Source organism: Geobacter metallireducens GS-15 (assembly GCF_000012925.1).
Lineage (GTDB): Bacteria > Desulfobacterota > Desulfuromonadia > Geobacterales > Geobacteraceae > Geobacter > Geobacter metallireducens.
The window spans coordinates 1,828,832-1,886,502 of record NC_007517.1 but is presented as its reverse complement, the minus strand read 5'-3'; the positions used below and the strand labels follow the sequence as shown (position 1 = coordinate 1,886,502).

The window sequence follows — 57,671 nt, the reverse complement described above, 5'->3', positions numbered from 1 at the left end:
GACCGGGTACACTCCTGGCCCTGCGGGTGACCGCAGTGGACCCGTCCGTCGCGAATGTCCCGGAAACGGCGGTCAATTGGGAGGAGAAGGATCGGATCTCCACCGCCCGCCCCCTTCCCGACGGGCGCAGCATCGTCATCGTGCGCTCCTTTGCTCCAGCAGCCGATGGTCCCCTCGAAGGAAGGCGGGAGAGCGTGATGCTGGCGGAACCGTCCGGCAAACGACTGGTACTGGAAGAAAACTGCCCCAGTCCCGGCCCCATGGCCACGCAACAGGGGCGTATCGCATTTCACTGCGCACGGCAGGAGGCGGGCAATCACCTCCTCCATGATGTGGTCGTGTTCGGCAGATCAGGGGAAAAGCTCGCGGAAATCCGGCGCTGCCGCGACCCCAAATGGGCCGGCTCCCAAGCCATCGAATGCAGGGAAGAATCCGTGGACGCCGAAGGGGCGTTGAAGCTTCGGACTAAACGTATCGCCCTCCCTCCAACCAACTCCCCTTGACTGAACAGAATACGACTTTCATGAAGCAACCATGAACTAAGGCAGATACCCCTCAGCCAGGGCGCGAAAAGCCGCAACCTCTGCCGCCTGCCAGGCCTCATCGCGCCCCAGTTCCGTCGCCATCAGGGCGGCAACCTCCGGGGCCGCCTCCATGGCGGCACGGGCATCGAGAATGAGTGCCCGGGTACGGCGGCTCAACACATCCTCAACACTCCGCGCCCATTCGTACCGCACCCCCCAGACCACCTCGGCCAGCCGGTACGGGAGCCGGGGATGGAGTTGCCGGCGCAGGGCCGGTTGCACGGCGCACAGCTCTTCCAGGGCAGCGGCTTCGGCGCCATACATCGCCCACTCCCCGTCAACACCCCCCTTGGCCAGCCACCCGTGGATGGGGAGGTCGGCCGTGCGCGACGGTCTCTCTGCCAGCCCCGCCATCCTGACAGCGCTGTTTACCGTATCCTCGGCCATCCTGCGGTAGGTGGTCCACTTGCCGCCGGTGATGGTGACCAGACCGGCGGTCGAAACCATAATGGTGTGATCACGGGAAAGGGCCGCTGTATTGACTGCTTCACCCCGCACCAGGGGGCGGAGCCCGGCGAAGACACTGAGGATGTCGGACGTGGCGGGATCCCGGGAGAGATACCGGGCCGCATGTTCCAGGAGGAACCCCACTTCAGCCGCCAGGGGACGGGGTTCGGCCGTGACCCGCTCCACCGGCGTGTCGGTGGTGCCGACGATCACCCGTTCGTGCCAGGGGACGGCGAAGAGCACCCTCCCGTCGTCGGTGTGGGGGACCATGATGGCGCTGTCGCCGGGGAGGAATTCCCGGGGCAGGACCAGATGCACCCCCTGGCTCGGAGCAATGACCGGCTGCGCGCCGGGGTCGTCCAGCTGGCGGATGGCGTCGCAGGAGGGCCCGGTGGCATTCACCACCACCCGCGCCTCGATCTCGTATTCGCGGCCGCTCTCCCGGTCCCGGGCCGCTACGCCGCGGACCAGGCCATCCCCCTTGAGGAGGCCTGCCACCTCCATGCGGTTCAGGGGAACTCCCCCCAGGTCCGCGCAGGTGCGGGCCAGGGCCACGGCAAGCCGGGCATCGTCGAACTGGCCGTCGTGGTAGATCACCCCGCCCCGCAACCCTGCCGGCTCCACGGTGGGGATGCGGCGCAGGGTCTCCTCCCGGGAGAGTATCTGCGACGGGCCGAGTCCCAGCTTTCCCGCCAACATGTCGTAGAGCTTCAGTCCGATGCCGTAGAAGGGACCTTCCCACCAGTCATAGAGCGGGACCACGAAGGAGAGGTTATGCACCAGGTGCGGGGCGTTGCGGATCAGGATTCCCCGCTCGTGGAGGGCCTCCAGTACCAGGGAGAGATTCCCCTGCTGCAGGTACCGGACCCCGCCGTGGATGAGCTTGGTGCTCCGGCTGGAGGTGCCGCTGCCGAAGTCGTCACGCTCCAGGAGGAGCGTCCGGTAGCCCCGGCTCGCCCCCTCAACGGCCACGCCGAGCCCGGTGGCGCCCCCGCCGATAACGAGGAGATCCCAGCACTTCTCCTCTTCAAGCTGTTGCAAGAGCCTCGTACGGGTCATGGCGCCGCCCACCCCCGGGCCCGCTCCACGGCCCGCCCCCACCTTCCCCGTAGCTCTGCCGCCTGCTCGCGGCCCATGGCCGGCTCGAAGATCCGGTCCACCTGCCAGTGGCCGGCAATCTCCTGACGGTCACGCCAGAGCCCCACCGCCAGTCCCGCCAGGTAGGCAGCCCCCAGGGCCGTGGTCTCGCTGATCCGGGGCCGCACCACCGGCACCCCGAGGAGGTCGGCCTGGAACTGCATCAGGAGCCCGTTGGCCGTTGCGCCTCCGTCGACCCGCAATTCGGCCAGGCTGATGCCGGCGTCGGCCTCCATGGCGGTGAGGAGGTCGGCGCTCTGGAAGGCGATGCTCTCCAGGGTGGCCCGGGCGATGTGTGCCGCGGTGGTGCCGCGGGTTATGCCGACGATGGTGCCCCGGGCGTAGGGATCCCAGTGGGGGGCGCCGAGTCCGGTGAAGGCGGGAACCAGGCAGACACCGCCGCTGTCCGGAACGCTGGCCGCAAGGGCCTCCACCTCGCCGGAGGAGCGGATGATGCCCAGGCCGTCCCGGAGCCACTGCACCGCAGCGCCGGCCACAAACACGCTCCCCTCAAGGGCGTATTCAGCCCGTCCGCCCAGTTGCCAGGCAACGGTGGTGAGCAGGTTGTGCCGGGACTCTATCGGCCGTGTTCCACAGTGCATCAGCAGGAAGCAGCCGGTGCCGTAGGTGTTCTTGGCCATCCCTGCCGTGCCGCAGGCCTGCCCGAAGAGGGCCGCCTGCTGGTCCCCGGCCATGCCGGCAAGGGGAATCGCCGCAGCAAAAATATCCCCGGCGGTCTCGCCGTAAACGGCGCCGGAATCCACCACCCGCGGCAGCACTGCCCGGGGTATCCCGAGGATCGCCAACAGCTCGTCGTCCCAATCCAGGGTAGTGATGTTGAAGAGGAGCGTCCGGGAGGCGTTGCTGGCGTCGGTGACATGGAGCTTTCCTCCCGACAGGTTCCAGGCCAGCCAGGAATCCACCGTGCCGAAGGCCAGCTCCCCCGCTTCGGCGCGGCTGCGGGCGCCAGGTATGGCCTCCAGCAGCCAGGCCAGCTTGGTGCCGGAAAAGTAGGCATCCAGTACCAGGCCGGTCTTCTGCCGGAACAGGGGTTCCAGGCCGTCGGCCTTGAGCCGGTCGCAGAGTTCCGCGGTGCGGCGGTCCTGCCAGACGATGGCGTTGTGGAGCGGCTCGCCGCTTCGTCGGTCCCAGAGGAGCGTTGTCTCGCGCTGGTTGGTGATGCCGATGGCCCGTACCTCCCGGGGAGAGATGCCGGCCCGGGTCAGGGCTTCGGCCGCCACGCCCACCTGGGTGGCCCAGATCTCCCGGCCGTCGTGTTCCACCCAGCCGGGCCGGGGAAATATCTGGCGGAACTCCCGCTGGGCAATGGCGCGGATCGTTGCGGTGGTGTCGAAGACAATGGCGCGGGAACTGGTAGTGCCCTGATCCAGGGCAAGGATATAACTCATGGCCACCTCGCGGAATAGTTGGCTGCTGTATCGCAATTGTCCCGTGAAGAGACGGGTTGCGCAAGAGGGACTCCGATTTTTACACCCTTTCTTTTCCACGCCTCCACCGGAGCGGTGCCGGAATTGCCAGGATTTACTGGACACCCTTCGGCTAGAGTGGGAAAATATCTGCCGCAATTTCAACACCTGAAAGGAGCGGTACCGATATGAGGAGAATATTCGTCGCCATGAGCCTTGTTACCGGACTTCTGACAACACCCTTCATGCCTGCCCGGCAGTCGGAAGCAGCCCTTGGTGAACCTGCGGCATCGGTGGCCGTTGACCGCAAGGCACTTTCCGCTACCCAGCGCGCCGCCACGACCCGCAAGGGTTATACGGTTCAGGAACTCGTAACCGGAGGTAACACCGTCCGTGAGTACATCGCGCCGTCGGGCATCGTGTTTGCTGTGGCCTGGAACGGGGTTTCCCACCCCGATCTCACGCTGCTGCTGGGGTCGTACCTCACCGAGTACAAGCAGGCTTTACGGCAGGCACCCCGACAGCGGGGGCAGCGGCGTTCTCAGGTAAAGGCCAACCAGGTCGTGGTCGAAAAGTGGGGACATATGCGCAACCTGCAGGGGCGAGCTTACGTGCCTGGCTTGGTCCCTGACGGAGTGACAATAAATGAAATCAAATAAAGCTGTTTCTTTAATCCTTCTCGTTGGACTTGTTGCCGGCTGTGGTGGTGGCGGCGGAGGAGGAGGGGGAGGCGGAGGAGGAGGAGGCGGAGATGGTGGTGGCAGTGGCGGTGGAACCAACACGGCGGCCAATGTGCTGGACATCACCGTCAATGACCCCTCATATCCCAACAAACCGACCGTCACCGTCACGATCTGTGAACCCGACACGGGAAAATGCCAGACCGTCGACAACGTGCTCCTGGACACCGGCAGTTATGGCCTGCGGATTTTCAAGCAGGCCGCACCCAATATTTCATTGCCACAGGTACTGGTCGGTTCCGCTCCCATCGCCGAGTGCATTCAATATCTGGATAACACCGGGACTTGGGGACCAGTAAGGATTGCCGATGTGAAGCTCGGCGGAGAAACCGCCGCCAATATCCCGATACAGATTATCGATGCCACATATTTCCAAGGCAACATCCCTAGCCAATGTCAATCACCGCAAGTAAAAGGATTAGATACAAACCCCGATGATGCCGGTTATAACGGGATTCTCGGCGTTGGTCTGTTTGTCGAGGATTGTGGAGACAGATGTGCCAGGAGCGACACTAACGACGTGTATTTCACCTGTAGCGGATCAAACTGCTCCTCGACCCCCGTTCCACTTGCCAGCCAAGTACAGAATCCAGTGGCCCATCTGGACCAAGACAACAACGGCGTTATCGTGCAAATGACGAGCATCCCCGCGGGAGGGTCCAGAACAGCCGGCGGGAAGCTCATCCTCGGAATTGACACCCAGACGAACAACGCCTCCTCCGGTACGACCCCATACTTCATCGATAATTCTGGCTATTATGCTGGATATTTCACAACTAAATTCAATGGTACGACCTTCGATACAAGTTTCATCGACAGCGGCTCGAATGGACTTTTTTTCAATGTTCCCACAAGTCTCTTGCCTGTCTGCTCGTCTCCCCACCAGGACTGGTACTGCCCACCAGTCTCCCTGTCGTCCCCATTGCAACTGGAGGCCATAAACTACGGCAACAACGCAACAGGGGGTCGTGTAACATTCTACATAGGCAATGCGACCAGTCTGTTCAGCACGTCAAATAGTGCCTTCGCTGAACTTGGCGGGCCGGGCTTTGGAAGCAGTTTCGACTGGGGCCTCCCCTTCTTCTATGGCCGTTCCGTCTTCGTGGGAATTGATAGAAGGAATTCCAGCCTGGGCACCGGTCCCTACTGGGCTTACTGAGTGAACCGGAACGAAACCGCCTTTGAACTCTGGCGCCAGGACGACAACGGCAACCGGTTTCTGGTCGGCACCTTCCCCAACCGCGCCGCCGCCGAGCGACAACTGACTGCCCTGACCCGCGTCCAGCACAAACAGATCTACTGGATTGCCGAGTGTCAAATCATGAAACCACAGGAGGCCCCATGCAGGTAATCGACGACAACCACTGCTTCATCTGCGGCAGCAATAACCCCATCGGACTTCACGCCGTTTTCACAACCGATCCGGAAAAGGGCCGGGCTGAAACCCGGGTCAGTATTCCGGAGCATTTCCAGGGGTGGCAGGGGATAGTCCACGGCGGCATCCTCTCGGCCCTTATGGACGAAATATGCGTCCAGGCCTGCATGGCCCGAGGACTCCAGGTGGTGACCAGTGAAATGCGCCTGCGCTATCGGAAACCGGTGCCCACCGGCAGCGAGGTAACCGTTATCGGCGAGATCGTTGGCGACCGGCGCCGGCTCATCGATGTGCGCGGGGTCATCGAACTGGACGGTCAGACCATGGCCGAGGCCGAGGTCATCATGTTCAAAACGGCAGGATGACTGGCAGTGCGAGCAATAGTGCCAACAGGTGTGATGAAGGGAAAGGAGGAGAGAGAATTCACTCGGATTGCGGAGCCTCCTCCTTGGGCAGGGACAGGACGGGCGGTACCTGATTAAGGCGATCTCCGCCATGTTTGGGACAGTATTCGGTGGGTTGGGTCCCCTCGACATAGAATTCGTCGCGCTTTTCCGGGCAGTCCGGCGTTGCCAGGTAACCGGTCGCCGGGTCGATGGAAACGGAGACAACCGTATCGGGTTTCGGAAAATCCGCAACCGGCTTTGATGCCAGAGCCGGCCCCATGAACCGTTGCCAGATTGGCGCCGCCACTGCCCCGCCGGTAAACCCTCTCCCCCCCGGCCGCGGCTTGTCGTATCCCACCCAGATGCCGGTCAGCACCTGGGGAGTGTAGCCGATGAACCAGGCATCGCGGTAATCGTCGGTGGTACCGGTCTTCCCGGCGGACGGTCGCTTCTGGCTGAAGGATTTGAGGGATTTTGCGGTGCCGTACACCATGACGTCCCTGAGCATCCGGGTGGTGACAAAGGCGGCCGCCGGCGAGAGGGCCGGCGCAACTGACGGAGCGTTTTCCGTCCAGGCGCGGCGATTCCTGTCATAGATACGCACGATTGTTCTCGGTTCGGACCTGAGCCCTCCGTTGGCCAAGGGGGTGTATGCTCTTACCAGGTCGCGCAAGGTAACGTCTTCCGTTCCGAGGGCCAGGGAAAGATCGTTGTTGGGACGCAGGGGAAGCCCTGCCTTGTGGGCAAAATCGACAAAGTACGGGACTCCGATCGTGTCCAGCAACTTGACCGCTATGATGTTGTTCGAGTACGCCAGGGCTCGCCGGAGCGACAGTTGGCCATACCGCTCCTTCCCGTAGTTCAGGGGCTTCCAGGTCTGATTGTATCCGCGATCGTAGGCAACCGGCGTATCATCCCAGACGCTGCCGGCGGTAATCCCCATTTCCAAGGCTGCGGCATAGATCAGCGGCTTGATGGCTGAGCCGGGTTGACGCCTGGCAAGGAAGGCGCGATCATAGGGGCTCTTCGTGAAGTCTACCCCACCGACGGCTGCCAGCACATCACCCGTTGCAGGATCCAGAGAAACCAATGCCCCCTGAAGCTCGGGGGAAATCCTTTTCACCCCTTCCTTCAAGGTCTTTTCGGCCAGTTTCTGCAGGTTCAAGTCCATGGCGGCAGTAACTTCCAGTCCCCCCCGTTCGATGATCTGAGGGCCGAAGCGCTCCACAAGCTCGTTCCGGATATGGGCCAGATAGTAGGGCGCCTGACTGCGCTGCACCGTTGTAATGGGGCGGGTTCTCAACTTCTGCTTCTGCCGCGCCGAAATCATCTTGAGGTCCAGCATGCGAGCAAGAACCACGTCCCTTCGTCTGCTGACATCGACCGCTTTCCCGAGGGGGTTGTACCGGCCCGGGTTCTTGGGCACTCCAGCCAGCAGGGCGCATTCGGCATCGGTCAACTGATCGGGGGTCTTGTCAAAATAGACCCGGGCCGCCTGGGCAATGCCCCACGCCCCATTGCCGTAGTAAATCTCGTTGAAATACATCTCAAGAATCTGCTTCTTGGTATAGATCTTCTCATACTCCATGGCCATCCGGGCTTCCTCAAGCTTCCGCTCGATGGTTTTCTCCCCGGAGAGATATCGGTTCTTGATCAGTTGCTGGGTTATGGTTGATCCCCCTTCCACCAGCTTGCCCTTGACCACATCCTTCACGAGCGCCCGGGCGATCCCGCGAATATCAATGCCTCCATGCTCAAAAAACCGTGCATCTTCCACAGCCACCACCGCCTTTTGCAGGAAAGCGGGGATGTGATCTATGGAGACCCAGTAGCGTTTCTCGGGGAGGATACGGCCCACAAACCGTCCGCTGCGGTCAAAAACCTTGACCGACGAATAGCCTGACGGCAGATAGGGATACTTGGCGATATTCCCCTGGGCTAGAGCCGATGAGACCAGAAGGAGAGCCGTGAACAGGCCGAATGAAGTCAAAAGAACCGTACGCTTGAAGGTAACGATCAAACAGGAAACCACGATGACAGTTCGCTCCGTAAAGAGACTGGGCGTTGCCGTAGTTCTGTCTATTAACGGGAGATTCGTCGATGGCGACAGAAGAGGCAACGATGGAAACTCCGTACGACGCTACATTCTTCCAGAAGATGTGTCAAGGGTGGCGGAGACAGGCTCACTGGTTTGTCGCAACGGGAACTTGTCGGACCATTCCGGCCCAACAGCTGCTGAACCGCTTGTTTTATATGGGAAAGACAACCAGTTTAAGCGTTGCTCAACAATGCTCGGATATGATAAGTAAGCATTGCTGAGCGGCCAGGGGAATAGACCTGGCGGCTTTACTTCACAAGCTGTGTGGAACCATGCGATGGAATTAATCAGGAGGATTTGTGGTCGAGAATAAGTCCGTTCGCATTTTGTATATGGAAGATGACGCTGGTTTAGCCAGGCTGTTGCAGAGAAAATTGCAGCGACAGTCCTTCTCGGTTGAAATCGCCAGAAACGGTGACGACGGCTTGGCTACGCTCGGGAAAGCACCCTTCGATGTCGTGCTGCTCGATTACAGCATGCCCTCATGCGATGGCATCGACGTCTTGCGGATCATGGCGGAGTGCAAAACCTCTCCTCCGGTGATCATGCTAACCGGCAGAGGGAATGAAAAAATCGCGGTTGAAGCATTGCAACTGGGGGCCAGCGACTACATCGTGAAAGATGTGGATATGGGTTATCTGGAACTTCTTCCCGTCGTCATCGATCAGGTTTTGCAGAAACAGCAGTTGATCCGGGAACGCGAGCAGATGCTCAAGGCCCTTCAGGAGAGCGAGGATCGATACAGAAGGCTCAGTGCCCAGCTTGAACGGATGGTTCTGGAACGCACCGAGGATCTGCAGACTTCCAACAGGGAACTGGAAGTTTTTTGTTATTCCGTGTCACATGATCTCTCGGCCCCACTCCGTACGATCAATGGCTTCAGCGAGGTTCTGCTCGAAGAGTATGGTGATCGACTGGATAATGCCGGCAGACGGTGTCTCTCGAAAATAGGCGCGGCCGCCACTCGAATGGTGCAGCTGATTGACGCGCTGCTCGACCTTTCAACAATGGCGACCGACGAACCACGCCTCGAACCCGTGAACTTGAGCGACCTCGCAGGGGAAATCGCACAGGAGCTGCACGACCTCGAGCAACAACACAAGGTTGACGTCAGGATAACCGGCGGCATGGAAGTGGAAGGTGATCCTGCCCTGCTTAGAGTTATGATGGAGAACCTGCTGGGGAATGCATGGAAGTTCAGTAGAACTCTGCCTGACGCCTGTATCGAGTTCGGAAAATCGTTTCAAAACGGGGAGATGGCATATTACGTGCGCGACAACGGAATCGGTTTTGACCTGGGTAATTCCGGCAAACTGATCGAGCTTTTCCAGAGGCTGCACCTCGGGGATGAATTCAAAGGCATCGGAATCGGGCTCGCAACAGTCCAACGCATTGTCGAACGCCACAATGGAAGAATTTGGGCTGAAAGTGAAGTCGGTAAAGGTGCGACGTTCTATTTCACCCTTTCACCCATAGCCAATTAAACAACTGATACGCTACAGCTCCACGCGCCTGGTCCTGCCTCAAATACCTCAAGCCTGTCATTGAGACTTTCCAAAACATTGGTTAGATAGGTTCGCTCCGTCAACGTTATCGTAATGCCGGTCCTGATTATCGTTTGCGGCAATGGCGCATCCAAGGGCGCAAAAGAGAATTCCCGCGAGGTACTATATGCTCCTGCTTTCCAAGTTGGCACCTGCCCTGATGATTTGCACGATCCCCTTCATAGGCTTGATCGACCCGTCGTGGGGATCGGAACACGAAGACCTGAACCTCAGTGAACTCGGTCTCGAAGACTTGATGAATATTCAGGTGACATCGGTATCGAAAAAGCAGCAGAAGCTATCCGATGCCGGTGCGGCTGTCTTCGTCGTCACCAGGGAAGATATCCGACGCTCCGGGGCTACCAGCATACCCGAAGTGCTCCGCATGGTGCCGGGCATTCAGGTGGCGCGTCTCGATGCGAACAAGTGGGCTGTCTCTGCACGGGGTTTCAATGATCGCTTCGCGGACAAGCTGCTGGTCCTGATGGATGGCCGGACCGTCTTTACCCCCCTCTTTTCCGGTGTGTACTGGGATGTCCAGGACACGATGCTCGAAGACATAGACCGCATCGAGGTGATTCGGGGGCCGGGAGCTGCCCTCTGGGGAGCCAATGCCTTCAATGGCGTCATCAACATCATTACCAAGCACGCCCAGGAAACCCAGGGAGGGCTTCTGAGCGCCGGTGCTGGAACGGAAGAAAGAGGGTTCGGCGGGGTGCGCTATGGCGGCCGTGTTGGTGACGATACCTATTACCGGTTGTACACGAAATATTTCAACAGGGATGGTGGCGTCGATGTCGCCGGCAACGAGGGGAATGACGACTGGAGTGTCCTGCGGGGAGGATTCCGTGTGGATTCGGACCTGACTGCACACGATTCGTTGACCGTCCAAGGTGACATGTACCATGGGAAAGAAGAAGAAACGTTCTCCGTACCTCTCGTGGTACCGCCCTATTCCCGAACCTTCAACTCGGATACCGATATCGCCGGGGGGAATGTCCTGTCCCGCTGGACGCGCAAGTTTTCCGATACTGCCGACATGGCGCTGCAGCTTTACTATGACCGGACTGAACGTGACATGGCAATCCTTGGTGAAACCCGGGACACCATTGATGTCGACTTCCAGAACCGGTTCAGGTGGGGCTCCCGGCAAGAAATCATGTGGGGATTAGGCTACCGTTTCAGCCATGAAAGCATCACCAACCGAATCCCGATCTCCTTTGTCCCCGACAAGCGTAGTGACAATCTTTACAGCCTTTTCGTACAGGACGACATAGCGCTCATTGAAGAGAAACTCCGGCTGGTTCTGGGATCACGGTTTGAGCATAACGACTTTACCGGTCTTGAGATCCAGCCCAATGCCCGTCTTATCTGGACGCCTGACTATCGCCAGACTGTCTGGGCTGCTGTTTCACGCGCCGTGAGGACACCTTCCAGCGCCGAGGAACATTTTCGAAATGATATTTCCGTTTATCCTCCTGGAACTGTCAACCAGACACTCCCCGTACTCTTTTCCGGCTTCGGTTCCAGGGACTTCAAGAGTGAAGACGTGATTGCCTACGAGCTCGGTTATCGCGTTGCCCCAGCTGAACACTTTTCAGTTGATATCGCTACATTTTACGACAATTTCTCGCGTCTTCGCACGCTTGAGTTCGGTACACCCTATCTTGAAGTCTCCCCGTCACCACATCTCGTTCTGCCTGGGATAACCGCAAATAAGATGCATGGTGAATCCTATGGAATTGAAGTGGCCGCAGACTGGTTGGCGCTTGAATGGTGGCGTTTGCAAGCCGCATACAGTTTCCTGGAGATGCAGATGCGCCTTGATCCTGACAGCAACTCACTGTTTTATCTTGGTTTTACCCAAGGGACGAGCCCGCGGCATCAGGGTTCACTTCGCTCTTCCATGGAGTTAGGCAGAAGCGTCGAACTGGATGTCTGGGTACGGTATGTGGATAAACTGCCAGAATTCGATATTAACCGCTATGTAACGCTTGATGCCCGTCTGGCATGGAAACCAACGAGAAACCTGGAGTTTTCACTCGTTGGCAGGAACCTTGCCGACAGTCACCATCCCGAATTCAATTCGGCGATCATTGCCACCGCCCCCACCGAGGTGGAGCGCAGCTATTACGGGAAAATCACCTGGCGCTATTAGTCGGCAGCAACGCTGCCACATCGAAGTCAACCAAGACAACGGATATCTAGAAAAGACCCTGTGATCAAGAGAGCTGTCACAATACTCATCATACTGGCGTGGTGCATACTGAGTCTGCCCACCGTTCAGGCAGAGGAGCGCCTTCCCAGCGAGTACCAGGTCAAGCTGGCGTTTCTCCTCAATTTCGCCCGGTTCGTCGAGTGGCCCAAGGACGCGTTTGCCGATGCCACTTCACCGATCGTCCTGGGGATTCTCGGCGACGATCCTTTTGGCACCTCCCTCGCTTCGATCAGGGGCAAGACCATTCATGGAAGGAAGGTCCTCATCAACAAATTCAAGGATGTCGACGACATACGAGACTGTCATATCCTCTTCGTCAGCAGTTCGGAAAAAAACCATCTGTCGCGTATCATCCCCTTCCTCAGGCAAGCGAAGATCCTTTCGGTCGGCGACATGAGGAAGTTTGCCCAGAAAGGCGGGGTGATAAATTTCGTCGTTGAAAACGATAAAGTCGGCTTTGAAATCAATGTGGATGCCGGGAAACGCGCAGGCCTGCAGATAAGCTCCAAACTCCTGAGCCTGGCGCGAATCGTTCGCGATTCGCAATAGAGTGTCGGTATGCGGATATTTCGACAAGCGACGATAAAGCGGAAAATGATGCTGATCAGCATGGCGACGACCGGCGTAGCACTGCTCATATCCGGGGTTGTCCTGATATTCAATGAGATGGTTTCATACCGCCGCTCCCTGGTGAACAGCTTGACGGTTCAGGCACGGATCACCGGCAGCAACAGTACGGCGGCACTGAGCTTTAACAATCCGAGGGTGGCACATGAAATGTTGGGGGCTCTGAGCGCTGCGCCCAATATCGTCCAAGCGACAATTCATACCCGCGAGGGTGAGGTATTTGCCCGTTACCTGCGAACCGGGGAGAGAGTCAAACCGATCTCCCCTCCCCCGAAGAACGGCTACTCTATTGCTGCCAACAGCATTGTTGTGGTCGAGCCCATCATCCTCGACCAGGAGCCGATCGGCACCATACTGATCGAATCGGATCTCAGAGAACTGCATGGACGCTTGGGGTGGTATACAGCGATCATGGTCATCGTCTTCTCGGGATCGCTCTGGGTTGCCTTCCTCCTGTTGTCAAGGATGCAACGGGCTGTCACCAGCCCCATCCTTGATCTGGTACAGGTTATGGGTACCGTTTCCCGCGAGGGTGACTATTCCGTGCGGGCCTCGGCATGGAATGATGACGAACTCGGCTCCCTGGCGCAAGGGTTCAACGAGATGCTGGTCCAGATTCAGAGCAGGGATAACGAGTTGGAGTTGCATCGCAGACATCTTGAGCAAACAGTGGCAAGCCGTACGGCGGAACTCGCGGACGCCAACGAACAGCTGCAGCGTGAGCTTGTGGAGCGCCAGCGCGCTGAAGAGCAGCTGCAACGTTATTCCGGGGAACTGCGGGACATCAACGATGAGCTTAAAAGCTTTGCCTATATGGTCTCGCACGATCTTCGGGCACCGCTCATCAACATTAAAGGGTTTGCTTCCGAGCTCGATCTGGCGCTGAAGGACGCGTTCCCCCTTCTTGAGCAATCTCTTACCACGCTGAGCGGAAAAGAACGTGAGCAGGTCAGGTTCGCCTTGCAGCAGGATGCACCAGAGGCGCTCGGATTCATCAGCTCTTCGGTCAACCGGATGGATGCGCTCATCAACGCGGTGTTGCAACTCTCCTATATAGGGCGGCGAGAAATCAGGCTCGAAACAGTCTGCGTCACGACGATCGTCAATTCAATCCTGCAATCGTTGCGACACCAGCTTGAGCAGCGCAGCGTCACGGTCACGGTCGGCGAGCTTCCGGAAATCATCATAGACAAGATGGCGCTTGAGCAGATCATTGGCAACCTGCTGGACAATGCGGTCAAGTACCTGGCACCGGAACGCCCCGGACGCATCGAAGTCAACGCCTACGAAGAAGCGGATGGAACGACTCTCCGCATCAGCGACAACGGACGCGGAATAGCACCGGGGGATATGGGAAAAGTGTTTGAGCTGTTCCGTCGGGGAAACTGCCCGGATACCGTGGGCGAAGGGATGGGCCTCGCCTACGTGAAGACCCTTGTGCGTCGCTTCGGGGGACGGATCGAGTGCGAATCAATACCGGGAGTGGGGACAACCTTTAGTGTCTTTATCCCAATACAATCATATTCAGGGAAGGAGTATCAGTAAGCTCTCCGGCGCGCCTCCTTTCTTGACATAAGGGGTATTGTTGCTAGGGTTTATTATCGTCATTCTCAGACATGCGTGAAACAGCATTACTGCCGACTGTCACTGCCGAACGACCGCCGAAAGGTGCTACCGAAACCTCGATTCCAGCAGTGAACGGACCAAGGATGGGCTCGTACGGCAATGTTTGTTCAAAGACGTACCACCTTCAACAAAAGCCGGCGTCAATGCGTAGTGCTGGCAGCCGTATTCATCCTCTCTGGTTGCATCAAGGTGGGGCCGGATTTTCACCGGCCAGATGTCGCGGTTCCATCTGACTGGACGGAGGCAGGAGAAAACCAGGGGGAAACCGGCCCCGCGGATTATCGCAGTTGGTGGCGGGTATTCAACGACCCGATCCTCGACCGCCTTATTGACCTCGCTTACCGTGAGAACCTCACCCTCAGGATCGCCGGAGCGCGAGTGCTCGAAGCCAGGGCGCTGCTCGGCATAGTGGTCGGAGAGTATTTCCCGCAGACCCAGCAGGGCTTTGGCTCGGTTCACTACAACAGGACAAGCCGGGGGTCTGTGCAGACCGGCACCCAACAATCTTCCGCCAGCCAAAGCAGTGCGTCGCTCGGAGGTGGCTCCGGGTTATCGTTCTGGCAATCGCAGATCGGGTTGACGGCCAGTTGGGAACTCGATTTCTGGGGCAAGTACAGGCGGGCCATCGAATCGGCCGATGCAAGCTGGCTTGCCTCTGTGGCCGACTACGACAATGCACTTGTGGCTCTTACGGCGGATGTCGCCAATTCCTACATAACCATCAGGACCCTGGAAACGCGGCTCGACATTGCCCGCCGGAACACGCAAACCCAGAGAGAGAACCTGAACATCGCCGAAGCCCGGTTCAAGTACGGCACAGCAACGCAGCTGGATCTGGATCAGGCAGAAACTTCGCTCAATACCACCCTTGCCACGACCCCCTCCCTGGAAGCGCAACTCCGGCAGACAAAACACGGCCTCAGCGTCCTGTTGGGAATGGCGCCGGGCGATCTGTCCGGCTATCTGAATGGTCCTGCCACTATCCCCGTCTCTCCCCCCCAGGTTGTGTTCGGCATCCCGGCCGACCTGCTACGCCGCCGGCCCGATATCCGCGCCGCGGAACACCGTGCAGCGGCCCAGAGCGCCCAGATCGGCGTGGCAAAGGCTGACCTCTATCCCGCTTTCTCCCTCTCCGGCACGTTTGGTTTCCTCTCAACCGATATCGGCGGTGCCAGCCTGAGCGACATGTTCAACTGGAGCAGCCGTTTCATACAGGCAGGCCCTTCGTTCCAGTGGAACATCCTCAATTACGGCCGGATTTCGAACAATGTCCGGCTCCAGGATGCGCGGCTCCAGGAACTGCTCATCACCTACCAGAACATGGTGCTCACCGCGCAGCAGGAGGTTGAGGACAACCTGGTGGCCTTCCTGCGGGCCCGCGACCGGGCCGAATTCCTGGCGCGGAGCACAGCCGCTGCGGCGAGATCTCTCAATCTCGCGGTCCTCCAGTATCAGCAGGGGATCAAGGACTTCACCACGGTACTTATCGCGCAGCAGTCCCTCTTGAATGAGCAGGACAGCCTGGCCACAACCATGGGCAGCATCGCGAGCAGTCTGGTTGGTGTGTACCGGGCACTGGGGGGCGGTTGGGAGATACGGGAAGGAAAAGAACTGGTTCCCCCTGAGATCAGAAAAGAAATGGAACAGCGAACCGATTGGGGAAAGCTCCTTGCCCCGGCGTCATACAATCCGCCCGCCCCCCCGGAGCACAAGCCAGGAGTCCGGGGGCCGGACTGGTGACCGTTTTGCCGCGGCATCATGAATAGATCAGTACTGAACGGAGACATTCGATAGTCTGATGCGGACCAGGGAGGCAATGCGGCTATGTTTCGCGGAATGAAAACCACTTTCCAACCCTTACATTGCCTTGTGCTCTGGGTCCTGCCACTTCTCGCCCTTCTTCAGGCCGGATGCAAGAAGCCCCCGCCGCCCCCTCCCCCGCCCCCGAAGGTGACCGTTTCTCACCCCCTGAAACGTGAAGTTACCGATTACCTGGAACTGACCGGCAACACCCAGGCCGTCAACTCTGTGCAGTTGGTCGCTCGTGTTCCCGGGTATCTTGAGAAGGTCTTTTTCCGGGACGGGCAGATGGTCACCAATGGGCAACCGCTCTTTCAGCTACAGCGGAACACCTATGAGGCCGCCCTCCGCCAGGCCGAAGGCCAGGTCATGGCGCTGAAATCGCAGCTTGAGTACGCCGAAGGTCAACTGATCCGCTACTCCAACCTGTTGCCCCATAAGGCCGCTACCCAGACTGACGTGGACAACTGGAGATACCAGCGGGACTCCGCCAGGGCTAACCTGAAAGCCGCGGAGGCGAATCGGGACCTCGCAAGGCTCAATCTTGGCTACACCCTGGTCTCGGCCCCCTTTAGCGGACGGATAGATCGGAGACAGCAGGATCCGGGAAATCTGGTGGGCTCTGAAACGAACAACACCGTTCTTGCCCAACTCATCCAGATCGACCCCATTTACGTGTATTTCACGGTCAGCGACCTGGACCTGGCCCGGTTGCTCAAGACAAACCGTCTTCCCGGCGTTGCCAAAACAGAAAAACGCCCGGTTTTTATCGCCCTTGCACAGGAAGAGGGTTATTCGCACAAGGGTTATGTCGATTTTGCCGCCACAAGCCTCACCCCTACCACCGGAACGCTGCTGTTACGGGGCGTCTTCCGGAATCCGTCAGGAAGGATACTCCCCGGATTGTACGCGAAGGTCCGTCTCCCGCTGGAGAGAAGGGTCGCTCTCCTGACTCCCGACACGGCAATAAGAAGCGACCAGCAGGGGTCGTACGTGCTGACCGTGAACGGCAAAAATACGGTGGAGCGGCGCGCCGTCAAGACAGGCCACCAGGAGGATTCCCTGCGCGTGATCGAACAAGGCCTTGACGGAAGCGAATGGGTCATCGTCAAAGGACAGCTGAAAGCCCCCTCTGGAAGCCGTGTAACCCCCGTACGGGAGGATGCGGAGCCTGCGTCTGCCCCTTCCCGCACCACCGCGGGACCGAAGGTCAAGCCGTGATTTCCCAGTTCTTCATCGAACGTCCCATCTTCGCCAACGTCATCGCGCTGGTCACGGTCATCATCGGGCTGATCTTCCTGAATCGCCTGCCAGTGGCCCAGTACCCCCAGATCGTGCCCCCGACCATACAGGTGACCGCGCGCTACCCCGGCGCAAGCGCGGAGGTTGTCGCGGCGACCATCGGAGTACCTATCGAACAGGCGGTGAACGGCGTGGAAGGCTCCATCTACATGTCGTCCACCAGCGGGAGTGACGGCTCCTATAACCTGACCATCACCTTCGATGTCGGAACCGACCTCAATACCTCCCTGGCTCTTGTCCAGAACCTGGTAAACACCTCCCTGGCCCAACTTCCGGGCGGGGCGCAGCAGCAGGGAGTCACCGTAAAAAAAGTCTCGCCCAACATCCTGCTGGTGGCCAGCCTCTATGCGGACGATGAGAGATTCGAGGAGATCTTCCTCTCCAACTATGCCGTCATAAACCTGCAAAACCCGCTGGCCAGGCTCCCCGGCGTCGGCCAGGTGCGGGTATTCGGCGCTGGTCCCTACAGCATGAGGGTCTGGCTCGACGCCAAGAGACTCCAGAGCTTCGACCTCACCACAAGCGACATTCTGACCGCCATCCAGAGACAGAACGTCCAGGTGGTGGCGGGACAGCTCGGGGCCCCGCCGGTTCCGGCGAGCCAGAGTTTCCAGTTCACCGTTACCACCCTTGGCCGGCTCTCTGATGTGGGGCAGTTCGAAGATATCGTCGTCAAGACCGCAACCGGCCCGGCTCCGCAGGTGGTGCGGCTGCGAGACGTGGCACGGGTGGATCTGAGCCAGCAGAACTTCAGCAATTACGCCCGGTTCACCGGCCACAAATCAGCCCAGATCGTGGTTTTCGCCCTTCCGGACGCCAACGCCATCGATGTGGCCGACAGCGTTTACAAGGCCCTGGACGGGATGAGCAAGAAATTCCCCGACGGGATGAAATACGCCATCCGCTACGACACCACCAAGTTTGTCAGGGAGGCGATCTCCAGCGTCTACGACACACTCTTCATAGCCGCATTCCTGGTGCTCTTCGTCATCCTCCTGTTCCTGCAGAACATCAGGGCGATGCTGGTTCCGGCCACCACTGTGCCGGTCACCATCATTGGCGCCTTTATCGCCATGGCCGGACTCGGTTTCACGATCAACCTGATGACCCTGTTCGCGCTGGTGCTGGTCATCGGGATCGTGGTGGACGACGCCATCGTTATCGTGGAGAGCAGTTCATACTATATCGAAAAGGGGCTTGCCCCGAAGGAGGCCACCATCAAGGCGATGCGGGAACTGACCGGGCCGGTGATGGGGATTACCCTTGCCCTGGTCGCGGTCTTCCTTCCGGCGGCCTTCTTCCCGGGAATCACCGGGCAGATATTCCGCCAGTTCGCCCTGGTAATCGCCTCAACGGCCGTGATCAGCGCCATCAACGCACTTACCCTGAAGCCGGTCCAGTGCGCCTTGTGGCTGAGGCCGCGCGGGGAAAAGCGGCCTAACTGGTTCTACCGGGGATTCAACCGGGCGTTCCAGTCCTTCACCAATGTCTACATTGGGATCGTCGCCCGGATGGTGAAACGGCCGGTCCTGTTCGTTGTCATTTTCGCCATCATCGTCACAACCTCTTTCCTGGTATTCATAAATCGCCCCCTCGGCTTTCTCCCCACCGAGGACCAGGGTTACGGCGTCCTGGTGTCCCGCATCCCCGAAGGGGCCTCACAGCCCAGGTCGGAGAAGGTGGCGGTGCAGATCAACGAGATTCTCAAAAAGACCTCCGGTGTCGACTTCTGGGTCCACATCGGCGGGTTGTCGATCCTGGATGGTGCCAACGTCTCAAACATGTCCACCACCTTCGTCGTTTACAAAGACTGGAGCGAGCGGGGCTCCGCCCTGAACCAGGACAGGATCATAGCGAGCATCAATCGCCAGCTTGCCGAGATCCAGGAGGCACAGGCGTTTGTGGTCATCCCTCCGCCGATCCGGGGCCTCGGTCAGACTGGCGGTTTCCAGATGATGGTGGAGGATCGGGGGAGCGTCGGTCTTGAACGGCTCAAGGATGCCGCTGACGAGCTGATGCGGAGCGGCAACTCACAGCCTAACCTGAAGGGCCTCGCCTCCACCTTCAGCCTAAGCAGCCCCCAATTGTACCTGGATATCGACAGGACCAAGGCGGAGGCCCTCCTGGTGCCCCTGTCGAATGTCTTCGAGACCCTCCAGGCATACCTCGGTTCCTCGTTCGTGAACCTCTTCAACAAATACAACCAGGTCTTCCAGGTCTATATTCAGGCCGACAGCCCTTACCGCATCAGGCCCGAGGACATAGGAAAACTCTATGTGCGCAACCAACGGGGGGAGATGGTTCCCCTCGGCGCCCTGATTAATGTCAGGCAGACCCAGGGCCCCGAACTGATAACCCGGTACAACCTCTACCCGGCCGCCGCCATTTTCGGCTCTGCCGCCCCCGGCTTCAGCTCCGGTCAGGCCCTGACTCTGATGGAGAGGATGGCCGCCGAAAAGCTCCCTGAGGGGATTGACTTCGATTGGACCTCCACCAGCTTCCAGGAAAAGAAGGTGGGCAAACAAGCCTACTTCATCTACGCCCTCTCCGTCATCCTGGTCTACATGGTCCTGGCGGCCCTGTACGAAAGCTGGACTTCGCCCGCAGCGATCATTCTCGTGGTCCCGATAGCGCTGGTCGGAGTCCTTCTGGCCCTCATCATCCGGGGCTACGACAACAACCTCTATACCCAGGTGGGGCTGGTGCTGATGATTGCACTGGCGAGCAAAAACGCCATCCTTATCGTGGAATTCGCCCGCGACCTCCACCACGGAGGGATGTCCATAGCCGAGGCCGCCATCGAGGCAACCCGCCGCCGGTTCCGTCCGATCGTCATGACCTCGTTCGCGTTCATCCTGGGAGTCGTTCCGCTTGTGGTCGCGTTCGGAGCGGGTTCGGCGGGCCAACGTGCCATCGGCTCTGTCGTCTTCGGGGGCATGATCTCCTCCACCCTTCTCGCCATCCCGTTCGTTCCGGTGTTCTATGTGGTCCTGGAACGTATGAGTGAATGGGTGGGCAATTGGCGTTCGAAGAGGACCCTGCGTCGATAATTCGCTGACCACTATCGCTGATCCGCGATTACTTGATCCGACTCCGTCCGATGATCAGACACCCGGCGAGTGCGGCGACAGCGGCCATCACCAGATTGACCACGAGAAACGCCCTGCTGGTGCCGCCATGTTCCAGTTTTCCCCATAAGATACCGGCAAGAACGCTTCCCAACGCCTGACCGCTCACTCTGGCTATGGACAGAAGGCCAGAGGCGACCGTGTTCGTCCCCTCGGGAGCCTGTGACAAAACGGCCGCGTTGTTGGCAGCCTGGAACAGTGCCCTCCCGATGCCGATCCCCATCAAGCCGATGATAACGGAGCCGCTGAGCCCCTGGCCCAGGGAAGCAGCCATCAGCACGGCACTCCCAAGCCAGCTTACCCGGTCATACCCTCTACTGTCGGACATCTTGCCGCACGATGGACCGGCGACCATGAGCATGACGGGCGGAACCAGCATGAACAGCCCCACCTTGGCGGGAGACATCCCTCCCGCTTCCAGATAAAAGGGCCAGATGAGGTTGGTGCCGAAGGAGTGGATGAAAAAGCAGACAGTGGAGGTCAGTGCCAAGATGAAACGGGGAGCACGGATAATCCGTCGCAGTCCCTCGACAAGGCCGACACCCATAAGTTCGGTCAAACGGCTCGACAACAACAACGCCAGCAAGCCGAACGGAAGGTTTATGTAGAAGATGGAACGCCAACCCAACCATTCAACCAGGAAGCCCCCGAGGGGCGGGCCGATCAGGGTACCCGCGGCCACCGAGCCGGAAACCATGCCCAACGCCCATCCCCGGTGCTCCCTGAAGGTGGCGGCAGTCATCCCCGGGACAAGACCGACAATGCCGGCACCGGCAATTCCCTGGAGAAAACGGAGTACAAGCAGCGTCTGAAGGTTTGGAGAAAAGGCAAGGAATTGGGAGATGACGGCGAACGCAGCCAGGGACACGCGGTAGACCCTGACTGTCCCGACCCGTCCGGCAATGCTGGAGAGGGGAAGAAACGCAAGGGCAGAACCGACCAGATAGAGCGAAATTGCCCCCTGGACGGCGCTGGCATCGGTTCCAAAATGGGCGGCGAGGGTCGGCAGAGCCAGGTTGAGTGCGCTGGAATCGACCGTTGAAAGGATGACCCCTATCAGGAGCGCGGCCAGGCGAAGGTCCATGCGAGGTGGTGCGGTTTCAGTCATCACTCACTTTATCGTTTCGCCAAAGTCCATGGTACATCAACTCAGATTCCGGTCATTTTATTCACGACCTTCTTGACAAGCCTTCCTTCTACTGCAGAGACATAGTTCCTGAAATGGTCGCTGTTCATGTGCTGCTCCAGGGAGGCCATGCTTTCCCAGTTCTCATAAAATATGAACACCCCAGGATCTTCGTTGTCCTGATGGAGTCTGTACTCCATGCACCCTCTCTCTCGCCGCGTCGGGTCGACCAGCTTGAGAAGCTCGGCTTTTACCGGTTCGATGAACTCCTTTTTCACGACAACCTTTGCAACAACGGTTACTGCCATGTTTCCCTCCATTTGTGAAATTCATTGCTGGCACCAGGGTCGCAGGTGCCAGCGCTCTCTCAAAAATCCGCCTAAGTGAACTGATGAGAATAAATGACATCTCCAGGCTGCCGCTCAACCTCGACACTCTTTGCCTGGTAATCGTAGGTATAGGTCAGATAACAGTTCACCCGCGGGTCATTCAGGATATTCGGGGTGAACGCCACCACGTTCGTTCCAGCACACCGCGCCGAGGGAGCCAGCAGCCCGGGATGCCCTTCTTTGTGCAATCGTTCAGCGATCTGCTGCGTGAAGCTGTAATCATCGGAAACAAGATCCGGGTATCGCTTTTCCTTCCCGACCAGATCTATCAGAACAGCGCGGGCGCGGACCAGGTAGACAGCCCTTTCCCGCACCAATCGCCCCGTTACCCCTTCAACCATCGATTCCTCTCTCATCATATGGAAGACGGTTTCATGGATGCTGGTCTCCAATTGCAGGGAACCATACCACACGCCGAACGTCCCGTTCCCATAGCGCGAAAGTAAAAATGGCTCTTTGGTGAACGGGTAGTCAATGGCTGTCGTGTAGTGAAAACCCCTATCGATCAGGCCGATGGGAATTAATTCTTTAACTCTTGCTTCAGCAACGGTCGCATACTGACTCTGGCCCGCCTCGTCGGTGAGATCGTCAAAGAGATCGAGCGATTCACGCAATGAGACGATATTCCGGAATACGTCCCCCTGGAAATCATTGGTTCTTACGAACAGGGCCTTCACTAGAGCCCTCGGTAATAATCGAGATATCGCGCCACCCTGGCGAGCCCGATAATTCCCTGTTCCTTCATAACCGCCAGAGGGGTGAGATTGTTGAATGCCGTGTTGCGTCGATTCACCCAGGAATAACGGATTTCGGGATTGTATGGATAGAGCAGCCGCAGCGATTTGTGAATTGACAGAAGATAACCGACCCGGTCAAGGGAGTCGCGCCCTTCAGGTAAAGCCTCACCTTTTGCATACTTCGCGAGAAGACCGCGGCTCTTCGGGCTGAGGCCCAGCAATTCCAGTTGGTCGGCAGTCGACAGCCCCCAATGGGTAAAGAGCTTGATGATCATTTTGGCCAAGGCGCCGCGTGCTTCCGTGCTGTGCAGGTCAATTTCCGACGGTCGAATCTGAGTCAGCAGCATTGTGAGCACCTCCCTTCATGCTCAATACTACACCAAAAATGTGCAATACACAACAAACCGCTTTCCCTTACCCACCATAATCGCCCCGTCCCTGTGCGTTGGATCATGGATAGGAGTCCGGCCCCTGTTCACTCCTGAAACTGTTCCAGTGCCGCAGCAAGTTCGACAATCTTTTTCACGACCAGCTCTTCCAGCCGTTTCCCCTTTTCGGCGGTGGCTTTGGCGGGATCGCCCCAGACGCCGTTCGGCCAGTATTTCCTCTTGTTCCGGACTAGGATGCCCGTGGGGAACGAGGGGAATTCCCGCTCTCCCCTTCCCTGCACCAGATGCGGATGGGTGTGCAGAATCCGCGACGTCTCGATCTCGCCGGCATGGGCGTCCCCTTCCGTCTCGATGATCCCTTTCCCTTCCCGGCTGGCAAGCTCGTATTCGGTGACGACCGCAATCCTGATGTCGGGAATCTCCGGCAGAAGCTCCTCGCCGGCGTCCTGAAGGGCCATGCGGTGGGAGCCCCCTGCATGGCCGGTAAGAATGATGAAATTCCTCATCCCCTGCGCGTAGAGCGAGCGAACGATGTCTTTCATGAGGCACTTGAGGGTTGCGGTGGTGATGGAGATGGTGCCGGGGTGGCATGAGGTGGAGCGGCAAGAGCCGTAGTGAATGGGCGGGGCCACGAAGAGCGAAATCTGCAGGGCTGCCTTCTTCCCCACCTCGTAGGCCTGGATGGTGTCGGTGGAAAGCGGCAGATGGCAACCATGCTCTTCAACGGACCCGAAGGGGACGAAAACCGTCCTGGTCCGCTTCAGCCCCTCCTCGAATTCGACCATGGTCATTGTTTCGACGATCACGTTGCTCCCGTCCTCCCTTACAGCTGGGCCATGAACTTGTGGGTCTGGGGGATGATGCGAACTTCATCCAGGTGGCGGCAGGCAATCTCCTGGAATTCCAGCGCCCTGACGGGGTTAATGCCAACTCTCCCCCCCGGTTCGGTGACGGGCTGGAGGATCAGGGGAATATGGCTGTTTATGGCGGCAATCAGTTCACTGGCGCGGATAATTTCCCATTCCTCCGTTTCATCCCCTACGATAATTTTTACAAAGACATTCTTTCTGGCGGCAATTTGAAGAAAACTCCGGTGGTCGTCCCACAGGCCGGTGCATCCCGAGGTGGAAGGGATCTTGATGTCCATGCCGATGATATCGATATGGTCTATGAGAAGCCCAAGGACCGAGTGCATGATGCCGTTGGTTTCCAGATAGACGGGAAGGATATTTCTCAGTTCCGGGAGCCAGGCCGAAAGAACGGTGTGACTGAGAAGCGGTTCCCCGCCGGTAATGCTGATTGAATGGTGGACCCCCGGCCATCCCCGCTGCCATCCGTCGATGAGTGAGACGATACGATCCAGGGCCACGGGGTTGGCGGTGGGGACAAAGTCGCGCCGGCCGGGAGTCTGCTCCACAAGGCAGGGCTCGGCGGTTATTTCAGTGGGGGTGTCGCAATAGTCGCAGGTGAGATTACAGCCACGAAAACGGACGAAAACCTGCCGCAGCCCTATCAGCATCCCCTCTCCCTGGACAGAGGAAAAAACTTCGGCCAGCTCTGCGGTCGGCTTACTCATAGTAGGTGGCGGCAGCGTTGTCCGACTCCCAGACGGTGATGCTCTCGACCTTGACATTGCCGTCATTGAGCCGCTTGGAAAGCTCCTCGTAGAGAAAGCGGGAAATGTTCTCGGAAGACGGGGAAATTTCCCGGAACGGGGTCAACTCGTTGAGGTATTTATGATCGAGGGTGCGCAGGATTGCGTTCGTCTCCTGCTTGAGGATTTTAAAATCGATCCCGAGGCCGGCCTTGTCAAGCTCCCGGGCCGTCACGGTCACTTCCACCTTCCAGTTGTGCCCGTGGAGGTTCTCGCAGTCTCCCTGGTAGTTGATGAGACAATGGGCAGCGGCAAAAGATGTGTGAATCGCCAATTTGTACATTGGTTGCTCCCCTGATCAATGATTTCATTAGCAGCTTTTTTAGCGAGGCGATAGTACCATGGGAGGTGCCAAAATGCAAAATATCTCCCTGTTGGCGAGACCTTTCTGTTTACTTGGGTAAGTATGTATGGTTAAATTTCGCATTGATTTGCATGCCGGGAGGTCAACATGAACAGCGAACCCCTTGAAGGGCAAATGGCCCTCTTTGAAACCCCTGCGGAACCGGAAAAGAAGAAGCCCGCTCCGAAGAAGGCTGCCAGAGGAAAAGATTCGGAAACGCCCAAGAAAAAGGAAGTAAAAAAAGTCGTTGCCCGGGAACAAGCCGCAACGAGGAAACCGAGCCAGAAAGCGCGAGGTAAGAGCAAAGGAACGGCCAAGGCCCGTTCTACATCGGGACTGGTGCCCGAGGGGGATGTGCGCCTCACGGCGAATATCCGCGAGGATCTCCACCTGAAGCTGAAGATTGCCGCGGCACACAAACGGACAACCATCGGTGAACTTATCGAGATGCTGGTTGCAAAGCATCTGAAATGACGGATACTAGTGACCAAAGACGCTTCAGGGAGGAGTGACCATGAATACCAAGGAACAGCTTGATCTCTTTTTCCAGTCAAAGGCCTTTGGCGTTGTCGGCGCTTCGGCGGACCGACACAAGTACGGCAACAAGGTGTTGCGCGTTTACCAGCAGAAGAACCTGCGGGTTATCCCGGTCAATCCAAAGGAGCAGGAAATCGAGGGAACGGCGTGCGTTCCGAACGTAACGGGTCTTCCGGATGACGTGGAGAGCATCTCGGTGATTACCCCTCCCCCGGTGACCGAGCAGGTGGTTGAGATGGCGGCCCGCAAGGGGATCAAGAACATCTGGATGCAACCGGGCGCTGAAAGCGATGCCGCCGTGGAGGCATGCCGCAGACACGGAATCAGCGTCATTGCCGACGGGACCTGCATCCTGGTCGTTCTCGGCTATCACGACCATTGAGCCTGGAAAGCCACATCAGGGAAATGTATACCTCCGGGGGACTCACCCCGGAGGCTGCCACCCTCTTCCGACAGATTGTTTATGGCCACTACCGGCGCCACGGGCGCACCCTTCCGTGGCGTGAAACCAGTGACCCCTACGCCATCCTCGTTTCCGAGATAATGCTTCAGCAAACCCAGGTCGACAGGGTGACAGGTAAGTATATGTCATTCCTTTCGGCGTTCCCCGATTTCAGGGCCCTTGCCGCAGCCCCACTTGACGCGGTTCTTGCCGCCTGGCAAGGGCTCGGCTACAACCGGCGCGCCCTCAATCTGAAGCGGTGCTCCGAAGCAGTCGTAACAGAATATGGCGGCACCCTTCCCTCCACCATCGCGGAACTGGAAAAGCTCCCCGGCATAGGACACTACACAGCACGAGCCGTGGCTGCCTTTGCCTTCTCCGTGCCTTCCGCATTCATCGAAACCAACATCAGAACCGTTTTCATCCATCACTTCTTCAATGATTCCGAAAAGGTCCATGACCGCGAGATCGCACCCCTGGTCGAAGGGGCTCTCGATTATGGCAATCCCCGGGAATGGTATTATGCCCTCATGGACTACGGTGCCCACCTCAAGAGGCTCCACGGCAATCCTTCACGGCGCAGTGCCCATCACGCAACCCAGAGCCCCTTCAAGGGATCCAATCGGGAACTACGGAGCCTGATACTTAAGGCAATACTGGACAGACCAGGCATAACGCTTGAAGAAATTACGTCTTTTCTGAACAAGCCCCAGGATGCGGTGCTGAGCAACCTGAAGCAGATGGAAGCAGAAGGGTTTATCGCGAAGAGGAAGGGACGACTCTTTATCGCTTGACGCCGGCGCCAGGAGTTCAGAGCGATACTTACTTCTTTATCTGATCCGCCACCATCCTGCTTGCCCTGGCCACGTCATCCGGATCACCGAGATAGTAGCTCCTGATGGGTGTCATGTTATCCGTTAGTTCGTAGACAAGGGGAATGCCGGTGGGAATATTGAGGTTGACGATTTCGGAGTCAGAGACCAGATCCAGGTATTTTACAAGGGCCCGCAGGCTGTTGCCGTGGGCGGTGACGAGAACCCGTTTCCCTTCTTTTACGGCGGGGGCGATGGTTTCATGCCAGTAGGGAAGAAAACGGGCGACCGTGTCCTTGAGGGATTCGGTGAGTGGTAACTCCTCGGGTAAAAGTGATGCATAGCGAGGATCGCTTCCCGGAAACCGCTGATCGTCGGGGGTCAGGGGAGGCGGCGGGATATCGTAACTGCGGCGCCAGATCATGACCTGCTCCATGCCGTGCCGTTCGGCGGTCTCCGCCTTGTTGAGCCCCTGGAGCGCTCCGTAGTGACGCTCGTTGAGCCTCCAGTGGCGGTATTCCGGGATCCACATGAGATCCATCTCTTCCAGGACGAGCCAGAGGGTCTTGATGGCCCGCTTGAGGACCGACGTGTAGGCCACGTCGAAAACAAACCCTTCTTCTTTCAGGGTGCGCCCGGCACTGATTGCCTCCTCGATCCCCTTCTCGCTGAGCCCCACATCGGTCCAGCCGGTGAAACGGTTCTCCCTGTTCCAGACGCTTTCGCCGTGACGAAGCAAAACGAGCTTTTTCATGGCATGGCCCCTTTCAGAAAATCGGGGTCGGCAACCAACCCCACACGCAGGGTAAGTATATACAGGCGTCCGCCGCGCGCAACCTTCCTACCCTGCCGACTGTCGCTCCTTTCGGGAACTCTGCCCGATCCCGAAACGCGTCTTTACCCACTCCTGCATGCGATCCATATAGTAGTAGATGACCGGCGTGATGTAGAGGGTCAGCAGCTGCGACACGACAAGCCCCCCCACGACTGAAAGCCCGAGGGTGCGCCGGGCCTCGGCCCCTGCCCCGATGCCGAGGGCAATGGGAAGGGTTCCCATGAGAGCCGCCATGGTGGTCATCATAATGGGACGAAAACGGACAAGGGCGCCTTGGTGGATCGCCTCCAGGGGGGGCATCCCTTCACTGCGCTGGGCCTCCAGCGCGAAGTCGATCATCATGATGGCGTTCTTCTTGACGATGCCGATCAGCATGATAAGGCCCACGAAACCATAGAGGTTCAGCTCCTTGCCGAAAATCATGAGGGTGATCAGCGCCCCGAAACCGGCTGAAGGCAATCCCGACAGGATGGTGATCGGATGGATGTAGCTCTCGTAGAGGATGCCGAGAACGATGTAGATAACAACAATCGCCATGATAATCAGAACCGTGAGCCCCGTGGTTGACTGCTGATAGGCCTGGGCAACCCCCTGGAAGCTTGTGGTGAAGGTGGCGGGAAGCGTCTCGCGGCTCACCTTTTCGATGGCTGACACCGCCTCGCTCAGGGGGGTGTCGGGCCGCAGGTTGAAGGAGATGGTCACCGCCGGGATCTGCCCCAGATGGTTCACCGACAGGGGGCCGAGGGTGCGCCGCAGGTTTGCCAGCGTATTCAGGGGGACCAGATCCCCCTTCTGGGAGCGGATGTAGAGCATGGAGAGGGCTGTAGGATCGGTCTGATATTGGGGCTCCAGTTCCAGAATCACCTTATACTGATTGTCGGGGGCGAAGATGGTGGTGACCTGCCGTGCACCGTAGGCGTAGTACAGTGCGTCCTCTACCTGATGGGCGGTGACCCCGAGGGCCGATGCCTTGTCCCGGTCGATGTCCAGCTGAACCTGTGGATTCTGAAGCTGAAGGTCGCTCGTCACGTCCAGCAGCAACGGCACCTGCTTCAGCTTTGCCTCCAGTTCGGCCGCGCGCGCGTAGAGATCCTCGGTGTCGGGGCTCTGGAGCACGAACTGGTACTGGCTTTTCGCCAGCCGGGCCTCCAGGCGGATCGGCGGCGGGTTCTGGAGGAACATGACAATCCCCGGCACCCCCATTACCTTGGGACGCAACTGCTGAATCACCTGATCGGCGTTCAGCTTCCGCTCCTGGCGGGGCTTGAGGCGGATGAACATGAAACCCGAGTTGGACGACACACGGCTCCCGCTGGCGCCCGCCGTCGACATGAACGCCTCCACGTTCGGGTCCTGGAGCACGATGGCCGCCAGTTGCTGCTGCTTGGCCTTCATCTCCTCGAAGGAGATTCCCTGGGCCCCTTCGGTCATGGCGAAGATGGCACCGATGTCGTCGCTCGGCAACAGGCCCGTGGGTACCTTGGTAAAGAGCCAGATGGTGAGGAGCGTCAAGACCAGCGTGCCGGCCAGCACCGTCCGGCGAAGCCTCAGGACTCGCGCCAGGGTCACTTCATAGAAGCGGTACATGCCGTTGAAGAAGCGCTCCATGAAATTGTAGAACCGGCCGTGGCGCTGCTCGCCATGGGGACGGAGGAAGCGGCTGCAGAGCATGGGGGTGAGCGAGAGGGAAACGAAACCGGAGATGAGGATCGCTAGGCTGATGGTGACGGCGAATTCGTGGAGGAGCCGACCGAGCATCCCCTGCATGAAGAGAACCGGAATGAAGACCGCCACCAGCGAAATGGTCATGGAGACAATGGTGAAGCCGATCTCCCGGGAGCCGCGCAACGACGCCTCCCTGGGGTCCTCTCCCTTCTCCAGGTGTCGAACGATGTTCTCCAGCATGACAATGGCGTCGTCCACCACGAAGCCCACCGAAAGGGTCAGGGCCATGAGGGTTATGTTGTTGACCGAGAACCCCATCAGGTACATGGCTGAAAAGGCTCCGACGATGGAGAGTGGCAGGGCGAGGCTCGGAATCAGTGTGGCGGGGAGGTTGCGCAGAAAGAGGAAAATCACCAGGATGACGAGACAGATGGTGAGCATCATGGTGAACTTCACGTCGGCCACCGACTCCTTGATCCCCCCGGTCCGGTCGAAAAGGATGTTCAGGTCCACCGAGGCGGGGAGTTGCGAGCGGAAGTGGGGAATCAGCTCCTTGATACGGTTCACCACCTCGATGGTGTTGGTGCCGGGCTGGCGCTGGATGGCGAGGATGATGGCGCGGGTCTGCTTGTACCAGCCGGCAACCTTGTCGTTCTCCACACTGTCGATGACCTTGCCGATCTCCCCGAGGCGGACCGGCGAACCGTTGCGGTAGGCAACGATGAGCGGCTCATACTCCTTGGCGCTATAGAGCTGGCCGCTGGTCTGGATCGTTAGGGCCTCGTGCTTTCCCTGGAGGGTGCCGGTGGGGAGGTTCACGTTTCCGCGCTCCAGGGCCTGGGCCACCTCGTCGATGCCGATCTTGCGGGCCGCAAGCGCCTTGGGGTCCACCTGGACCCGCACCGCGTACTTCTGGGAACCGTTGACCTGCACCGAGGCCACGCCGTTAACCATGGAAATCCGCTGGGCGATCATGGCTTCGGCATAGTCATTGACCGTTGACAGGGGAAGCGTCGGCGAGCTGAGGGCCAGATAGAGAACTGCCTGGTCCGCCGGGTTAACCTTCTGGAACGACGGTGGAGCCGGCATGTCTTGGGGGAGCTGGCGTTGGGCCCGGGAGATGGCTGCCTGGACATCCTGGGCGGCGGCGTCGATGTCGCGCTCCAGGGTGAATTTGATGGTGATGCGGGACGTTCCGAGACCGTTGGTGGAGTTCATGGAGTCCACGCCGGCTATGGTTGAGAACTCCCGCTCCAGGGGGAGCGCCACCGACGCGGCCATGGTGTCGGGGTTGGCGCCGGGAAGGCTGGCGGAAACCTGGATGGTCGGATAGTCGACGGTGGGAAGGTCGTTGACCGGCAGCTTGCTGTAGGCGAGGAGACCGAAGAGCATGACAGCCAGCATGACGAGGCTCGTCATGACCGGCCGCCGGATGAAAACCTCGGCGATGCTCATGGTTGCTGGCCCTTGGGCTGGCCAGAAGCTTGCCGGGGGTTTGCCGGCCCTTGGTCCCTGGTCCCCGGTCCCGGTTTTTCCGTCACCCTGGCCTTGGGCGTGAGCCTCATCTGGCCGTCGGTCACAACCCTTTCACCGGGCGCGAGCCCCTGCTCGATAATGGTGACCCCTTCGTAGGCAATGCCCGGCGTCACCGGCCGGATTTCTACCGAAGAGTCAGCCTTTACCACAAAGACATAGGGACCGCTCTGGCCGGTCTGAATCGCCTGGGCCGGGACCACAATCGCATTGGGCCTGGCCGCGAGGGTCACAACCACGTTGGCGAACTGCCCGGGCCAGAGGCGACGTGCCCTGTTCTCGAAGGTCCCCTTGAGTTTGATGGTGCCGGTGGCCACGTCAACCGTGTTGTCGAGGAAGGAGATCATCCCCTGCTCAGCGGGACCGGCATCGTTGGGAATGGTCGCCTCCACCGCCAGCTTTCCTGCAGCCATGCGGCGCTTGACCTCGGCGAGGTCCTTTTCGGGGATGGAAAACGCCACGTAGACCGGCGTAATCTGGTTGATGGTGACCAGGGGGGGGTTCTCATTGGCCTTTACGATGTTCCCCGCATGGACCGCCAGATTCCCGGTGCGGCCGGTCAAGGGGGAGCGGATGAAGCAGTAGGAAAGCTCCACCTTCGCGTTCTCGACGGCGGCCCGGTCGGCGGACACATCGGCGGCAAAGGCCTCGGCCCTGGTCCGGTACTGCTCGTACTGCTCCGAAGTCACGATGCCCTCCTTCACCAGTTGGGCGTAGCGCTCCGCGTCCTGCCGGGCGTTCCGTGCCTGGACGAGGTTACGGGAAAGATTGGCTTCGGCTTTCTTCACTGCTGCCTGATAGGTGCGCGGGTCAATGGCGAAAAGGAGGTCACCCCGTTTCACGTCCTGTCCCTCGGTGAAATGGACCTTCAGCACCTCGCCGTTCACCTGAGCCTTGACGGCCACGGTAGCGTAGGGCTCCACGTTGCCGATGGCCTTGATCTGGACCGGGACGGTCTTTCGCTCGACCGTGGCGATCGCTACCGGGACCGGCGGCTTGGCAGCAGGTTTCTGCTCTTTCTTGGCGCAGGCGGCAAGTGTGACAATGAGAGAATAAGCTGCCCCCTGCACGACCAGTCGGCGAACGCGACGGGACAGGATGCCGCTTCTCGACGGGTCGCGGGGCGAGAGAGATAGATTCATGGTGTATCTCCGGTGGGTTTGGAGCGATGAGAGGATGGTTTCAGTTGTGGACGTGCCGCTCGTAGAGGGAATCACCCTCCGTGTCCGACAACTGAACCCCTGTCCGGTCGAGGATTTCTCCCGTGGTCCGCCAGAGCTGGGTTATGGCATCGGTGTACCCGACCAAGGCATTGATCTGGTTGATCTTGGCTGCGGCCAGATCGTTTTCCACATCGAGTACATCCTTTGTGGTGGCAAGCCCCACTTCGTTCTTCTTGATGAAGGACCGAAGCCGCTCTTCGGCAAAGGCCCTGCCCCGCTCGGTAACATCAATTTGCTTGTATCCCGACTCCACCCCCCGGATGGCTGCCTTGACATCGTTCTCCACATTCGCTTCGAGGCTGCGCACCTGGGTCCTGGCTTGCTCCAAGCGGAGCTTGCTTCTGATGTAATCGTTCTCGGCGGCATTGTTGCCCAAGGGATACGCGAACTGCAATCCTACGCCCCAAACCGGATAATCAGCCGAACCGATCTTTTCCATATCCCGGTTGTAGTGGGAATCAAGGCCGGTCAGCGCAGCGCTGGCGCTCAGGTTCAGGTCGGGAAGCGTCCTGTTGTGGGCCACCCGCATTTCAAGCTCCCTCGATTTGAGGGCGGCCAACTGCTCTCTGATTTCGGAGCGATTGTCCAGGGCGCGCTTGACCATCTCCTTCTCGTTGACGGCGAAGGGTTCTTTCGTCGGCATGTCGACCGGGACAATCTCGTCCCTGCCCGTAAGCTGCAGGAGCACCCTCAGCACGTCATTCTGGTCGCGCACCGCCTTTTCCGCATCGATCAGATCCTTCTCCCGGCTCGCCACCCCAAACTCGGCATTAAGGATCTCCATGGCAGGCAGAACCCCCGCCTTTACCCGAGCCTTGGTGTCGTCGAGAATCTTCCGGGCCAGGAGCAAAGAGGTGGTTTTCACCTCCAGATCCCCGCGCAGGCTGTAGAGCTTGAAGTACTCATTCCTCACCCGCGCAACCGTGTCAGAAAGCGTGGTCCTGAAGCGCTCCAGGGACTCCCCCTTGCTGTTTCGCGCCACCATGATGGCAAGCTCGGTCGGTTCCCTGCCGAAATTTTTCAACAACGGCTGGGTAAGGTTCACGGTAAGGTCGGAATTCCAGTAATTATTGAAGGATCTCGTAGAATTATTGCTGTTGTACGTGTTGTTGAAGGTCAGCCCGAGGGTTCCGCCTATCGGTATGAGCTGGCTTATGCCAGGATTGATATCGAAGGTTTTCTGCCGGTTAGTGAGACTGCCGGTAAGAAATGAGCTGGCTGGTTCAGTAACTGAATAGTTGAAATCCGTGGTCAAACGGAGGGTTGTGTCATAGATCCCTTCGTTCTTCCGGATATCGGCCTGGGCCATGGCGGGATTGTAAAGCTCGGCTTTAACGTCAAGATTCTTTTCGACGGCACTCCTGACTGCCTCCGCAAGGGGCAGTGAGATCTGGCCTTCCGCAGCCGAAGCTGGGACCGCGGCAAGACAGAGGCACAGGGCAGCACACATCCGTTTCATTCGTCAATTCCTCCTCAAATGGCCATCAAGCAGTGCGTTTGTTCCCTTTTGGGGTCGAACGGTTTTTTTCTTCCATTGTCAAATAAACGATAGAGCCCTGCAAAACGTTGAAAAAAATTTTCCCATCCAATCAACATTGATGGCACGGCACAACTACCGTCGTTATGTTCACTAAAATCCCCCCCCTGTCAAGGCGAAAGTTGGTGAGTTATCCCAACGTTGTACAACTCCTTCTGACATCGGGGGAAATGTGCATAACATACGGTTTTGTTTGCCTGAATTGTGCAAACCGCGTATCTTCGTCCCGTGATGCAGTTCAACATTTCGCAAGAGGTGCCCTATGAAGCCAATCGCCAGCATTGCCCTCCTTCTCTGCCTCGTCTCCTTTTCCGCCATGGCAGAAGAGTCCCCAAAGGTTCTCCCGCAACCGGCCGCCGAACCGCCAAAGATTCTCCAACCAGCCCCTGAACTACTTAAAACCGCCGAACCCCCAAAGCTCGCAGAGCCATCACAAGCCCAACAGCCCATGAAAATCGGGTACGTAGATTTATCGAAAATTGCCACTGATTCGGCTCCCGGCAAGGCAGCAAGTGCCAAGATGAAGGAAAAAACCGAAAAATACCGTTCACAGATTACCGCACGGCAAAAAAAGCTCGAAAATATGAAGAAGGATATTGAAGCGAAGCTGCCCAGCCTCACGTCACAACAACGACAGGCAAAGGTAAAGGAATTGGAGAAAAAGGTCGGAGAATATCAGAAGTACGTTCAGGACGCCGAGAAAGCGATGCGGAAAACCGAGGGAGAATTGACAGAATCAATGTCCAAGGCTATTCAGAAGGCTGCTGACGATTACGGCAAAGCCAACGGATTTGCCGTAATCGTACCGAAGCGTGACCTGCTCTATCTTGGCGACAAGGTCGATGTGAAAGATGTGACGGAAGATATATTAAAAAGCATCCGGTAAGTCTCTCCTGTTTGCGGGAGTCATCGTAATGCAAACAAGCGGGGGGCACCGGATACCAGATGCCCCCCGCTTGTTTGCAGATCATAGAGGCCATTTTATCGTTTGTGGTGTCCCCCACCAAGGATGTAGCCGGTAAGAGCTCCGGCCGCGCCACCGAGAGTAGCTCCGACCGCGGCATTTCCTCCAGCGATTCCGGTAAGCAGGGCTCCACCCGCAGCACCGATGGCGCCTCCGCTTAATGTGCGCTGCTGGGTTGGAGTCATCCCCGCACAACCAGCTGTTACCGAAACCAAGGCAGCTATTGCGATAAATCTTTTTGGTTTCATCAGATATCTCCTTTGTGTCAACGCCACGCACGAACTGTTTGGCGATGCCTTATCGTTGAATATCCATTTCCCACTATCATCCTACTCCTTTGTCCCTTCAACAAAACCGGCCTTTATCCTCGGATTGACAATCCTGTCCCAAAGAACCTTCATCACCGGTTCTTTCAGTGAGCCAGGATTTTCTTTGTAGTATTCAGTGATCATTCCGGTGATTTCATTCATGGGGATTCCGGACAATCCTTCCGCCATTTTCGCCGCGAGTCCTGCTTTCTTCAGTTCCGGTCGTTGCTCCGCGGCTTCGCGTTCCATCGTCACGACATGCCCGATCCCCCAGATGAAAGCAATCCTTTCACTGGCAGTCATGGCTTGCCAGACCTCTCCATCCAGGAGGGGCATCTCCTTAAGGCTTGCACTGGTATCAGTCACGGGTTTCTCTTCGGCTGCCCTTGCGTCATTGTAAGTTCCAGCCGTTGCCCCCACTAACGCCAGCACACAGCACACGCATACAAGTTTCGGTAATTGCATGGTCTTCCTCCCTTCCTCTGTCGTGTTTCATTACGGTTGTTGCGCTGACTTTCTCCGGATTTCCTTAAGATTAATCCTCAAGTTCTGGTAACAGTCGCCGATACGTGGTATAGATCAGAGAAAGCATTTTTTTCATTTGCCCCCGTTACGGGGGCTTCTTTTTGCAATGCGCCCGTAGCTCAGCTGGATAGAGCACCAGGCTTCGAACCTGGGTGTCGGGAGTTCGAATCTCTCCGGGCGCGCCACCCCCCTTCAATTTCGTATCTCCCCGTCATTGCGTCTTCAAGAACTCCGTCAGCGCATACTTATCTTCCGCAGAAAGATCAGCGCCGAAATAGTGTCCCTCGTTTTCGATGAGATCCGGGCAAAGGTTGTCGCCGCTTGCAGGGTCGACATTGGCGAACGCGGCAACAGGAGTCCCGGCCGGGAGCGTCACGACACCTGACGGAGTCGGAAGTTGCACGACAACATTGGTCCTCAGGATCGAACCGGCTTCGTCCCGCTTATCCGGATTCAGAAGCAGTTCCATCGCATTCTCATAGGCTGCGATTCGACCGGCCACTGACGGGTCGCCATTATAGAGGCCCAGCCTGTCATTGTGGAAGAAGGGGGCGGTCGCCCAGATACCGACAAGCGGCATGTCGCGGTAGAAGCCGGGGCCGCCGGTGGGCCGCTCCTTGTACTGGTCCGATGAGAACGCTGCCCAGATGTGCCCTGCCATCCAGTTCGTCGTGCGGGCACGGCAACTGTTCGTGCCGATTTCCGAGTAAGGATGGATCAGATCGTCGGTGAGAACATTGTGCGCTACTGACTGGTCTCCGTCCGAGTGGCACGATCCGCACGCGTTGAAGAAGACCTGCTTTCCCTTTTCGACGACCTTCCAGTCGACAAGACGAGGGCCATCCGGCGCGTTCACCAGGCGCGGAGAACGGGGAGTCTGGAGAAAGGCACAGAGCTTCCCGACAGCCCCCTCCGCCTCCACGAGATCAGGACAGACTTTCCTGCACTCGGCAAGATCAATGGGAGTTTGACTCCCTCCCGGTCCGTTGGCGAGGTGCCCGACCATGCATTCCGCAGCGCACATGCCGATGTTGAAGTAAACGCGGAGCGCAGCTGCTTCGCAGCCGGCATCATCTTCACCTCCCTGCCCGTTGCGATGGGCACGGACAGGAACACCGCCAACTGTGACATCAAAGAACGGACGATCCGGAACATCCCAGATCGGCGTGATCATTCCCGGATTGTTGATGTGATCATTTTCCAGAACCGTCGTGTCCACCGTGCCGGGCGCCCAACTGGAAAACACCTGATAGCGTGGGTCATGGGGCGAGAGGTGGGCCCTGAAAATTTTCCCGATATCCAGATACTGATTTCCTATGGTGGGGTGGATGTTTTCAGCCTTCGGATGGTTCGGGTCAGCGGGGGGATGATTGGGGTCAAATCCGGCATGGCAGGCGGCACAGGTAACGCCGATGAGAGGAGCGCCTCCTGAAGGATTGGGGAACTTGCGGATTCCGATCACGCCCGCGGACCCTGGATCTGCACACCGGTCATAGTTGCCGGTCGAGGCGTCACCAGGGGTGCAGTCCGGATCATTGATGACCCCGAACTCGTTGAAGCGGGTGTCGCGGGGCCAAGTCAGCATCTGGTCAAAACCAAGTGGGAGATTGAAGGGAGGATTGGGGAGGATAAGGCTGAAAAATCGTTCACCGCCGAAAGTGCTCTTAAACCAGATGTCACGCCCCGCCGCCACGTTCTGTGTATCTTTCGCGAAACATGAAACAGCTGCAATGAACAGTGCAGCAGTCAATATCGCAATGGCTAATGGTTTTCTTGTCACGTTTATCCTCCTTGGATACAGGGCTCCCGCGTGCGGAGTTTCTTGGCCTTCCTGGCCAGACGTGATGATCAAACAACCTCTCTTCCCGTCACCTCCCTTCTCAATTTGAGCTATGTAAACTTCGGACGCGGGTTCGACTCCCGCCACCATCAACTTGCTTCTGACTTCTCCAAGGCAGTTTACTGGGCAAGTTTATACCGGCTTATCAGGTATGCAACGGTTCGGAAACATTATCCCACTCTTACAAAACCATTACACCTGCCCTCAAGAAAAACAAAAAGCCCTCGATTCCCCGAGAGCTTTTTGTCTACTCCGGACTAGGCCGGATTATGAATTGGTGGAGGTGGCGGGAGTCGAACCCGCGTCCGAAGATCATACACAGAAGGCGTCTACATGCTTATGCCAGGATTTGATTTAGCCGCCCGACTCTCCCCTGGCAGGGATTTCCGGGAAGCGATCCTGCTAAAGTTTCGCCTTGGGGCCGCGGGCACTCCCCTTGACTATCCCACTGAAATAACGATCCATCTTCACCCGTGGGAGAGGCTCGGCGGATCGGTAGCAGGGTATTAAGCTGCTACGGCGTAGTCGTAATTATCGGCGTGTAATTCGCCCCGGGCTTTTTAACGAGGCCAGCCCGGACCTCGGCATGCAACCTTTAGTTTCCTATCCCCGTCGAAACCTGTACACCCCCTTGTAAACTCTTATCAGTGGCTCTTGCTTCTTTCCCTGAGGGCCTGGGCCATCTCCCTCGACTGGTCTTTCTTCTTCATGTCCTCGCGCTTGTCGTACAGCTTCTTCCCCTTGGCAAGGCCCAGCTCCACTTTGGCGAGGCCGTTCTTGAAGTAGAGGCGGAGCGGGACAACCGAGTACCCCTTTTCGCGGATCTTGCCGAAGAGCTTTTCAATCTCGCTCTTATGCATCAGGAGCTTGCGCAGCCTGTCCGGATCGTGGTTCTGGCGATTGCCGAAATCGTAAGGGTTGATATGGAGATTGTGCAGAAAGATTTCACCGTCACGGACCAGGGCGAAAGAGTCGTTGAGGTTCGCCTTCCCCATGCGGAGCGATTTGACTTCGGTCCCCTTCAGGACCATTCCCGCTTCAAAACGTTCCTCAATAAAGTAATCGTGAAACGCTTTCTTGTTGTTGCAGATCAGCTTTTCTCCCATGAAAGTGATAGTAGCAGATATGGCGAAATCATTGCAAGGAGTAAAAAGCCCTTGCAATTACAGGAAAAAAGAGGTTTGCGCACGGTCAAGAAAACGCCTCCCGGCTAACAACGAGATTGCCGGCAAGGAAAACCTGAAGAATCTCTCCCGAATGAATGAGCGCCTCATGCAGCGCCTCACCGGAACCATTCCGGCCCGGGAGCTTCATCACAAGGAAATCGGCATGTTTCCCTTTATCGAGGGAACCGGTCCGATCAGCAAGGGCTAACTGGCGAGCAGAGCCGATGGTGGTCATTGAAAGGGCTTCCGTAGGAGTAAAAATGCCCGGGAAGGTATCAAGGAGATATCGCATTTCATCCCACAGTGAGAGTGAGTCATTGCTGGCCAGTGAATCGGTGCCAAGCGCAAGCGGGACGCCGAGCCTCTTCAGCAGAACGACCGGGGCGCGCCCCACGGCGAGTTTGTCGTTGCTCCGGGGACAGAGGACCACGCCGACGCCACGTTTGGCCAGGATTTCGGCGTCGGACGGCGTAAGGTGAACGCAGTGAACAGCCGAGATGGTGCCGTTCAATACGCCGAGCCCATCGAGCCAGGCTGTAGCGGTTGTGCGCCGTGGTGCGGGGAGGTACGATTCCCACCGGACATGGGGATAGAGAAACTCGGCAATTTTTCCGGAAGAATCAAAGAAAAAATCGCTCTCTTCGCGGGACTCGGCCAGGTGGATGACTCGTGGCACGTTCCGCTCATACGCCAGACGGTACACATCCTGGTGTAGGTGTTCGGCAACGGTGTGGGGAGCATGGGGTGAAATGCCCGGGAGAAATGAGCCTCCGGAAAAGGAAGCGATGGCAGCATCAAGTTCTTCGACGAGTTGGGCATTGCGAACCGGGTCGTGACCGATGGCCTCGAATAAGAGCCTCCCTCTCAGGCCTGAATCGGCATAGAGGGGGATAAGTGAACGGTCGGTGAGGATTTCGCCGATGGCTGTAGTCCCGGCTTCGAGGCAAATCCGCAGCCCCTCGCGCACGGAAAGCTCCAGTTCCTGTGGCGACAAGGCCCGCCGGATCTTGATTACCTGGATTATCCAGTCCACGTATGTTCGAGGAGAATAGTCAATCCCCTTGCGGATCTTCCAGGAAGGGAAATGGGTAAGCTCCAGGTGGGTGTGGGCGTTGACGAGCCCGGGGAGGATGGCGCAACCGGGGAAATCATGGACGGGACCGCTATGGCGCGAACGGAGCTCGGCCAGCGTTCCCGTTTCGACAATGCAGCCGTCGTGGACAGCCACCGCGCCGCCGGGGATGGGGGGAGATGCTATCGGCAGAATGTATGAAGCGGCGTAAAGTTCCATCGAAAGGGCTCTCGGCAACGGGTCTTTACTCAGTCATTACACTCTACCACAAAAGAACACCAACTCCATCAAACTACCGTTAGACAGCTTTCGCCAGACCGGGACAGAGTTCCTCAGCCTGCCGCAGCAAGGCCTGAATCTCCGGCAGACGCACGATTTCGCATTGTTCCGCCAAAACTGCCTCCAGAATCTCATCGGTCGTCAGCGGATTGGCCAGAACGACACGTAAGACCGTGAGCTCCATGTCGTGGCGAGCCACATGCAGCCGTGTTCGAGAGACAAAGGTTTTACCCGCTTCGCGCTGATATTTCTGCAACAGCTGACAGACCTGATCAAGAAGTCCATTGATTGCGGCGCGCTGTTGGGCCGTCGCGTCGGTCAGGGCCTGCTGGATGGCAGGCGGACAGTAGCGGTAGGTGAGAATATTCAGTTCCGGTTCGCTGATCAGCTCGAAATCGGGATGGCGCTGGATCATGTCGGCAAAGGTGCGTGCCCGCTCGATCCCCATATCGATAAGAAGCTCGTACCCCTTGCGGCCAATGATCGAAAACCCGGCATGAACCAGCATCGCCTTCCCTGGCCGCGACCCTTCCAGGGTATGACTGCCCAGGTCCTTGGAGCCATGACGCAGGATATAGTTGGCATGATGCTCGATAGCCGAGAGGGCGGTGGGATCCTTGAAGACGACCATCCCCGCCCCCATCGGCACATAGAGCTGTTTGTGCCCGTCAATGGTAACCGAGTCGGCCCGTTCTATTCCGCGGAGCAGGTGACGGTGCCGGTCGGAAAAAAGGGTTGGCCCCCCCCAGGCGGCATCCACATGAAAATGACAGCCGAGCTCTTGGGCTAAATCGGCCATTGCCTCCAGCGGGTCGACGTTGCCGGTTTCGGTCGTCCCGGCGATGCCGACCAGAGCCAGCGGGAGGGTGTTCCGATCCTGCAGTCGCCGGCATTCTTCTCTCAACGCCTTGAGGTCGATACGGTTGTTTGCATCCGTCTTTATCTTAATCAGGTCATCCCTGCCGATACCGAGGAGGTCGGCGGCCTTGCCCAAAGAGTAGTGGCCGCGCTCGGAAACGAGAACGGCAATCCCGTCCGCGCCGCGATGTTTCAGGGCACGGGCCAACCCTTCCTGGGCAATGCCGCGGAACTCTCCGTCCGGAGCGAACAGGCGGTTGCGCGCCACCCATAGCGCCGTGACGTTGGCGAGGGTGCCGCCGGAGCAGAAGGCCCCCAAGGCATGCTGGCTGTTATGAATCCATTGCGGGTAGAAGTCGTCATTCCGGCCATAGACCAGGTGATGAAGCATGGCAAGGACCTGGCGCTCCATGGGCGTAAAGGCCTTGGATGTCTCCACCTTGACCACATTCTGGTTGAGGGCGGTCATGAGGCGTGCCAGCGGGAGCATGAAGTAGGGGAGCGCCGAGGTCATGTGGCCGACAAAGGCCGGTGAGGCGGTATGGACCGAGTGGGCGACGAGGTTCTCTTTGACGAATTCGGTATACTCGGAGACGTAGGTCGGTTCCTCGGGTATGGAGAAGGAGGAGAAATCCGCTTCGATCTCTTCGAGAGGGCGTTCGATGGCGACGATATGGGTCTGCAGGAAGCCGGCGACATCGCCGGCAATCGCCTGATCAATAGCGCCGAGGGTCGAGTCGGGTGCTTCCGGCACGGTGAAGATCCGGTAGAGGTTTTCCAGGCTGGCACGGGCTGCATCACGATTTTTCGGCATTGTTCGCTCCATCCTTTGAGCTGACGGTCGGACTTAACATAAAGGGAGTACCGGAAACGGTATGATTACTGCTCTTCTCCCAGGATGCAGTTGTCGATCAGCCTTGTCTTTCCTATCTTCACGGCCAAGGCGATAAGAGTTCGCCCGTTGGCCGTTTCGACTGTCTCAAGGGTGTCGCCATCGCGAAAATCCGCATAGTCGATGACGGCGCCGGGAACCTCGCCGATGACCCGGAGCACCTTATCCCGCAGCGTTCCAACGCTGCGCTCCCCATCCAGGAAGAGGTCCCGGGCCGTGGCAAGGGCGCGGCTGAGACAAAGAGCGTTTTTCCGCTCTTCGGGCCCCAGGTAGGCATTGCGGGAGCTCATGGCAAGGCCGTCCGCTTCACGCACAATGGGCATGCCGACGATTTCCACGTCCATGTTCAGGTCGGCGGCCATGCGGCGGATGACTGCCAACTGCTGGAAGTCCTTCTTGCCAAAGAGGGCCACGTGGGGCAGAACGATGTTCAACAGTTTGGCAACCACGGTGGTGACACCCTGGAAGTGGCCGGGGCGGCTCGCGCCACAGAGGGGACGCGTCAGTTCCTCCACGTTCACATAGGTCTGAAATCCCCGGGGATACATGTCGGACGCCTTGGGAGCGAAGATAACATCTACTCCCGCCGTCTCGGCCACGTTACGGTCCCGCGCCAGGTCGCGCGGATAGGCATCGAAGTCCTCGGTGGGACCGAACTGGGTTGGGTTAACAAAGATGCTCGTTACGAGGATATCGGCCCGCTTCTTCCCCTCGATCATAAGCGAGGCGTGTCCCTCGTGGAGGAACCCCATGGTCGGGACCAGGGAAATGCTTTTCCCCTCCCTTCGTGCCTCCCGCGAAAAGGCCTGCATCTCGGCTACGGTTTCAATGATTCTCATCTCAGCTGAATGAATGCCCCTCGTCGGGGAATTCTCCTTTCTTCACTTCGGCGATGTATGAGGAAACCGCGCTGGTTATCAGCGCATTGGCGTCCCCGTAACGTTTCACGAACTTTGGAGAGTATTTCTCGCACAGTCCCAGGATGTCATGGATCACAAGCACCTGACCGTCGCAGTGGGGCCCCGCGCCAATGCCGATTGTGGGAATGGAAAGCTCTTCGGTGATCTTTTCCGCCAGTTTCAGCGGGATCCCCTCCAGAACCACGGCAAAGGCGCCGGCTTCTTCAATGGCCTTGGCATCATCCAGAAGCCGCTGGGACTGCTCTTCCTTTTTCCCCTGGACCTTGTACCCCCCCATCCGGTGAATCGACTGGGGGGTGAGACCGATATGGGCCATAACCGGAATATCCATGTCGACAATGGCGCGGATGGTATCGGCCACATGGCTCCCACCTTCCAGCTTGACGGCTTCCGCCCCCCCATCCTTCACGAGACGGCCGGCATTGAGACGGGCGTCCCGCAGGTCGGTCTGGTAGGAGAGGAACGGCATGTCGGCCACAACCAGGGCCTTGGGCCGGGCCCGCACCACCGCCCGGGTGTGATAGATCATCTCGTCCATCGTGACCGGCAGGGTGTTGTCATACCCACTGAAGACAACGCCCACGGAATCGCCGATGAGGATCATGTCAATGCCGCATTCATCCATTACGCGGGTAAAGGGGTAATCATAGCTGGTGAGGACGGTTATCTTCTCGCCGGCTGCCTTCATCTTCTGGATGTCAATAATTGTCTTCTTGCGGTTCACGGTTGCTCCACACAACAAAAATGCGCCACCGGGGTTCCGGAGGCGCATGTACCAAGACCAAGAGAAAAAGCTATTTCCTTGTCGTTGCGGCTATTGCCATCCGTCCCGGTTCGTACGAATCCAGGCAGTATCAATTTGTCGTGAACAGATTTTCGACTCCGCCAGCGTTGCGGGTCATTTATAGAACACGGTTATTGTTTACCATAAATCAGATGAGACTGTCCATTAAATTCATTCGGCGATTTTCTTCATCATTTCAAGTTCTCTCACTACGGCGGAGCTTTCTCCGCGCCGAACTTCCATGTCTTCAAATATTTTGGTTACCATCTCGCCCACGGCTTCCACCGACTGCTTGATCTCGCTGCCGTCTTCCACCTGTTTGACGGTCGCCTTGACCATTTCCTGGGTCATTTCCTTAATCGTATCAACGGAACGGACAATGCTCATGGCGGCATCGGACTGCTCCTTGGACGCCTTGAATATTTGAGAACTCATGCTGCTCACGTTTTCGATGGAATGGGTGACAAGCTGCACGCTGCGGACCTGCTCTTCGGTTGCAATCTTAATTTCCTGGGTCATGTCCAGTGATCGGGCCGAACTCTCGTGAATCACCTGGAGCGATTGCCCCATAACCCCCCCCAGTTCCACCCCTTTCTGCACGAGTTCCTTGGAGGCGGAAATGTTCTGGGCGGCACTGTGGGACTCATTCATGATCTCTTCGATGATGCCGGTGATTTCACCGGTTGACTGACCGGTCTGGAGCGAAAGGTTACGGATCTCATCGGCAACAACACCGAAGCTCTTGCCGTATTCTCCGGCCTGGGCAGCGATGATTGAGGCGTTGAGAGCAAGGAGATTGGTCCGCTTGGTAATGTCGTTGATAACCCCTACGATGCTCTCGATACGGCCGCTGTTTTCCGTGAGCCGCTTCATGGCATCAAAGGAAAGCTCAACCGAACGCTGGATCTCGGCCAGCGACGCGATGGTCTCCTTCACCACACGCCTCCCCCGGTCAGCTTCCTCTTTTACCTTGCTTGAAACCTGGTGCGAGATCGCGGCACTCTGCTCAACATTCTTGATGGTGGAGTTGAGCTCTTCCATGGCCGACACCGATTTTTCGATAGATTCGGAAAGATAATCGAGATTTTTCGTAACCTGCTCGATGGATACGTAAATATTGCTCACCGACGAACTTGTCTCATCAACGGAGGCAAGGACGCTTTCGGCGGCGGATGCGATGTGAGCGGTACCGTCGGCAACAGAATTGACCGCATCCTTGAGATTTACTACGTAGCGGGAATAGTGGTCGCGGTTCTTAAGCAGGTCGGAGAAAGTGGTTTCCAGCTCAGAGGTGAGCGTTCCGATTGCCTTCAGGAGGTTGATCCGGATGATGGCCGAGGCTGCCTGGTCGGCGAAAAGCCTGATGGTGTCGACATCGGTGTCATTGAGAGGACGCCGGCTTTGCCGGTTGTCGATGCCGAATACCCCCACTGATTCACCCTTCACGATGATGGGGCAGAGAACAAAGCTCCTGGAGCGCAACGCACGGATGGCGTCGTAGGGAGGCTTGAGCCGGAAGTCAGCCGGATACGTGCTGAGGTCGTCGATCATGTAGATCTGCCGATCCGCAAAGCACTTGAAAATGACTCCGCTACGGATATCAAGAGGGATGCTGACTCCTTGGGGGTTGAAGTCCGGTGTGCCGACGGACGCCACAAAAGAAAGATTGGAGCGCCCTTCGTCGGCCATCAGGATGGAGACCCGCTCGTAACCGAGGACATCGTGGAGCCCTTCAGCGCACAGGAGCAGAACCTCTTCGATGTCAATGGATTTCTGGATTTTACTGCTGATTTGGTGAAAGTTTTTGATGTTGCTGTCGAGGGCACGGTAACGCTGTTCAAAAATTTCCTTTTGAGAAGCGACCTCCTGATGAAGAACATTCAGTTCCGAAGCCCGGCTATGGAGTTCATCAGTCGTCTTGCCGATATAGTAGCCGAGCACGGCGAGCACACCTGCGGTGCCGATTCCCATGTAGGTATACAGTGCGATATTAAAGGGGGATTTAACGATATCGCCAAAAACTCGCGACAGGAGAGACTGGTCGGGATTGGCGAAAAAAATCAGGCGGATGAGCGTCCACCCTATGGGGGCGCTGATACCCAGAATACACCCGAAAAGCCCGTAGCGAATACTTCTATTCTTCACGACAGCCCCGGAATCCATAAACGGTTTCCCTCCATGTGAATCGTACCCCGAAAGAGGTTCATACATAATAACATCGGTCGCTGCATGAGTTTCTTCAGAGAAATATCGTCACACTCTATAGCGCGGAGGGATTAAAGTCAATTCTCACTCCCTTCCGACATTGATTCCCAGCTCTTTGGCAGCGGTTACCATCTGTCCTCGGGGATCGACAAGTTTGAGCTTGCGGACAGCTTTTTCAATGGGAACGGAACGGATGGCTCTTCCCTTGAGACAGATCATCTCTCCGTACTGCTCCCTTTCGATAAGCTCAACGGCACCGATGCCAAATCGGCTCCCGAGACAGCGATCAAAGGTTGAGGGGGACCCTCCCCGTTGGAGATGGCCGAGCACTGTCACCCGGATGTCCATATCGAGACAGGAGGTAAGTTCGTGGGCCACAAAGTTGCCGATGCCGCCGAGCCGCTCGATTGCCATGGTTTCATCGGCCTTTTTTTGGACGACCCGCGTACCGCCCCGGGGAAAGGCTCCCTCGGCCGCCACCACAATGCTGAATTTGCTGCCTCGCCGGCGCCGGCCTTCAATGGCATTGCAGACGGCCTTCAGTTCAAAGGGGATCTCGGGGATCAGGATCACGTCCGCACCGCCGCTGATACCCGACTCCAGTGCGATCCAGCCGGCATAGCGCCCCATCACCTCCATGATCATGATACGGTGATGGCTCTCGGCCGTCGAATGGAGCTTGTCGAGGGCATCAGTGGCTGTTTCCAGGGCCGTGTTGTAACCAAAGGTGACATCGGTTTCCATTAGATCGTTGTCAATTGTCTTCGGGACGCCAACCACCGGCACCCCCCTTTTCATCAACTCCAGGGCGATCTTGAGGGAACCATCTCCCCCCACTGCCACGATGGCGTCGATCCCGAGGTCCTTGACCCGCTCCACAACCCGGTCGGACACATCAGTCAGCACAGTTTTACCGTTAACCTCAATGGGGTAGGAAAAGGGATTGCCCCTATTGGAGGTGCCAAGGATCGTTCCTCCCCGCGGAAGGATTCCCCTCACGTCTTCAAGCCCCAGTGGTCTGGGGGTTCGGTCGTAGAGAAGGCCGTCGAATCCGTCCTCGATACCGACCACCTCCCATCCCCTCCCGATGATGGCGCTCTTCACCACGCCCCGTATCACCGCGTTGAGGCCGGGACAGTCTCCCCCTCCCGTAAGGATGCCGATCTTCCGTTTCATGGTTTCCCCTCCTGAAGAAAACTCCTTGCCAGTGCGGCACTGCCGAGAATCCCACCGTCGTCTCCCAGGGAAGCCTGGCGGATAACGAGGCGCTTGCCCGGAATGGGAAAGGCCCTGGCAAGAACTTCCCGTCTCATGCTCTCGCACAGGAGGTTGAAACTCGAGGAGACTCCTCCCCCGAGAATTATCGCTTCGAGATTAAGGAGATTGGCAACCGACGCGGCAGCGATCCCCAGATACCGTCCGGCATCGGCGAAGAGGCCCAACGCCGCCTGGTTACCGTCCAGTGCCGCAGCGGCAAGTATTTTGGTTGAAATGGCGTCCATGTCGCATTGCGCCCCGAATACATCCTTCTGTTGGCAGATCATCTCTCTTGCCGCGGAAACCAGGGCGCTTGCGGATGCGTACTGCTCGAGACAACCGCGGTTGCCGCAGGGACAGGGCCTCCCCTCGGATTCCACGGTCATGTGGCCAAACTCGCCTGCCACCCCGTCGATTCCGCTCCAGACCTTGCCGTCGAGGATCAGACCTCCCCCAACGCCAGTGCCGAGGGTAACCATAAGAAATGACCGATAGTCCCTGCCCGCCCCGTAGACGCTCTCTCCGAAGGCAAACGCGTTTACATCGTTCGCCACCACTGCGGGGAGCCCGCTCATGGCCTGAAGCTCATCCCGCAGATTTACCCCGTCCAATGGCCTGAGGTTCACCGAAACATACACATGGCCGTCATTGGCAATGAGTCCCGGCACCCCTGCCCCCAGCCCGGCAGGTTCGATGTTATTATCTCTGGCCGCGAGCAGCAGGGACTCAATCCCCTTGCCAAGGCGCGAGAGGAAAGAGGATCGACCATGGTGGATATCGGTCCTGCTCTTGGTTTTGTGGATAATGGCGCCCCGTTCATCAATGAGAGCCATGCGGAGATTGGTACCTCCTATGTCTATGCCGATATAGGCGCGCTTGTTGCCATTCATGGGAGCAGAACTCCTCGTGCTCTATTGCGTGCGGGCCGCAAAACGGGGATAAAGCCGGTCGTAGGTAGTCAGCAACCCTTCAGGGACAACGCGTACGTCGGCGACAACCGTCATGAAATTTGTATCGCCATTCCAGCGCGGAACGATATGGATATGGAGGTGGTCTTCTATCCCTGCCCCGGCTGCCCGGCCGAGATTGAGCCCGATATTGAATCCCTGGGGTGAGGCTTCCTCCTCAAGAACGCTTCTGCAGAGCCGAACGGTTCGGAAAAGGTCAAGCATCTCGACGTCCGTCAGGGAGTCCAGTTCCGCAGTGTGGTGTCGTGGCGCCACCATCAGGTGACCATTTGTATAGGGATAACGATTAAGCATCACCAACGATAACGGCGTTTTGTAGAGAACAAGATTCTGTCGATCCTCGTCCGTCCGTGCATCCAGGCAAAAAATGCAGCCATGCGGCTTTTCATCGAGAATATAATCCATGCGCCACGGCGCCCAGATTCTTTCCATCACTCCCCCTTCTCCGCGGTTATTTATCTGTCCACATCACGGGAATTATCAACGAACTTTGCTTCAAATACAAGTATTCACGAGACATTTCACCCCGCAAACTAAATAAAATGTTTTTTTAGCGATACTGTAATTTGACCTTGACAAAGGACTAAAACAAGGTCTAAGGTGTCTCAATTTTATGAGAAATCAGCAAAATAAAACCGTGTAACACGGCTGAATTAAAGCGAAGCAATTTTTATTATGACTGAAATTTGTCCACAAAGAAAGGAGCAAGGAATCACATGAGCAAAAAACAGGATGCCCTGGAATACCATTCGAGCGGACGCAAAGGAAAGATAGAAGTCGTCGCCTCGAAGCCTTGCCTTACCCAGCGGGACCTCTCTCTTGCCTACTCCCCGGGCGTTGCCGAACCGTGCCTGGAAATCGAGAAAAACCCTGAGGATGCTTATAAGTACACCGCGAAAGGAAACCTGGTCGCCGTAGTCTCCAACGGCACCGCGGTCCTGGGGCTCGGGAACATCGGCGCCCTTGCCGGCAAACCGGTCATGGAAGGGAAAGGCGTCCTCTTCAAGCGCTTTGCCGACATCGACGTCTTTGACATCGAACTGAACACCGAGAACCCCGATGAGGTGATCAAAGCCTGCCAACTCCTCGAGCCCACGTTCGGCGGCATCAACCTGGAGGATATCAAGGCCCCCGAGTGCTTCTATATCGAGGAAGAGCTCAAGAAGACCATGAACATCCCGGTCTTCCACGACGACCAACACGGCACCGCCATCATCTCCGCCGCCGCCCTCACCAATGCGCTGGAGATCATCGACAAGAAGATCGAGGATATTCGCATCGTGGTGAACGGGGCCGGGGCCTCGGCCATCGCCTGCGCCAACCTCGCCATCTCGTTGGGGGTGAAGAAGGAAAACCTCGTCATGTGCGATACCAAGGGTGTCATCTACAAGGGACGCACCGAGGGGATGAACAAGTATAAGGAACGCTTCGCCGTGGACACCCCTCTGCGCACCCTGGAAGAGGCCGCGACAGGGGCCGACGTCCTCTACGGCCTCTCCTCCAAGGGGGCATTCACGCCGGAGATTGTGCGCAAGCTGGCCAAGAATCCCATTATCTTCGCCATGGCCAACCCGGACCCGGAAATATCGCCGGAAGAGGCCCATGCCGTGCGGGGCGATGTCCTCATCGCCACCGGCCGTTCCGATTATCCGAACCAGGTGAACAACGTCCTCGGCTTCCCCTTCATCTTCCGGGGAGCCCTCGATGTCCGGGCCACTACCATTAACGAGGAGATGAAGAAGGCTGCTGTTTTCGCCCTTGCCGAGCTTGCCCGTGAGGAATGCCCCGACTCGGTCTGCCGCGCTTACGGCAACGTGAAGTTTTCCTTTGGCCGCGACTACATCATTCCGAAACCCTTTGACCCCCGTGCCCTCCTGCGGGTGGCACCGGCAGTTGCCAAAGCGGCCATGGAATCGGGGGTGGCCCGCCAGCCCATCGAGGATATGGAGAAGTACGTTGAGCATCTTGAGTCGTTGCAGGGTAAAGCAAAGGAAGCCCTGCGGATGATCATTAACAAGGCCAAAGCCGATCCCAGGAAGCTCGTCTTCCCCGAGGGAGATAACGAAAAAATCCTCAGGGCGACTCAGATTCTCATTGAAGAAGAGATTGCCAAACCGATCCTCATCGGCAACCAGGACAAGATCCGGGAAAAGATGGCGGAACTGGGACTCGACTTCAACGGCAGTGTCCAGATCATTGACCCGGCCACCTTTGAGCGTTCCGAAGAATATGCCCAGGAACTCTTCAGCCTGCGGCAGCGCAAGGGACTGACCCTCACTGAAGCACGCCGGATCATGACCCGCAAATCCCGCACCCATTTCGGCTGTATGATGGTACACATGGGGGATGCGGACTGCCTCCTCTCCGGCATCGACACCCATTACCCCGAGACCATCCGTCCGGCCCTTGAGGTCATCGGCAGACAGCCGGGTCTGTCCAGCGTGCACGGTCTCTACATGATGGTCTTCAAGAAGGGGATTTATTTCATGGCCGATACCACGGTCTGCATCGAGCCGACTCCGGAAGAACTGGCGGAAACCGCCATTCTTGCGGCGGAAAAAGTCCGCATGCTCGACATCGAGCCGACAATCGCCATGCTCTCCTTCTCCAACTTCGGCTCCGTCAACCATCCCCAGGCCCAGAAGGTCAGGCGTGCCGTCGAGATCGTCAAACAAAAGGCTCCCGATCTTATCGTCGACGGTGAAATGCAGTCGGACACCGCAGTCGTCTCGGAGATGCTGCAGAAGAGCTTCTCCTTTGCCTCCCTCAAGGAGGCGGCCAACGTCCTGATTTTCCCCGACCTGAACTCCGGAAACATCTGCTACAAACTCCTCCACCATCTAGGCGGGGCTGAAGCGATCGGTCCGATTCTTATGGGAATGCAGAAACCGGTTCACGTCCTCCAGCGGGGTGACGATGTGAGCGACATCGTGAACATGGCGGCGCTTGCAGTGGTGGATGCCCAGAATTCGTAATAGCTTCACATAAGAAATGCAGAACAACGAAGGGGGCCATGAGCCCCCTTTCTCTTGCCATCCGTCTGGATACTTTGATAAAATTCCGTCTTAATCATATCGACTGCGATCCCCTTGCACGGGAGCTTACCGATGGAGCATCACCCGCACTTGCACAGGCCCGCCAGGACTCTGTTCGTCGGAACGTTAGTCCTCTCGCTGGCGCTACACCTCTCTTTTGCCGCACTCGCATCACTCTTCCCCGGCCGTCTTACCGGCCTCGCGTCGGAGTCGATCGTCATGGTGGATCTTACGGATGCCGCCGCCCCACTGACAAAGCCCCCGGTGGGAGCAACAGCCGTTCAGCGACCTGTCTCACCGGCCCAGAAACAGATGGTGCTCCCCACGCATGAAGAAAAAGCCCTTCCCGAGCCTTCGCCGACGCCCATGGAGGAACTTCCTCCTCCGGTGCCCCCTCAAACCAGTGTTTCTTCCCTTTCTGACGGCCTTACCCGGGGATTTTTCAGGAGCCTTGCCGACGGAGAAACTCTGCGCGGCGATGTGCGGGAGTACTATTTTGAGCTTGTGGAGCGGGTTAACGAACAGTGGTGGGATGCGGCGAGCGGTACTGGCATGGAACCGGGACGGCAGGAGGCCCTCGTTACGATTACCGTGAGAAAAAACGGGGAACTTCTGGATGTGCGGCTGATTAGAAGCTCAGGCAATGATCAGTACGACCGGCTGATCATGGATACCCTTCAAGCAGCGTCCAATCTCCCTCCACTGCCGGACAGCTACCCCGGGGAGTTCTTTCAGGCCCCCTTGCGCCTCATGGCCCCCCGAGGCCTCCTCTTTTCGTAACAACTGAGGCTCTTGAAAAGAATTGTTTTGCGAGAGCTTCAACTTTCTGTTTTTTCCCAAGGGGCCACTCTACAGAAAAGGAGCGGGAATTACCCCGCCCCTTCCTCTACCTCGTCGAGATCCAGCAGTTCCAAATCGGCTGCGTCATGGGTATCTCCGTCAGACCGAAGAATGGCGATCTTCTGCGCAACGTCCCGGAAACCGGGGTTGAGCGCCAAAGCTTCGCGGTAGCCCGCAAGGGCACGGGTCCTATCTCCGATCATTTCGTAGAGAAGTGCCAGTTCATAGGTCAGGCAGAGTCGCTCTTCGCGGTTAAGCCCCTCCACGGCGAGCCCTGAGCGGAAATACTCCTCGGCTTTGGCTGGATCCCCCTTCTCTCGAGAGCAGATCCCCTGAAGGGTGATACAGTCTGCAAGGCGGCGCGGATCACGGGCGGCAGACTGGAATTCAACTATGGCGTCGTCGAAAAGCCCCATCTCTTTGTAGGCAATGCCGAGGCTGTAGTGTGATTCGGTGTCATCCTGGGTGAGTTGTTCCCCGACCCCCTTCTTGAAGGCGGAAAAAAGGCCGTCGAGGCCATATTTGTCCGGCTTTGGCATCGGCGAGTCGAGGGGTGGAGGAGGAATGACATCCTCCAGTTCACCATCGGTGAAATCGAGGGAAAGCCCCTCGGAGAAAGTCGTTTCTCCGGGCTTATCCATGGCACTGTCAGGTACCCCGTCGAGCCAGTCGGGAGTAATCGACGAAAAATCGGCTAATTCTACTTCTACCTCACGGGTCTCTTCCTCCGACGAGTCATCAAACCTGATGGGACTCTCGTCGGCTTCCACGAGGCTCATCCCCTCATCGTGCAGAAACGACGGAGACTCTGAAGCCTCCCCTTCGGTTGGCCGATTCCCCTCAACGGAGGCACCATCACTGTCAAAGGAGATGTCGATCTCCTCTTCCCATGGAATGTCTTCGGCAGGGGGCTCTTCCATGACAGAATCCGACTCTTCGGGCTGAGGAGCAAAATCCGCTTCTTTTTCCGGCTCCGCCACGTCCGGCACCTGTTCAACCATAGGTTCAGGCTCATCGACACCCGCTGTCCCGCGAATTCTCAAAAGCCCCTCGGCGATGCCGGGATGATCGGGCGAAAGATCTCTGAACGAGAGATAGAACTGCTCAAGGGTTTCCGGTTCCGCCTTTATAAGTTCCGGCTCAACGTGGCGGAGCACCCGAACTGCTTCATCAACATTCCCTTCAGCTTTCAGGCTGAAAAGGAATCCCTTGATGGCCGTGATCTCACCCGGGAAGCGCTTGATTATCTGACCATAGGCCCCCTTGACCATGGCTGGATCAGCCACCGCACGGGCAGCGTCCGCCAGAAGGTAGAGCGCTTTTGGGTTCCAGCGGTCATCGCCGACGATCTGTTTCAGCACGGGGATTGCGGCAGCTGCCTTTCCGTCCCTGATCTGATTTTCCGCTACAGTGAGAAGAAAGTCCTTACGGTCGGGGAACATGCTTGCTATCCGTTCGCAGACGCGTGTGTAAGCCGCATTGTCTCCCTTCGACCTGAGTTCACGGGCCAGCTCCGTGTAGTCATGATAGGCGTCGTCAATCAAGTTTGCCCGGTGCCGCGTCTCGGCGAGTTTGAGCCGAATATTCAGATTATCCCGGTCGGCTGCGAGCATCTTTTCAAGAACGGCAACAGCGTCGATGAAGCGGTTGCTCCGCTCGTAGTGATCGAAAACGAATTTGTATTCTGCAAGGGCATTACCGATGAGACCCTGTTTTTCGTTGAGGGCGCCAAGGGTGAGGGAAATGTCCAGGTTGGAGGGGGTAAGCTTCTGGATTTGTTTGTAGACGGCAATCGCCTTGAGATAGAAGCCGTTGTCCGAATAGTATTTGCCAATGACCTCGAATTCCTTGAGCGCGTCATCTTTGCGGTTTGCGCGCACCAGTAACTCGGCGTACTTCTGGCGGACCCGTACGTCTTTCGGGTCTATGGCGACCGCTTGCTCATATTCCCGGAGAGCGCGGTCCAGCTGACCCTTAACCAGGAATTTTTGTGCGTTGTCGAGGAATTTGTCTTTCTTGGGACTCAAAGCCTATCCGGATCCAGCCATGATTTGGTAACGAATATCGTTTGTAAACTAAAGGAAACAGGGCACCTTGTCAAGGTATATGAACCGCCCGGAACTACCTGAAATCAGTGCATCAGCCTTGCTTGCCAGGCTCCTTCCGCCTCCCATCGCCGATAGTATTGATGATCTGTTTAAGTTGCCGGCATTCTTCCCTGGAGAGCCGTCGGTCCCGATAGATTGCTCCACCCCAAATATCCACGAAAATAGCTACTGCGGAGTCATCAACCATATGCGCAAGCTCATGAAGTCCTCGCGATCGATGATTGCGAGGGATTCCATAAACTTTCTCGACCCTTGCAAGAAAGCTCCGCAGTATGCGCTCTTCCGGAGTCCTTCCGCTTCGAGCCGTAATCCACCAGACAGAGAGTGTCAGGACTGCGGCAAGGGCAAGTGCCTGGGGAAGCAGACGGGGATCAAGGGCGAGGGAGAGCCCCTTGAACTGACGGTTTGCACGACGGATGAAGTCAACCTGTTTCTGGAGGTCATAGGTAATGACCGCCTGGTTCCAGTACCAGGTGAATGAATCCAGCAGTGCCGTGATCTTAGTGGCAAAACCGCGGCTGGATGTTGTGGTGCGATCAAAGTTGGACGCGAAGGAGCTCGGATCGACCCGCACCCACCCCCTTCCCTTAACAAACGCCTCGACCCAGACATGGGCCCGGTCTTCGGTTACCGCGTAGTATCCGCCAACATCATTGTAGTCGCCGCCGTAGTACCCTCCTACAAGCCGTGCTGGCACCCCTGCCAGACGGAGGAGGGTCGCGAAGGAAGAGGCGAAGAATTCGCAATGGCCTGTCCGCCTCACGAACAAAAAGGTATCCACTGGGTCGGCAGTGACGGGAAGACCGCTGGTTGCGTACCGGAAACCCTGCCGCCTGAACCATGTCTCGACACGGTTCAACCGCTCCTCATCGGTCGGGCTGCCGACCGTGAACTCCCCGGTCAGGGCAGCGATCCGAGCGGAAACCCGTCCGGGGAGGCGAAGGTAGTGAGATCGGTCAATCCCCCGGGGGACGGGAATGGCGCCGGTGAGCACCGACCTCGCCTCGTAGCGGATCCGACCGCTCCCCGACGGTCGCCGGGTGAAAGTGAAATCGGCGTCCTGGCTTGCCCTCACACCGTCAATCTGGAGCGGTACGTCCAAGGCCAGGAGATAGCTGTTCCGTGACGGTTCAGGGTAAACGACCTGACGAATTGTTTTTCCCCGGGGAGTGGCGGAAACTTCAACGAGGCGCTTTCCACTCCGCACCCAGGTGGCGCCGGAGATGGTGTCAAAGACGATTCCCCTCCAGTAGAGGTCATTGCGGCCAAGCTGCTCGCATTCAGCCCGGAAAGCTACAGTCTTCACGTCGCCGATGCTCGACGCCTTCCCCGGTTCGACCCTGTCGCTGAAGCCGGTGGCCCGCTCTCCCGGGACATTGAGAAAGTTGAGGAGCGGGTACTGGGTTCGGGGAAGAATGACAAAGAATATCAGGAGCAACGGCACCGAGGCCGCGGGCATGGCAAGAGCCACGCCGATCACCCGCGCCAGACTTCTCCGCGTGAGGCGCAGGCGCGCATCAACGGAGTGGAAGGTAAGAAGAACAAGGGAGACGGCGATCAGGCCCAACTGAAGAAAGAGGTAAACGAGGAATACGGCGCTCAGACTGAAGAGGGACGAACCGGCCAGGGCGAAGAGGGCCAGGGCGAAGATCTGAAGGAGGTTGCGCGGAGTCTTTTCATTCACGAGCCGGACAGAGAGCAGCACCACGAAAAAATTGACCACCGGCGCCGCGGGGTTTGCCATGCTGAGTTGCATAAAGTAGACGACAAAGAAGATGACGGTAACGACGGTTGAGGGTATACCGGTAAATGGGTATTTACCCTTCCGGTCCAGAAATATCCCTGCCGCGAACGCCAGAGGAAAGGCGAGCCGCACCGCAAGGTCCACGTGGGGGGCCACCGGCAGGTAGCCGAGAGCGGCAACCGCATAGGCGAGGACGGTGATGAGGGAGCTAACAGGAACCATGGAGAGCGAGTTCCGTGAGGAGCTTGAGTCGGTGCAATCGGGAGGTGTCGGGTCCGATAACCTTAGTGCCGGTGATAAGCCCCACCGGACGGTTTACCCTGATGGAGCGATTCACGATCCAGGCTCCGCACGAAAGCCTCTCGTCCAGACTCTGGCCCGGGAGTTGTGCAACATCGATCATGAGAGGGACGTCGGCCAGGGAGGTCAACCGCTTCACCTTGAGATTCTCGTGGCGGGCCGAGAGGCGCCAATGGATCAGTTTCAGCGGTTCGACACCCGTGTAGTCGGCGATGGTCTCCATTTCCCCCTCATAGCCCCGTCCGACGCTCCGGGCGGCCCCCCTGCTCCGCGCATCTGCCGGACCTTCCGGCGGCCCGCAGGGGCGGGGCCGGGGAAAGACGATGCAGCGGGCATCAAGCGGGAGCGTCGTGCTCCTGATAAAGAAATTTATCGGGAACGGTGAACTGACCACAGCCTGAATGAGTTCTTTCCGCCCCCTCCCCTTAAACGTCATCGCCAGGGTGCCGGATTCGGTGGCACTCCGCTCCACCAGGTGAAAATCGGCGTGGGCCTCTTCCACTCCAATCCGCAACAGAAACGAGGGGAGCAACCGCTTACGGTTTTCCACCATGAGCGTCACGTAGGTCTCCTGGCCGTCGTAGATCTCATCGGGGAGACGGACCGCAACGTCCAGATACCGGATATTGAGCCAACCGAGGATCCCGGAGACGGTCATGAAGCCCAAGAGGGCCGACACCACGAGGAAAAGGAGGTTGTTCCCCGTATTGACCGCAGCGAAACCGAGCAGGAGCGTGATGGCGATATAGGCGGCGCCGGCCCGCGTGAGCTTCAGGCCAGCGGAACCGGGATGGCGTTCAGGACGGCGTTTAATAGCTCCCCCTTGTCCAGGTTCTCGTTCTCCATGGTGAGGATGAGGCGGTGGGCACCCACTGGTACGGCAATGGCCTTCACATCCTCGGGAATGACGTAGTCTCGCCCCTCCAGGTAGGCATGCGCCTTGGCGGTTTCGGCCATGCCGATGGCCCCCCGGGTGGAGATCCCCGAGGAGATAGCGGGATGGTTTCGGGTGGCGGCAACGATGGTGTAGAGGTAATCAACGACGGTGTCAGAGAGATAGACCCCTTCCTTCACGGCACGCTGGGCCTCGGCGATGTCATTAGCCGAAACGAGCGGTTCAAGGCTCTGGATCCCATCCCGGATACTCCCTCCCTTGATAATCGCCTTCTCGATGATGTCGGGGGGATAGCCAATACCGCTTCTGACCATGAACCGGTCGAGCTGGGACTCGGGAAGCGGATAGGTTCCCACCTGCTCCACAGGGTTCTGGGTGGCTATAACAAGAAACGGTCCCGGCAGATGATGGGTCGTCCCTTCCACGGTCACTTTCCGCTCTTCCATGGCCTCCAGAAGTGCGCTCTGGGTTTTGGGCATGGCCCGGTTGATCTCGTCCACAAGCACCACGTTGTTGAAAATCGGCCCCGAGACAAAGGTGAACCGACTCTCTTCGCGATTGAAGATGGAAAGCCCCGTGATGTCGGTGGGAAGGAGGTCGCTCGTGCACTGGACCCGGCCGAAAGAGAGCCCCAACGCTTTGGCCAGGGCCAGCGCCAGGGTGGTCTTGCCGAGGCCGGGAATGTCCTCAAGAAGGATGTGCCCGCCGGAAAGAAGGGCGATGACCGAGAGCCGAACCGCCCGCACCTTTCCCTTCAGGTAATGGGTGGCCAGGGTATCGATGACATGGAGCATCTCGGCCCGTTTTGCAAGATTCATGGTGGGCGCCTTTCGGGCAAAAAGTGCTTTCAGCCAGACAATAGTACCACACTCCCGAGAGCAGAGGAAAGGCCCACGGCCGGAGCGGTCCGTCCCCTTCCCTTTTCGCGGGATTACTGTTAAGATGCTTCGTCTTTTACACAAAAAACAGCGGAGATTTGATCACTATGAACTATATCAGTACCCGGGGTGCCATCGCCCCCATCGGATTCAAGGACGCGGTCATGATGGG

General features: G+C 57.9%; 49 protein-coding genes, 1 tRNA gene and 1 other RNA gene (2 of these 51 running past the window's edge). 21 read left to right on the top strand and 30 right to left on the bottom strand.

Features of this window, described 5'->3' with window-relative positions; genetic code table 11:
* Positions 1–503, top strand: the 3' portion of a protein-coding gene (locus GMET_RS08445; protein WP_004511386.1) for a hypothetical protein. Its footprint begins 301 nt before the window's first position; the window shows 503 of its 804 coding nt (coding positions 302–804); the start codon falls outside the window, past its left edge; its stop codon occupies positions 501–503.
* A 36-nt stretch (positions 504–539) separates the two neighbouring features.
* Here the strand turns inward: GMET_RS08445 and GMET_RS08440 are convergent, their stop codons facing one another.
* Together GMET_RS08440 and glpK are read right to left on the bottom strand one after the other, a co-directional pair.
* Positions 540–2,090 (bottom strand): glycerol-3-phosphate dehydrogenase/oxidase, encoded by a 1,551-nt coding sequence (locus GMET_RS08440; RefSeq protein ID WP_004511387.1) that lies wholly within the window; start codon positions 2,088–2,090, stop codon positions 540–542.
* Positions 2,087–3,577, bottom strand: coding sequence for a glycerol kinase GlpK (gene glpK / locus GMET_RS08435; protein WP_004511388.1), 1,491 nt, complete (start codon positions 3,575–3,577; stop codon positions 2,087–2,089). Before glpK ends, GMET_RS08440 begins: the two co-directional genes overlap by 4 nt.
* A 206-nt stretch (positions 3,578–3,783) precedes the next feature.
* On the opposite strand from glpK, the gene GMET_RS08430 reads away from it, so the two are divergent.
* Genes GMET_RS08430 through GMET_RS08415 form a run of 4 tightly spaced genes read left to right on the top strand, consistent with a single transcriptional unit; the run spans position 3,784 to position 6,075 of the window.
* Complete coding sequence (locus tag GMET_RS08430; protein ID WP_004511389.1) at positions 3,784–4,254, top strand: DUF2844 domain-containing protein; 471 nt, start codon at positions 3,784–3,786, stop codon at positions 4,252–4,254.
* Positions 4,241–5,494 carry a DUF3443 domain-containing protein gene (locus GMET_RS08425; RefSeq protein ID WP_004511390.1) on the top strand — a complete coding sequence of 418 codons (1,254 nt, stop codon included), beginning with the start codon at positions 4,241–4,243 and terminating at the stop codon, positions 5,492–5,494. Before GMET_RS08430 ends, GMET_RS08425 begins: the two co-directional genes overlap by 14 nt.
* Positions 5,495–5,686, top strand: a complete 192-nt coding sequence (locus tag GMET_RS08420; RefSeq protein ID WP_011365858.1) for a hypothetical protein — start codon at positions 5,495–5,497, stop codon at positions 5,684–5,686.
* Positions 5,677–6,075 (top strand): PaaI family thioesterase, encoded by a 399-nt coding sequence (locus tag GMET_RS08415; protein ID WP_004511391.1) that lies wholly within the window; start codon positions 5,677–5,679, stop codon positions 6,073–6,075. Before GMET_RS08420 ends, GMET_RS08415 begins: the two co-directional genes overlap by 10 nt.
* A gap of 58 nt (positions 6,076–6,133) precedes the next feature.
* On the opposite strand, the gene GMET_RS08410 is transcribed toward GMET_RS08415, so the two are convergent.
* Positions 6,134–8,086: a transglycosylase domain-containing protein gene (locus GMET_RS08410; protein ID WP_035468434.1), complete on the bottom strand. Its 1,953-nt coding sequence runs from the start codon at positions 8,084–8,086 to the stop codon at positions 6,134–6,136.
* A 407-nt stretch (positions 8,087–8,493) separates the two neighbouring features.
* Between GMET_RS08410 and GMET_RS08400 the strand changes: the two genes are divergently transcribed.
* The 7 genes from GMET_RS08400 to GMET_RS08370 all read left to right on the top strand — a co-directional run bounded on the left by GMET_RS08400 (position 8,494) and on the right by GMET_RS08370 (position 20,361).
* Complete coding sequence (locus tag GMET_RS08400; protein WP_004511393.1) at positions 8,494–9,678, top strand: sensor histidine kinase; 1,185 nt, start codon at positions 8,494–8,496, stop codon at positions 9,676–9,678.
* A gap of 187 nt (positions 9,679–9,865) precedes the next feature.
* Positions 9,866–11,896 (top strand): TonB-dependent receptor plug domain-containing protein, encoded by a 2,031-nt coding sequence (locus GMET_RS08395; RefSeq protein WP_004511394.1) that lies wholly within the window; start codon positions 9,866–9,868, stop codon positions 11,894–11,896.
* 60 nt (positions 11,897–11,956) lie between these two features.
* The gene (locus tag GMET_RS08390; protein WP_004511395.1) at positions 11,957–12,505 is read left to right on the top strand and encodes a YfiR family protein; all 549 of its coding nucleotides are present in this window, start codon (positions 11,957–11,959) and stop codon (positions 12,503–12,505) included.
* 45 nt (positions 12,506–12,550) lie between these two features.
* Positions 12,551–14,128, top strand: coding sequence for an ATP-binding protein (locus GMET_RS08385; RefSeq protein WP_187148473.1), 1,578 nt, complete (start codon positions 12,551–12,553; stop codon positions 14,126–14,128).
* 231 nt (positions 14,129–14,359) lie between these two features.
* Positions 14,360–15,949, top strand: a complete 1,590-nt coding sequence (locus tag GMET_RS08380) for an efflux transporter outer membrane subunit (protein WP_238379003.1) — start codon at positions 14,360–14,362, stop codon at positions 15,947–15,949.
* Between the two features lie 210 nt (positions 15,950–16,159).
* Positions 16,160–17,230 carry an efflux RND transporter periplasmic adaptor subunit gene (locus tag GMET_RS08375; RefSeq protein ID WP_238379002.1) on the top strand — a complete coding sequence of 357 codons (1,071 nt, stop codon included), beginning with the start codon at positions 16,160–16,162 and terminating at the stop codon, positions 17,228–17,230.
* Complete coding sequence (locus GMET_RS08370; protein ID WP_004511399.1) at positions 17,227–20,361, top strand: efflux RND transporter permease subunit; 3,135 nt, start codon at positions 17,227–17,229, stop codon at positions 20,359–20,361. Before GMET_RS08375 ends, GMET_RS08370 begins: the two co-directional genes overlap by 4 nt.
* A 28-nt stretch (positions 20,362–20,389) precedes the next feature.
* On the opposite strand, the gene GMET_RS08365 is transcribed toward GMET_RS08370, so the two are convergent.
* The 7 genes from GMET_RS08365 to queD form a co-directional block, all read right to left on the bottom strand.
* Complete coding sequence (locus GMET_RS08365) at positions 20,390–21,547, bottom strand: MFS transporter (RefSeq protein ID WP_011365855.1); 1,158 nt, start codon at positions 21,545–21,547, stop codon at positions 20,390–20,392.
* 41 nt (positions 21,548–21,588) lie between these two features.
* Positions 21,589–21,873 (bottom strand): putative quinol monooxygenase, encoded by a 285-nt coding sequence (locus tag GMET_RS08360; protein WP_004511401.1) that lies wholly within the window; start codon positions 21,871–21,873, stop codon positions 21,589–21,591.
* A 71-nt stretch (positions 21,874–21,944) separates the two neighbouring features.
* Positions 21,945–22,631: an RES family NAD+ phosphorylase gene (locus GMET_RS08355; RefSeq protein ID WP_004511402.1), complete on the bottom strand. Its 687-nt coding sequence runs from the start codon at positions 22,629–22,631 to the stop codon at positions 21,945–21,947.
* Positions 22,631–23,038: an MbcA/ParS/Xre antitoxin family protein gene (locus GMET_RS08350; RefSeq protein WP_004511403.1), complete on the bottom strand. Its 408-nt coding sequence runs from the start codon at positions 23,036–23,038 to the stop codon at positions 22,631–22,633. The genes GMET_RS08355 and GMET_RS08350 overlap by 1 nt, the downstream gene beginning before the upstream one ends.
* A gap of 128 nt (positions 23,039–23,166) precedes the next feature.
* Positions 23,167–23,886, bottom strand: coding sequence for a creatininase family protein (locus tag GMET_RS08345; protein ID WP_004511404.1), 720 nt, complete (start codon positions 23,884–23,886; stop codon positions 23,167–23,169).
* Between the two features lie 17 nt (positions 23,887–23,903).
* Positions 23,904–24,656: a 7-carboxy-7-deazaguanine synthase QueE gene (locus GMET_RS08340; protein WP_011365854.1), complete on the bottom strand. Its 753-nt coding sequence runs from the start codon at positions 24,654–24,656 to the stop codon at positions 23,904–23,906.
* Positions 24,649–25,017 (bottom strand): 6-carboxytetrahydropterin synthase QueD, encoded by a 369-nt coding sequence (gene queD / locus GMET_RS08335; protein WP_004511406.1) that lies wholly within the window; start codon positions 25,015–25,017, stop codon positions 24,649–24,651. Before queD ends, GMET_RS08340 begins: the two co-directional genes overlap by 8 nt.
* 168 nt (positions 25,018–25,185) lie before the next feature.
* Between queD and GMET_RS08330 the strand changes: the two genes are divergently transcribed.
* The 3 genes from GMET_RS08330 to GMET_RS08320 are packed head-to-tail and all read left to right on the top strand — an operon-like array spanning position 25,186 to position 26,850.
* Positions 25,186–25,551: a hypothetical protein gene (locus GMET_RS08330; RefSeq protein WP_004511407.1), complete on the top strand. Its 366-nt coding sequence runs from the start codon at positions 25,186–25,188 to the stop codon at positions 25,549–25,551.
* A 40-nt stretch (positions 25,552–25,591) separates the two neighbouring features.
* Positions 25,592–25,996 carry a CoA-binding protein gene (locus tag GMET_RS08325; protein ID WP_004511408.1) on the top strand — a complete coding sequence of 135 codons (405 nt, stop codon included), beginning with the start codon at positions 25,592–25,594 and terminating at the stop codon, positions 25,994–25,996.
* Positions 25,997–26,019: 23 nt separating this feature from the next.
* A complete protein-coding gene (locus GMET_RS08320; RefSeq protein ID WP_238379001.1) occupies positions 26,020–26,850 on the top strand; it encodes a winged helix-turn-helix transcriptional regulator in 831 nt (276 codons plus the stop codon).
* 28 nt (positions 26,851–26,878) lie between these two features.
* Here the strand turns inward: GMET_RS08320 and gpmA are convergent, their stop codons facing one another.
* The 4 genes from gpmA to GMET_RS08300 form a co-directional block, all read right to left on the bottom strand.
* A complete protein-coding gene (gene gpmA, locus GMET_RS08315) occupies positions 26,879–27,622 on the bottom strand; it encodes a 2,3-diphosphoglycerate-dependent phosphoglycerate mutase (RefSeq protein WP_004511410.1) in 744 nt (247 codons plus the stop codon).
* Between the two features lie 87 nt (positions 27,623–27,709).
* Complete coding sequence (locus GMET_RS08310) at positions 27,710–30,823, bottom strand: efflux RND transporter permease subunit (protein WP_004511411.1); 3,114 nt, start codon at positions 30,821–30,823, stop codon at positions 27,710–27,712.
* Positions 30,820–32,043: an efflux RND transporter periplasmic adaptor subunit gene (locus GMET_RS08305; protein WP_004511412.1), complete on the bottom strand. Its 1,224-nt coding sequence runs from the start codon at positions 32,041–32,043 to the stop codon at positions 30,820–30,822. The genes GMET_RS08310 and GMET_RS08305 overlap by 4 nt, the downstream gene beginning before the upstream one ends.
* Positions 32,044–32,083: 40 nt before the next feature.
* Positions 32,084–33,583: a TolC family protein gene (locus GMET_RS08300; protein WP_004511413.1), complete on the bottom strand. Its 1,500-nt coding sequence runs from the start codon at positions 33,581–33,583 to the stop codon at positions 32,084–32,086.
* A gap of 340 nt (positions 33,584–33,923) precedes the next feature.
* Here GMET_RS08300 and GMET_RS08295 point away from each other — a divergent pair, with 340 nt between their 5' ends.
* Together GMET_RS08295 and GMET_RS18800 are read left to right on the top strand one after the other, a co-directional pair.
* Complete coding sequence (locus GMET_RS08295) at positions 33,924–34,547, top strand: OmpH family outer membrane protein (RefSeq protein WP_004511414.1); 624 nt, start codon at positions 33,924–33,926, stop codon at positions 34,545–34,547.
* Between the two features lie 74 nt (positions 34,548–34,621).
* On the top strand, positions 34,622–34,786 hold the full coding sequence (locus tag GMET_RS18800) for a hypothetical protein (protein ID WP_187148472.1): 165 nt from the start codon (positions 34,622–34,624) through the stop codon (positions 34,784–34,786).
* Positions 34,787–34,954: 168 nt separating this feature from the next.
* Here the strand turns inward: GMET_RS18800 and GMET_RS08285 are convergent, their stop codons facing one another.
* Positions 34,955–35,398: a hypothetical protein gene (locus tag GMET_RS08285; RefSeq protein ID WP_004511416.1), complete on the bottom strand. Its 444-nt coding sequence runs from the start codon at positions 35,396–35,398 to the stop codon at positions 34,955–34,957.
* Between the two features lie 168 nt (positions 35,399–35,566).
* On the opposite strand from GMET_RS08285, the gene GMET_RS08280 reads away from it, so the two are divergent.
* Positions 35,567–35,643 (top strand) — tRNA-Arg (locus GMET_RS08280).
* Positions 35,644–35,669: 26 nt separating this feature from the next.
* On the opposite strand, the gene GMET_RS08275 is transcribed toward GMET_RS08280, so the two are convergent.
* From GMET_RS08275 to GMET_RS08230, 11 genes are all read right to left on the bottom strand, one after another.
* Positions 35,670–37,238: a hypothetical protein gene (locus tag GMET_RS08275; RefSeq protein WP_004511417.1), complete on the bottom strand. Its 1,569-nt coding sequence runs from the start codon at positions 37,236–37,238 to the stop codon at positions 35,670–35,672.
* A gap of 335 nt (positions 37,239–37,573) precedes the next feature.
* Positions 37,574–37,929, bottom strand: a transfer-messenger RNA (tmRNA) gene (ssrA, locus tag GMET_RS18330).
* A gap of 13 nt (positions 37,930–37,942) precedes the next feature.
* Positions 37,943–38,404: an SsrA-binding protein SmpB gene (gene smpB / locus GMET_RS08270; RefSeq protein WP_004511418.1), complete on the bottom strand. Its 462-nt coding sequence runs from the start codon at positions 38,402–38,404 to the stop codon at positions 37,943–37,945.
* Between the two features lie 85 nt (positions 38,405–38,489).
* A complete protein-coding gene (locus tag GMET_RS08265; RefSeq protein WP_004511419.1) occupies positions 38,490–39,755 on the bottom strand; it encodes an amidohydrolase family protein in 1,266 nt (421 codons plus the stop codon).
* Positions 39,756–39,834: 79 nt separating this feature from the next.
* Positions 39,835–41,487, bottom strand: coding sequence for a pyridoxal-dependent aspartate 1-decarboxylase PanP (gene panP, locus GMET_RS08260; protein WP_004511420.1), 1,653 nt, complete (start codon positions 41,485–41,487; stop codon positions 39,835–39,837).
* A gap of 65 nt (positions 41,488–41,552) precedes the next feature.
* Positions 41,553–42,404: a pantoate--beta-alanine ligase gene (panC, locus tag GMET_RS08255; protein ID WP_004511421.1), complete on the bottom strand. Its 852-nt coding sequence runs from the start codon at positions 42,402–42,404 to the stop codon at positions 41,553–41,555.
* Position 42,405: 1 nt separating this feature from the next.
* On the bottom strand, positions 42,406–43,209 hold the full coding sequence (gene panB / locus GMET_RS08250; RefSeq protein WP_004511422.1) for a 3-methyl-2-oxobutanoate hydroxymethyltransferase: 804 nt from the start codon (positions 43,207–43,209) through the stop codon (positions 42,406–42,408).
* 231 nt (positions 43,210–43,440) lie between these two features.
* The gene (locus tag GMET_RS08245) at positions 43,441–45,432 is read right to left on the bottom strand and encodes a methyl-accepting chemotaxis protein (protein ID WP_004511423.1); all 1,992 of its coding nucleotides are present in this window, start codon (positions 45,430–45,432) and stop codon (positions 43,441–43,443) included.
* Between the two features lie 126 nt (positions 45,433–45,558).
* Positions 45,559–46,650 carry a 6-phosphofructokinase gene (locus GMET_RS08240; protein WP_004511424.1) on the bottom strand — a complete coding sequence of 364 codons (1,092 nt, stop codon included), beginning with the start codon at positions 46,648–46,650 and terminating at the stop codon, positions 45,559–45,561.
* The gene (locus tag GMET_RS08235) at positions 46,647–47,621 is read right to left on the bottom strand and encodes an ROK family protein (RefSeq protein WP_004511425.1); all 975 of its coding nucleotides are present in this window, start codon (positions 47,619–47,621) and stop codon (positions 46,647–46,649) included. Before GMET_RS08235 ends, GMET_RS08240 begins: the two co-directional genes overlap by 4 nt.
* Positions 47,622–47,642: 21 nt before the next feature.
* The gene (locus GMET_RS08230; protein WP_004511426.1) at positions 47,643–48,131 is read right to left on the bottom strand and encodes an HIT family protein; all 489 of its coding nucleotides are present in this window, start codon (positions 48,129–48,131) and stop codon (positions 47,643–47,645) included.
* 284 nt (positions 48,132–48,415) lie between these two features.
* On the opposite strand from GMET_RS08230, the gene GMET_RS08225 reads away from it, so the two are divergent.
* Both GMET_RS08225 and GMET_RS08220 read left to right on the top strand, forming a co-directional pair.
* Positions 48,416–50,674, top strand: coding sequence for an NADP-dependent malic enzyme (locus tag GMET_RS08225; RefSeq protein WP_004511427.1), 2,259 nt, complete (start codon positions 48,416–48,418; stop codon positions 50,672–50,674).
* Positions 50,675–50,806: 132 nt separating this feature from the next.
* Positions 50,807–51,514 (top strand): energy transducer TonB, encoded by a 708-nt coding sequence (locus GMET_RS08220; protein ID WP_004511428.1) that lies wholly within the window; start codon positions 50,807–50,809, stop codon positions 51,512–51,514.
* Positions 51,515–51,603: 89 nt separating this feature from the next.
* On the opposite strand, the gene GMET_RS08215 is transcribed toward GMET_RS08220, so the two are convergent.
* From GMET_RS08215 to GMET_RS08200, 4 genes are all read right to left on the bottom strand, one after another.
* Positions 51,604–53,601, bottom strand: coding sequence for a tetratricopeptide repeat protein (locus tag GMET_RS08215; RefSeq protein WP_004511429.1), 1,998 nt, complete (start codon positions 53,599–53,601; stop codon positions 51,604–51,606).
* Positions 53,602–53,713: 112 nt separating this feature from the next.
* Positions 53,714–55,648 (bottom strand): transglutaminaseTgpA domain-containing protein, encoded by a 1,935-nt coding sequence (locus GMET_RS08210; RefSeq protein ID WP_004511430.1) that lies wholly within the window; start codon positions 55,646–55,648, stop codon positions 53,714–53,716.
* On the bottom strand, positions 55,635–56,384 hold the full coding sequence (locus tag GMET_RS08205) for a DUF58 domain-containing protein (protein ID WP_238379000.1): 750 nt from the start codon (positions 56,382–56,384) through the stop codon (positions 55,635–55,637). Before GMET_RS08205 ends, GMET_RS08210 begins: the two co-directional genes overlap by 14 nt.
* A 113-nt stretch (positions 56,385–56,497) precedes the next feature.
* Positions 56,498–57,439 carry an AAA family ATPase gene (locus GMET_RS08200; RefSeq protein ID WP_004511432.1) on the bottom strand — a complete coding sequence of 314 codons (942 nt, stop codon included), beginning with the start codon at positions 57,437–57,439 and terminating at the stop codon, positions 56,498–56,500.
* A 167-nt stretch (positions 57,440–57,606) separates the two neighbouring features.
* On the opposite strand from GMET_RS08200, the gene thrC reads away from it, so the two are divergent.
* A protein-coding gene (gene thrC / locus GMET_RS08195) for a threonine synthase (protein WP_004511433.1) crosses the window boundary here: on the top strand, positions 57,607–57,671 show its beginning. The gene runs 1,321 nt beyond the window's last position; 65 of the gene's 1,386 nt are visible here — the first part of the coding sequence; its start codon is at positions 57,607–57,609; the stop codon falls past the right edge of the window.

Coding starts and splice junctions, on each gene's coding strand:
- GMET_RS08225 (WP_004511427.1), top strand. CDS start 48,416: ATGAGCAAAAAACAGGATGCCCTGGAATACCATTCGAGCGGACGCAAA.
- panC (WP_004511421.1), bottom strand. CDS start 42,404: ATGAGAATCATTGAAACCGTAGCCGAGATGCAGGCCTTTTCGCGGGAG.
- GMET_RS08430 (WP_004511389.1), top strand. CDS start 3,784: ATGAGGAGAATATTCGTCGCCATGAGCCTTGTTACCGGACTTCTGACA.
- GMET_RS08325 (WP_004511408.1), top strand. CDS start 25,592: ATGAATACCAAGGAACAGCTTGATCTCTTTTTCCAGTCAAAGGCCTTT.
- panP (WP_004511420.1), bottom strand. CDS start 41,487: ATGCCGAAAAATCGTGATGCAGCCCGTGCCAGCCTGGAAAACCTCTAC.
- GMET_RS08365 (WP_011365855.1), bottom strand. CDS start 21,547: ATGACTGAAACCGCACCACCTCGCATGGACCTTCGCCTGGCCGCGCTC.
- GMET_RS08205 (WP_238379000.1), bottom strand. CDS start 56,384: ATGACCGTCTCCGGGATCCTCGGTTGGCTCAATATCCGGTATCTGGAC.
- GMET_RS08330 (WP_004511407.1), top strand. CDS start 25,186: ATGAACAGCGAACCCCTTGAAGGGCAAATGGCCCTCTTTGAAACCCCT.
- GMET_RS08360 (WP_004511401.1), bottom strand. CDS start 21,873: ATGGCAGTAACCGTTGTTGCAAAGGTTGTCGTGAAAAAGGAGTTCATC.
- GMET_RS08295 (WP_004511414.1), top strand. CDS start 33,924: ATGAAGCCAATCGCCAGCATTGCCCTCCTTCTCTGCCTCGTCTCCTTT.
- GMET_RS08395 (WP_004511394.1), top strand. CDS start 9,866: ATGCTCCTGCTTTCCAAGTTGGCACCTGCCCTGATGATTTGCACGATC.
- GMET_RS08385 (WP_187148473.1), top strand. CDS start 12,551: ATGATGCTGATCAGCATGGCGACGACCGGCGTAGCACTGCTCATATCC.
- GMET_RS08440 (WP_004511387.1), bottom strand. CDS start 2,090: ATGACCCGTACGAGGCTCTTGCAACAGCTTGAAGAGGAGAAGTGCTGG.
- GMET_RS08425 (WP_004511390.1), top strand. CDS start 4,241: ATGAAATCAAATAAAGCTGTTTCTTTAATCCTTCTCGTTGGACTTGTT.
- smpB (WP_004511418.1), bottom strand. CDS start 38,404: ATGGGAGAAAAGCTGATCTGCAACAACAAGAAAGCGTTTCACGATTAC.
- GMET_RS08285 (WP_004511416.1), bottom strand. CDS start 35,398: ATGCAATTACCGAAACTTGTATGCGTGTGCTGTGTGCTGGCGTTAGTG.
- GMET_RS08300 (WP_004511413.1), bottom strand. CDS start 33,583: ATGAAACGGATGTGTGCTGCCCTGTGCCTCTGTCTTGCCGCGGTCCCA.
- GMET_RS08245 (WP_004511423.1), bottom strand. CDS start 45,432: ATGGATTCCGGGGCTGTCGTGAAGAATAGAAGTATTCGCTACGGGCTT.
- GMET_RS08235 (WP_004511425.1), bottom strand. CDS start 47,621: ATGAATGGCAACAAGCGCGCCTATATCGGCATAGACATAGGAGGTACC.
- GMET_RS08340 (WP_011365854.1), bottom strand. CDS start 24,656: ATGAGTAAGCCGACCGCAGAGCTGGCCGAAGTTTTTTCCTCTGTCCAG.
- GMET_RS08310 (WP_004511411.1), bottom strand. CDS start 30,823: ATGAGCATCGCCGAGGTTTTCATCCGGCGGCCGGTCATGACGAGCCTC.
- gpmA (WP_004511410.1), bottom strand. CDS start 27,622: ATGAAAAAGCTCGTTTTGCTTCGTCACGGCGAAAGCGTCTGGAACAGG.
- GMET_RS08350 (WP_004511403.1), bottom strand. CDS start 23,038: ATGCTGCTGACTCAGATTCGACCGTCGGAAATTGACCTGCACAGCACG.
- GMET_RS08240 (WP_004511424.1), bottom strand. CDS start 46,650: ATGAAACGGAAGATCGGCATCCTTACGGGAGGGGGAGACTGTCCCGGC.
- GMET_RS08230 (WP_004511426.1), bottom strand. CDS start 48,131: ATGGAAAGAATCTGGGCGCCGTGGCGCATGGATTATATTCTCGATGAA.
- GMET_RS08200 (WP_004511432.1), bottom strand. CDS start 57,439: ATGAATCTTGCAAAACGGGCCGAGATGCTCCATGTCATCGATACCCTG.
- GMET_RS08220 (WP_004511428.1), top strand. CDS start 50,807: ATGGAGCATCACCCGCACTTGCACAGGCCCGCCAGGACTCTGTTCGTC.
- GMET_RS08305 (WP_004511412.1), bottom strand. CDS start 32,043: ATGAATCTATCTCTCTCGCCCCGCGACCCGTCGAGAAGCGGCATCCTG.
- GMET_RS08265 (WP_004511419.1), bottom strand. CDS start 39,755: ATGGAACTTTACGCCGCTTCATACATTCTGCCGATAGCATCTCCCCCC.
- GMET_RS08415 (WP_004511391.1), top strand. CDS start 5,677: ATGCAGGTAATCGACGACAACCACTGCTTCATCTGCGGCAGCAATAAC.
- GMET_RS08320 (WP_238379001.1), top strand. CDS start 26,020: ATGTATACCTCCGGGGGACTCACCCCGGAGGCTGCCACCCTCTTCCGA.
- GMET_RS08210 (WP_004511430.1), bottom strand. CDS start 55,648: ATGGTTCCTGTTAGCTCCCTCATCACCGTCCTCGCCTATGCGGTTGCC.
- queD (WP_004511406.1), bottom strand. CDS start 25,017: ATGTACAAATTGGCGATTCACACATCTTTTGCCGCTGCCCATTGTCTC.
- glpK (WP_004511388.1), bottom strand. CDS start 3,577: ATGAGTTATATCCTTGCCCTGGATCAGGGCACTACCAGTTCCCGCGCC.